The organism is Actinotalea sp. JY-7876 (assembly GCF_014042015.1).
In the GTDB taxonomy this organism is placed as follows: Bacteria; Actinomycetota; Actinomycetes; order Actinomycetales; family Cellulomonadaceae; genus Actinotalea.
The window spans coordinates 1264055-1320336 of sequence record NZ_CP059493.1 but is presented as its reverse complement, the minus strand read 5'-3'; the positions used below and the strand labels follow the sequence as shown (position 1 = coordinate 1320336).

The window sequence follows — 56282 nt, the reverse complement described above, 5'->3', positions numbered from 1 at the left end:
GCCGCGGCCATGCACTCGGACGACGGCATCGTGCTGCGCCTGCCGGACATGGTGGCCTCCGGGCTCGGCACGTGGGACGCCGAGGCGGGCGGGTGGAGCGGTCCTGGGGGCCTCGAGGCCGCCGACGGCCCCGCGATCGACCTCGGCGACCTGCTCGTGGACGCGGACGACGTGGCCGCCGCCGTGCGCACCGAGCTGGGCAGCTCGACGCTCTTCGCGGCACGCTTCCGCGAGGCCGCCGCGCGGGCGCTCCTGCTGCCCCGCCGCCGGCCCGACAAGCGCCAGCCGCTGTGGCAGCAGCGTCAGCGCTCCGCCCAGCTGCTCTCGGTCGCCTCCCGCTACCCGGAGTTCCCGATCCTGCTCGAGGCGGCGCGCGAGTGCCTCCAGGACGACTTCGACGTCGCGGCCCTCACCGAGCTCATGCGGGCGGTGTCCGCGCGGCGCGTCCGCGTCGTCGAGGTCACCACCCCGTCGCCGTCGCCCTTCGCCCAGTCCCTGCTCTTCGGCTACACGGCCCAGTTCCTCTACGACGGCGACGCGCCCCTGGCCGAGCGCCGCGCCGCGGCCCTCACGCTCGACCCGACCCTGCTCGCCGAGCTGCTCGGTCAGGGCGGGGAGTCGCAGCTCGCCGACCTCCTCGACCCCGACGCGGTCGAGCGGACCGAGGCCGAGCTGCGCGGCACCGCGCCGGAGCGACGCGCCAAGGACCTGGAGGGCGTCGCCGACGTGGTGCGCCGGCACGGCCCCCTGACGACCGCCGAGGTCGTGGAGCGCACGCGCGACGACGTCGCCGGCCAGGTCCCCGACTGGCTCGCCGAGCTCGCGTCGCGGCGCCGCGTCATCACGGTCCGCGTGGGCGCGCAGGGCGAGGAGCGGTGGGCCGCCGTCGAGGACGCAGGCCGTCTGCGCGACGCGCTCGGGGTCGCGCTGCCGGTGGGCATCCCGGAGGCGTTCACCGAGATCGTGCCCGACCCGCTCGGCGACCTCGTGCGGCGCTGGGCGCGGACGCACGGGCCGTTCACCGCCGCGCAGGTGGCCGCCTGGCTCGGGCTGGGCACCGCCGTGGTGGCCGACGTCCTGCACCGGCTCGAGGCCCAGGGCGCCCTGGTCTGCGGCCGGCTGCGACCCGACGTGCTGGGCGGCACGGGCGAGGACTACTGCGACACCGAGGTGCTGCGCACGCTCCGCCGCCGCTCGCTCGCGGCGCTGCGCGCCGAGGTCGAGCCGGTCCCCCAGCAGGCGCTCGGCGTCTTCCTGCCGCGCTGGCAGGGCGTCGTCGACGCGGCGGCGGCACCGCGGCTGCGCGGGGTCGACGGCGTCGCGCGGGTCGTCGAGCAGCTCGCGGGCGCGGCGCTGCCCGCCTCCGCGTGGGAGACGCTCGTCCTGCCCGCGCGTGTGCCCGGGTACCAGCCCGCGATGCTGGACGAGCTCACCGCGGGTGGCGAGGTCCTGTGGGCGGGGCACGGCTCCCTCGCCGCTCGGGACGGGCTCGTGAGCCTGCACCCGGCGGCCGCGGCGGACCTCACGCTGCCGGCGCCGCTGCCCCGGGAGGGTGCGCTCGCGGGCCCGGTGCACGACGCCGTGCTCGAGGCGCTCGCCGGAGGCGGCGCGTACTTCGTCGACGCCCTGGCGGCACGCGTCGGCGGCGACGACCCGTCGGTCACGGCGGCTGCCGTCGCCGACGCCCTGTGGGACCTGGTGTGGGCGGGCTGGGTCACCAACGACGGCCTGGCGCCGCTGCGCGCGCGGCTCGGCGGCGGTGGCCGGGGCGCACGCGGCACCACCCACACCGCGCGGCGCTCGCCGCCGCGCGGCCGCCTCCTGGGCAGGTCGCTCACCGGTGGCGCCCTGGCCGGCGTGCCACGGCCCCGGCCGGGAGCCCGTCCCGCGGTCGGCCACCGGCCCGAGACCTCCGGGCGCTGGTCCCTGCTGCCGGAGCGCGAGCCGGACGCCACCGTGCGCGCCCACGCCCTCGCGCTCCAGCTGCTCGACCGCCACGGCGTCCTGACCCGGGCGGTCGCGCCGTCGGAGGGCGTCGCCGGCCAGTTCGGGTCCGTGTACCGCGTGCTGGCGGCGCTCGAGCAGGCCGGACAGGTGCGTCGCGGCTACTTCGTCGAGCACCTCGGCGGCTCGCAGTTCGCGCTGCCGGGGGCCGTGGACCAGGTGCGCGACGACGCGCGCGCACCTGACGACGGTCGGGAACCGCCCGTGGTCGTCCTGGCCGCGACCGACCCGGCGAACCCCTACGGCGCGGCGCTGGCGTGGCCCGAGCCACCCGCGGCCGAGCCGGGGGAGGCCCGCCACCGGCCGGGCCGCAAGGCGGGCTCGGTCGTCGTCCTCGTCGGCGGCGCGCTCGTGCTCTACCTCGAGCGGGGTGGCCGCACCCTGCTGTCCTTCACGCCGGAGCCGTCGGCCCTCGCCGCCGCCTCCGCGGCGCTCGCGGGCGCCGTCCGCGACGGGCGCCTGGGCCGGCTCACCCTCCAGCGCGCCGACGGGGAGGACCTCCTGGACCGCGCCGCGCTCACGACGCCGCTCGCCGCGGCGCTCGCGCGGGCCGGCTTCGGCACGACGCCCCGAGGACTGCGGCTCGACCCGGGCACGGTGCGCTGATGCCCGAGGGGGACGTCGTCCGCCGGACCGCGCAGCGGCTCGACGCCGCGCTCGCCGGCCAGGTCCTGGTCCGCGCGGAGCTGCGGTGGCCGGACGCGGCGGGCCTCGACCTCGTCGGGCGCACCGTCACCGAGGTCCGCTCGTACGGCAAGCACCTGCTGGTCCGGCTCGACGACGGCCGGACGCTGCACACCCACCTGCGCATGGAGGGCACGTGGCGCGTGGCGCGGACGGACAGCGGCGCGGCCGCGGGGCGCGGCGCCGACGTCCGGGCGGTCCTGGCCACCGCCCGCTGGACCGCCCTGGGCATCCGCCTCGGGATGCTCGACGTCGTCCCGACGCGGGACGAGCGCACGCTGATCGGTCACCTGGGGCCGGACGTGCTCGCGCCGGACTTCCCGGTCGCCGGCCTGCCCGAGGCGCTCCGCCGGCTCGCCGCGCGCGCGGCCGCGCCGATCGGCGAGGTGCTGCTCGACCAGACCGTGCTCGCGGGGCTCGGGACGATCTGGATGGCCGAGTCGCTCTACGCCCGGCGCACCTGGCCCTGGACCCCGGCCGGCGACGTCGCCGACCCCGCCAGCCTGATCATGACGGCGCGGACGCTCATGGAGCGCAGCGTCGCCGCCGACCTGCCGACGAGCACCGGGGAGACCGGGCGAGGGCTGACGAGCTGGGTGCACGGGCGCGCCGGACGGCCCTGCCGCCGGTGCGGGACCACCGTCGACGTCGGGCCCGTGCGCCGTCCGCCCATGCAGCGCCCGGCCTTCTGGTGCCCGGGCTGCCAGCCGGTGCCTCCGGGCGCGCGGCACCCGGGGGTGTGGCGCGCGCGAGCCGAGAACACCCCGTCACGCTGAGGGACGGGCGTCGACCCGGTCAGCCGACGGGTGCGAGCTCTCCGCGCTGCGACCAGGAACCACCGGTATCCGGACGGCGCAGGCACGAGGCGAGGTCCGCCGGGACGGTGTCGGGGATCGCGAGACCCTCGGCCACGGCGACGCGGTCGCTCACCTCGCGCAGGACCAGCGACAGCGGCACGTCGAGGGCGTCGCAGATGGAGCCGAGGAGCTCCGAGGACGCCTCCTTCTGCCCGCGCTCGACCTCGCTGAGGTAGCCGAGCGACACCCGTGCGGCGGAGCTGACCTCGCGCAGCGTGCGGCCCTGGCGCTGGCGCGCGCCGCGGAGGACGTCGCCGATCTCGCGTCGAAGGACGACCATCGGACGACCTCCCTCCGTGTGTGCCTGCGTCGGCGCCGTGGTCTTGAGGACCTGCGTGGAGCTCTCCTGCCCCGGACGCGTGGCCCGGGCTCCAGGTGCTGTCGTGCGGACTGCCGTGCTGCGCGTGCCCGGCCGGACTCCGGCCGCGGAGGTCCTACCGTACCCCGCGGGGCGCACAGGTTCGCGGCGGATGCCCTGCTCACCCCTGATCGTCGTCACGAACTGTCCAACGTGAGGCACCGCCCCCGTGTTCCCACGCAGGCGGGCCGCGGCTCAGGTCCGTGCCGTCGTCATCGGATCGTGACCTCCGCCGTCACCCGCGCGGCGGATCAGGAGCCGCAGGGCGGCCAGTGACGCGGCCTCCCGCACGGCCGCGCGGTCACCGCCGGAGCCCTCCACCGACACCACCTCGGGGCCGCCCGGCCCGTCGACGGCGACGTGGAAGGTGCCGGGAGCGTGCCCGTCGTGCGGGTCCGGCCCGGCCACGCCCGTCGTCGCCAGGCCCCACGTGGCCCCCAGGCGCACGCGCACGCCCCGCGCCATCTGGAGGGCCACCTCGGGGTGCACGGCACCGTGCTCGGCGAGCAGCTGCCCGTCGACGCCCAGCAGCGCCGCCTTGAGGTCCGTCGCGTAGGCCACCACGCCGCCCCGGACGCACCGAGAGGCCCCGGGGACGTCGACGAGCGCGGCGCACAGCGCACCGCCGGTGAGGGACTCGGCGACCGCCACCGTCCATCCCGCCCGCGCGAGGAGCTCGACGGCCGCGGCCCCGGGCAGGCTCACGCGCGGGCGCGGCGCAGGGCCCAGCCCCGGCGCAGGTAGTCGACGCCCGTGACGAGCGTGACGACGACGGCGGCGAGCAGGACGGCCCAGGCGACGACGGTGACGACCTGGGGCAGCTGGTCGAGCGGCAGGACGAACAGGCCCAGCCCGACCGACTGCAGCACCGTCTTGAGCTTGCCCCCGGGCGAGGCGGGGATGACGACGTAGCGCAGCACCGCCATGCGCATCGCGGTGATGCCCAGCTCGCGCACGAGCACCACGACCGTGACCCACCAGGGCAGCACGTCACGCACGGAGAGCACCACGAGGACGCCGCCGATGAGCAGCTTGTCGGCGATGGGGTCCATGATCTTGCCCCAGTCGGTCACCTGGTCGAACCGCCGGGCCAGGTAGCCGTCGAGGCGATCGCTCGCCGCCGCCAGCGCGAAGAGGCCGGCCGCCACCCAGCGCCAGCCCCCGCCGCCGTCGTCCGCCAGGATCGCCAGCAGCACCAACGGCACCAGCGCGATCCTCGCGACAGTCACTCCGTTGGCGACGTTGAGACCTGTCCTCGCCGCGACCACGTCCCACACCTTAAGTGGCTGGCGCTAGCGTGTGGCGCCGTGACCCCCTCACACCCCCCGCAGAGCCGGGCCGGCCGCCGCGTCGCCGAGCGCACCGCACGGCGAAAGACCCGCCGGCACGGCCGGCGAGCCGCCGCGGTCGCCGCCGTCGCCGCCGTCGTGGGGCTCGGTCTCGCCCTCACCGGGGTGGTCCCCGTGCCCGGGCTGTCGGAGCTCCTCGCGGCCCCGGCCGGCGAGGCCGAGGGGGGCGCCGCGCCGTCGCCGAGCCCGTCCCCCACCGCGACGCCCACCCCGACCCCGACGCCACCACCGCCGCCACCGGACACGGTGCTGACCATCGTGGCCGCGGGCGACGTGCTGCTGCACGAGCCGGTGATGTCGTCCGCCCGGACAGCGACGGGGTGGGACTTCGCGCCGCTCCTGGAGCCGATCCGGCCGTTCGTCGAGGGCGCCGACCTCGCGCTGTGCCACCTCGAGGTGCCCGTCATGCCGCCCGGGTCGAGCCCGTCGGGCTACCCGTTGTTCGGCGCTCCCCCGGCGATCGCCGCGTCCCTGGCCGCCAACGGCTGGGACGGCTGCTCGACCGCGTCCAACCACAGCGTCGACCGCGGGGCCGCGGGTGTCGCGGCGACCCTCGAGGCGCTGGGCGCGGCCGGCCTGGGCCACGTCGGCACCGCGCGGACACCGGAGGAGGCCACGCCCCAGGTGTACGACGTCGTCCGGGCGGCCGGCACCACGCGCATCGCCCACCTCGCCGCGACGTACGGGACCAACGGGATGCCCGTGCCCGCCGGCGCGCCGTGGACCGTGACCCTGCTCGACACGGCCGCGATCGTGGCTCAGGCCGCGGCCGCGCGCGAGGCGGGCGCCGACCTGGTGCTCGTCAGCGTCCACTGCTGCGTCGAGTACGTCTCGGCCCCCACCGCCCAGCAGGCCGCGATCGCCGAGGAGCTCGCGGCGTCGGGCGTGGTCGACCTCGTGATCGGCCACCACGCGCACGTCCCGCAGCCCGTCGCCCGGCTCGCGGGCGGTCCGCGCGGCGAGGGCATGTGGGTCGCCTACGGGCTCGGCAACCTCATCTCGAACCAGGACGGCGCCTGCTGCTCGCCCGCCACGGACTCCGGGCTGCTCCTCACCGCCACCGTGCGCCACCCCGCGGACGGGCCGGCGACCGTGGAGGGCGTCGACTGGACGGCCGTGACGGTCGACCGGTTCGACGGCCACCTGGTGCACCCACTGTCCCCCGCGGTGGCGGCCGGCACGGGCGCCGGGCGCCTCGACGCCGCGGCCGTCGCCGCGCGCCACGCGCGGGTGGCCGGCGTCGTGGGGCCCGAGGCGCCCGAACGACTCGTGCCGCCGGCCCCGACGGGTCCCGCCCCGGTCGTCGTGCCGCGCCCCGCAGCGACCCCCTGAGCCACCCCGCGGGCGACCGCGGCCCTCAGTCCTCGGTCCGCCAGGGCTCGTCGTCGGTGTCCTCGACCTCCTGGTCGTACGCGCCGCCGTCGGGCGTCTCCCCGCGCAGCAGCGCGAGCGTCGCCGGGAGGTCGTCCGGCTGGACCAGCACGTCGCGCGCCTTGGACCCCTCGGACGGGCCGACGATCTCACGCGACTCGAGCAGGTCCATGAGCCGGCCCGCCTTCGCGAAGCCGACCCGCAGCTTGCGCTGCAGCATCGACGTCGAGCCGAACTGGGTCGTGACGACCAGCTCGGCGGCCTGGAGCAGCAGGTCCAGGTCGTCGCCGATGTCCTCGTCGACCTGCTTCTTGGTGACCGTGGCCGCGACGTCCTCGCGGTAGACGGGCTTGAGCTGCGTCTTGACGTGCTCGACGACGGCGTGGATCTCGCTCTCGGAGACCCACGCACCCTGGACGCGCATGGGCTTGGCCGCGCCCATGGGCAGGAACAGGGCGTCGCCCTGGCCGATGAGCTTCTCCGCGCCCGGCTGGTCGAGCACGACGCGCGAGTCCGTGAGCGACGACGTCGCGAACGCCAGCCGCGAGGGCACGTTCGCCTTGATGAGGCCCGTGACGACGTCGACGCTGGGCCGCTGCGTCGCGAGCACCAGGTGGATGCCCGCCGCCCGCGCCAGCTGGGTGATGCGCTGGATCGAGGCCTCCACGTCGCGCGGGGCGACCATCATGAGGTCGGCGAGCTCGTCGACGACCACGAGGAGGTAGGGGTAGGGCGCGATCTTGCGCTCGCTGCCCGGCAGGGGCTTCACCTTGCCCGAGCGCACGCCGGCGTTGAAGTCGTCGACGTGCTTGTAGCCGAACATCGCGAGGTCGTCGTAGCGCGCCTCCATCTCGCGCACGACCCACTCGAGCGCCTCGGCGGCCTTCTTGGGGTTCGTGATGATCGGCGTGATGAGGTGCGGGATGTTCTCGTACAGCGTGAGCTCGACGCGCTTGGGGTCGACGAGGATCATCCGGACCTCGTCCGGCGTCGACCGCATGAGGACCGACGTGATCATCGAGTTCACGAACGAGGACTTGCCCGCGCCGGTCGCGCCCGCGACCAGCAGGTGGGGCATCTTCGCGAGGTTCGCGACGACGTAGCCACCCTCGACGTCCTTGCCCACACCGATGACCATGGGGTGCTCGCTGCGCCGCGCGGCGGAGGAGCGCAGCACGTCGCCCAGCGACACCGTCTCGCGGTCGGCGTTGGGGATCTCGATGCCGATCGCCGACTTGCCGGGGATCGGCGAGAGGATCCGCACGTCCGCGCTCGCGACGGCGTAGGAGATGTTGCGGCTGAGCGCGGTGACCCGCTCGACCTTGACGCCGGGGCCGAGCTCGAGCTCGTAGCGGGTCACCGTCGGGCCGCGGCTGAAGCCGCTCACCTTCGCGTCCACGTCGAACTGCTCGAGGACCGTCGTCAGCGCCTCGACCACCCGGTCGTTCGCGGCCGACCGGACCTTGTGCGGCATGCCGCGCGCCAGGAGGTCCTCGGCGGGCAGGGTGTAGACGACGTCGCCCTCGAGCATGGGCTGCTCGCCGCGCGGCACGGCCGACGTCGTGGCCGGCGGGAGCACCTCGGTCGCCGCCGTCGCCGCGGCCGGCAGGACGCTCGTCGTGACCGCGTCGGCGTCGGCCGCCGCCTCGGCCTCGGCCTCGGCACGCGCGGCCTCGATCATCGCGGCGGTCTCGAAGGCCTCGTCGCCGGAGTAGGCCCCGATCTCGGGCGTCTCGCCGCCCTCCGCGCGCTCGGCCCGCTTCCTGCCCAGGCGACGGCGGCGGGGAGCGGCCTCGCCCTCGAGCTCCTGCTGCTGTGCGAGGGTCGGCATCGTCGAGAGGTCGTCCTCGTCCACGCCGCCCGGGGCGCGGTGACCGCCGGTGAGCCAGGTGTACGCGGCCCTGAGCCGCGTGCCGATGAGGTGGACCGGGGTCGCCGTGAGCACGAGGAGGCCGAAGAAGCCCAGGAGCAGCAGGAGCGGGACGGTCACCCAGGCCGTGACGAGCGCCTCGAGGGGCGTGGCGACCAGGTAGCCGAGGACGCCGCCCGCCTCGCGCACCGGACCGAACCCGTCGGTCGGGGACGGCAGGTCCTCGGCGAGGTGCACCAGCCCGCACACGGTGAGCAGGATCGCGGCCAGGCCGATGCCCATCCGGCCGTTGGCCTGGACCCGGTCCGGGTGGCGCATGAGGCGCACGGCAGAGCCGAGCAGGAGCACGGGCACCGCGATGCCGACGACGCCGAACGTGCCGGCGACGACCGCGTGCACGACCTCCCCGGCCGAGCCCGACAGGCCCCACCACTCGCGCGCCGCGACGACGACGGCCAGGCCGACGAGCGCGAAGGCGAGGCCGTCGCGGCGGTGCGCCGGGTCCAGGTCGCGGGCGCCCTGGCCGAGCCGCCGCGCCGTCCCGCCGACCAGGTGCGCGCCGCCCATCCAGGCACCCCGCACCATGCGGACCGGCAGGGACCGGGGGCGGGGCGCCGGGGCGGGCGCCCGCCCGCCGGACCGCGCGGCCTTGCCCTGGGCGGCGCCACCGCGCGACCCACCGCGCTCGGCCGCGGCGCGGCTCGAGGCGGGACGGGGTGCGGACGTACGGGTGGCCATGCTGCCAACGTACCTGCCGCACCCGACCCGCCCGGGGAGGCGCGTGCGGCGGTGTCGGGGTGACCTAGGTCGCCAGGAGCCCCACGCCGAGCGTGACGACGCCGGCGGCGAGGACCACCGCGCCCACGGGCAGGAGCACCACCCAGCGGTTCGGCCGGTCGCGGCCCGGGCCGTGCGCCGAGAGGAAGAACCCGGCCGGCATGAGCACGGCGGCGACGAGCACGCCGGTCTGACCGAGCCAGCGCCAGAACCCGTCGAGGTCGGTCGCCTCGCCCAGGAGCACGCAGACGAGCCCGAGCGTGACCAGGACCCCGGCGTGGGCGTGCCCCGCCCGGTAGAAGCTCGTCTGGAAGGAGGTCGCCGGGACCCGGCCCGTGACGACCGCGGTGAGGAACGCGCCGCCCGACTCGATCGCGACCACGGTCAGGAGGACGACTCCCGCCGTCGCGCCGGCGGCCTGGCTGAGCTCGAGCATCGGTCCCCCCGACGTCGCTGCGAATGCGAACACTGTTATAAAACATCGTTCTGCTCGGGCGGTCAAGACCGTAGGATCGCGGCGTGCCCCGGCCCCGGCTCCACGACGACGCGCTGCGGGTGCGCCTGCTCGAGACCGCCTCGGAGGTCATCGCGGCGGGCGGCCAGGACGCGGTGACCGTGCGCGACGTCGCACGGCGCGCCGGGACGTCGGCCTCCGCCGTCTACGCGCTCTTCGGGAGCCGCGACGCGCTGCTCGCCGCGGTCGCCGACGAGGCCTTCCGCCGCTTCGCGGACCACCTCGCCCGCGCGGCGCGCACCGACGACCCCGCCGCCGACCTGCTCGCGCTGGGCCTCGCCTACCGGACGAGCGCGCTCGCCGAGCCACACTTCTACCGCGTGATGTTCGAGCGCGCCCCGCTCGGCGCGGCCGTCGACCTGCCCACGTTCGACGTGCTGCGGGGCGCCGTCGCGCGCGCGCTCCCGCCCGGGCCCGCAGACGCCACCGAGCCGGCGCTCGCGCTGTGGGGGCACGTCCACGGCCTGGTCTCGCTCGAGCTCGCCGGCCTGCTCCCGGGCACGCCGGACGAGCGCGCGGCCCGGTACCGGCGGCTGCTGCGCACGGTCGGCCCGGCGATCCTCGGACCTCCGCCCGCCGCCCCCTGACAGCGTCGGCCGCCGGTGGCACGCTCGTGGCAGGGACGCGGGAGGCGAGGGGCGCAGCCATGACCGACGGGGCGACGGCGTCGCGGGGGCAGGCGCTGCGCCGCCGTGCCGCCGCCCAGGGACTCGACCTCGACGCCCGGGGGCGGCGGGACCGTCTGGACGTCCTGGACGCGGGCGTCCAGGACACCGGCGCCGACGCCGCCGCCTGGGCGCTCGCCGTGCGCGGCGCACCCGTGGACGCGGGACTCGGACGCGATCTCGCCCTGGCGTGGACGCTGCGCGGGGCGCCGCACGTCTACCGCCGGGCCGACCTCCCCGCGGCCGCCCGCGCGCTCGCGCCGTTCTCCGAGGAGGACGCACGTCGCCGCCTGCAGAGCGCCGCGGCGCCCCTCGTGGCGGACGGGCAGAGCGCGACGGACGCGCTCGTCGTCGTCGGCCGCGCGATGCGCGAGGTCACCACCGGACCGACGGCGAAGGGCGAGGTCTCCTCCCGGCTGACGCCCCTGCTCCCGCAGGCGTACGTGCGGTGGTGCGCCGCGTGCGGGACGACGCACACCCACGAGTCGCTGTTCCGGCTCGCGGCGCTGCACGCCGGCCTCGAGCTCGAGCCGCGGACGTCGCCGCCCGTCCTGACGCCGGTGGCCGGCTGGCGCGGGCACCTGGACGCCCTGCCCGCCCTCGTCGCGGCCGAGCCGCGGGACCGCGACGTCCCGGCCCGCCTGGACACCGTCCGGGCCTACCTCCACCTCCACGGCCCCGCGCGACCCGCGGACGTCGCGGCGCACCTCGAGGCCCCGGTGGCCGACGTGCGGCGGCACTGGGCGTCGCTCGCCGACGAGCTGGCCGAGGTCGATCTCGAGGGCGAGCGGCGGTGGCTGCTCGCCGGCGACCTCGACGCGCTGGAGCGCGCGCGGGAGGCGCCCGCCGGTCCGGCGCGCGTCCACCTGCTCGGACCGTCGGACCCGTTCCTCCAGGCCCGGGACCGCGAGCTGCTCGTCCCGGACGCCGCCGCACGCTCGGACCTGTGGCGGGCCCTGGGACGGCCGGGCGCCGTGCTGCGCGGCGGCGAGGTCGTCGGGACCTGGCGGCCGCGCGCCACCGGGTCGAGCCTGCGGCTCCAGGTGCGCCCGTCGGTCCCGTGGGACCGACGGGCGCCGGACCTGGACGCCGCCGTCGACGACGAGGCGGAGCGCCTCGCGACGTTCCGCGGCCTGCGCTACGCCGGCCGCGCGGAGTGAGCCGGGTCAGGCCTCGACGACCACCGGGATGATCATCGGGCGCCGCCGCAGGCGACCCGAGACCCACCGCCCGACGACGCGGCGCACGACCTGCTGGAGCTGGTGGGTGTCCACCGTCCCCGTCGAGGCCGCCTCCTCGATCGCGCGCGCGACCTCGGGCTGGATGGTCTGGAAGACCGCCTCGTCCTCGGCGAACCCGCGGGCGTGGATCTGCGGGCCGGCGATGACCTTGCCCGTCGCGGAGTCGACCACCGCGAAGATCGAGATGAAGCCCTCCTCGCCCAGGATCCGGCGGTCCTTGAGCTCGGCGTCCGTGATGGTGCCGACGCTCGAGCCGTCGACGTACACGTACCCGCACGGGACCGCGCCCACGACGCGCGCGCGACCGTCGACGAGGTCGACGACGACGCCGTCCTCGGCCAGCACGACGCGGTCGGCGGGGACACCCGTGCGCACGGCGATCGCCGCGTTGGCCACCAGGTGGCGCACCTCGCCGTGGACCGGCATGACGTTGCGCGGCCGCAGGATGTTGTAGCAGTAGGTCAGCTCGCCGGCGCTCGCGTGGCCCGAGACGTGCACGCGGGCGTTGCCCTGGTGCACGACCTTCGCCCCGAGGCGCATCAGGCCGTTGATGACGCGGAACACCGCGTTCTCGTTGCCCGGGATGAGCGAGGACGCGAGGATCACGGTGTCGCCGTGGCCGACCTCGACGCGGTGGTCGCGGTTGGCCATCCGGGACAGCGCCGCCATGGGCTCGCCCTGCGAGCCGGTGCACATGAGCACGACCTCGTGCGGCGGCAGGGCGTCGACGGCCTTGACGTCGACGAGCACGCCCTCGGGCACGGTGAGGTAGCCCAGCTCCGACGCGATGGTCATGTTGCGCACCATCGAGCGCCCCACGAGGGCGACCTTGCGGCCGTGCGCGTGGGCGGCCTCGAGCACCTGCTGGACGCGGTGCACGTGCGAGGAGAACGACGCCACGATGACGCGCTGGTCCGCCGCCGCGAAGACCGAGTCCAGGACGGGGCCGATGTCCCGCTCGCTGGTGGTGAACCCGGGTACCTCGGCGTTGGTGGAGTCGACCATGAACAGGTCCACGCCCGCCTCGCCGAGCCGCGCGAAGGCGCGCAGGTCGGTGATCCGCCCGTCGAGGGGCAGCTGGTCCATCTTGAAGTCACCGGTGTGGAGCACCGTGCCGGCACCGGTGCGCACGGCGACCGCCAGCGCGTCCGGGATGGAGTGGTTGACCGCGACGAACTCGCACTCGAAGACGCCGTAGGTCTCGACCTGCCCCTCCTTGACCACGCGGGTCACGGGGTTGATGCGGTGCTCCTTGAGCTTCGCCTCGACGAACGCGAGCGTGAGCTGCGAGCCGACCAGGGGGATGTCGGGGCGCATGCGCAGCAGGTACGGCACGGCGCCGATGTGGTCCTCGTGCCCGTGCGTGAGCACGACGGCCTCGATGTCGCCGAGGCGGTCGGCGATGTACTCGAAGTCGGGCAGGATCAGGTCGACGCCCGGCTGGTGGTCCTCGGGGAACAGGACCCCGCAGTCGATCACGAGCAGGCGACCGTCGTACTCCAGGACGGCCATGTTGCGGCCGACCTCGCCGAGGCCGCCGAGCGCCACGATGCGCAGCGCGCCCGCGGGCAGTGCGGGCGGGGCCCCGAGCTCGGGGTGGGGGTGGGACATCAGACCTCCGGGTCAGTCGAGACGGCCGGCCGCGACGAGGGCCGCCCGGACCTGGGCGACCTCCTCGTCGTCGGGCGCGGCCTGGGGAAGGCGCATCGTCGCGCTCGGGATCAACCCGAGCAGCGCGAGCGAGAGCTTGGACCGCAGCGCGCCGTTGCCGCTGCCGCAGACCAGGTCGATCATCGGCAGCGTCGAGACGAAGGTCTCGCGTGCCGTGGTCAGGTCGCCGGCGTCCACGGCGCGGATCACCGCGGCGAGCTCGTCACCGACGAGGTGCGACGCCATGCCCACGAGGCCGACCCCGCCGACGGCGAGGAAGGGGAGCAGGAAGGCGTCGTCGCCCGAGTAGTACGCCAGGCCCGTCGCCTCGATGGCGCGGAGCGCGCCGACGACGTCGCCCGTCGCGTCCTTGACGGCGACGACCCGGTCGTGGGCCGCCAGCCGCTCGAGCGTCGCGAGGCTGTAGCGCACCCCGGTCCGTGCCGGCACGTCGTAGAGCATCACCGGCAGGTCGGTCGCGTCGGCGACGGCGACCGTGTGCTGGTAGATCCCCTCCTGTGACGGGCGCGAGTAGTACGGGGTCACGACGAGGAGCCCGTGGGCTCCCGCCTCGGCGGCCTGCTCGGCCATGCGGACGGCGTGCGCGGTGTCGTTGGACCCGGCACCGGCCACGACCACGGCGCGGTCGCCGACCGCGTCGACGACCGCGCGGATGAGGTCGGCCTTCTCGGGCGCGTGGGTGGTCGGCGCCTCGCCGGTGGTGCCGTTGAGCACGAGGCCGTCGTGCCCGTGGTCGACGAGGTGCGTCGCGAGCCGCGCGGCGGCGTCGAGGTCGACGCTGCCGTCCGGCGACATCGGGGTCACCATCGCGGTGAGGAGGGCTCCGAACGGTCGCGTGGGCGTCGCCGCTGCGTCGGGAGTCGTGGGGGCCATGGCAGCAAACTACCGCGATGGGGTCCGACGCTGCTCCGGGAGTCCGTCCCCGCCCGACTCCCGGACGAAGCTGAGGAACCGGTAGCGCAGGCCCGTGCGTGACGTGTGCCACCCCTCGTGCGGCGACCGGGTGGCGAGCCGCCATCCCCGGTCCAGGGTCGGCGCACGCGTGTCGCCCTGCACCATGACGTCGATCTGCGTCATCTCGATGCGATCGGCGAGCGGCAGGAACTGCGTGTAGACCTGCTCGCCGCCGATGACCCACGCCGTGACCCCCGCGGCGAGCGCGGCCGCCGCGGCGACGTCGGGCACGACGTCGGCGCCGTCCAGCTCGAGGCCGGGCTGCCGGCTCAGGACGACGTTGCGGCGCCCCGGCAGGGGACGGAACCGCTCCGGGAGCGACTCCCACGTCCGACGCCCCATGATCACCGGGCTGCCGGTGGTGATCTCGCGGAAGTGGGCCTGGTCCTCGGGCAGGTGCCACGGCAGGTCGCCGTCGCGCCCGATGCAGCGGTCGGCCGACTGGGCCCAGATGAGGCCGATCGACGCGGGTCGTCCCGCCATCAGACGGCGACCGGGGCCTTGATGGCGGGGTGGTGCCGGTAGTCGACGACCTGCACGTCGTCGTAGGCGTAGTCGAGGATCGACGGCGCACGGCGCAGCTCGAGCCGCGGCGGCGCGAACGGCTCGCGCGAGAGCTGCTCGCGGACCTGCTCGACGTGGTTGTCGTAGATGTGGCAGTCACCGCCGGTCCACACGAGGTCGCCGACCTCGAGATCCGTCTGCTGGGCCACCATGTGCGTCAGCAGCGCGTAGGACGCGATGTTGAACGGGACGCCGAGGAAGAGGTCCGCGCTGCGCTGGTAGAGCTGGCACGAGAGCCGGCCGTCGGCGACGTGGAACTGGAAGAAGGCGTGGCACGGCGCGAGCGCCATCCGCGGGATGTCGGCGACGTTCCAGGCGGAGACGATGAGCCGGCGCGAGTCGGGGTCGCGGCGGATCTGGTCGATCACCTGGGTGATCTGGTCCACGTGGCCGCCGTCGGGCGTGGGCCACGAGCGCCACTGGACCCCGTAGACCGGGCCGAGCTCGCCGTCCGGCGCCGCCCACTCGTCCCAGATCGTCACGCCCTGCTCCTGGAGCCAGCGCACGTTCGACTCGCCGCGCAGGAACCACAGCAGCTCGAGGACGATCGAGCGCACGTGCACGCGCTTCGTCGTGACGAGGGGGAAGCCCTCGCGCAGGTCGAAGCGCATCTGGTGGCCGAAGACGCTGCGCGTCCCCGTCCCCGTGCGGTCCGCCTTGGGGGTGCCGTGCTCGAGCACGTGCCGCAGCAGGTCCTCGTAGGGGGTGGGGACGGGCGCCATGGCGCTCATCGTAGGGGCCGCCGCGACCCGCTCCCAGGGCCATACTGGCGCCATGGCGAACGTGCAGCTGGTCGCGCGGTCCGGCAGCCTCCCGCTCGACGTGCCCACGGGCGTGCTCGTGGGCGGCGCGTGGCGCGAGGCCTCGACCGGGCGGACCTTCGACGTCCACGACCCGGCGACCGGCGACCTGCTCGCCGAGGTCGCCGACGGCTCGCCGCAGGACGGGCTCGCGGCGCTGACGGCCGCGGACGCGGCGCTGCCGGCGTGGGCGGCGACCTCGCCGCGCGAGCGGTCGGACGTGCTCCGGACCGTCTTCGACCGCCTCGTGGCGCGCACCGACGAGGTCGCGGACCTCATCACCGCCGAGGGCGGCAAGCCGCTCGCCGAGTCGCGCGCCGAGGTGGCCTACGGCGCCGAGTTCGTGCGGTGGTACTCCGAGCAGGCCGTCCGCGTGGGCGGCCTGGCGCGCACGGCGCCCGGCGGGGCGAACCACCAGCTGGTCCTCCGCCGCCCGGTCGGGCCCGCGCTGCTCATCACGCCGTGGAACTTCCCGCTCGCGATGGCCACGCGCAAGATCGCGCCGGCCCTGGCCGCGGGCTGCCCGGTCGTCGTCAAGCCCGCCGCCCTGACGCCGCTGACGACGGCGTTCTTCGCCGAGGTCGTCCGCGAGGTGCTCGCCGAGCGCGGCCTGCCGACCGGCATCGTGAACGTCGTGCCGACGTCGTCGTCGTCCGCGCTGGTCGAGCCGCTCCTGGCGGATGCCCGGCTGCGCAAGCTGTCGTTCACCGGCTCGACCGAGGTGGGGCGGATCCTGCTGCGCGGCGCGGCCGACGGAGTGCTCCGCACGTCGATGGAGCTGGGCGGCAACGCGCCCTTCCTCGTGTTCGAGGACGCGGACGTGCCGGCCGCGGTCGAGGGCGCGGTCGCCGCCAAGATGCGCAACGCCGGCCAGACGTGCGTGGCCGCCAACCGCTTCCTCGTGCACGAGTCCGTCGCGGCCGAGTTCACCGCCGGGCTGACGGCCGCGTTCGAGCGGCTGGTCGTCGGCCCGGGCCACCGCGAGGGGGTCACCGTCGGCCCGCTCATCGAGGCGCGCGCGGTGGACCGCGTCGGTGAGGTCGTCGCCGAGGCGCTCGACGCCGGCGCCCGCGTCACCACGGGCGGCGGGCGGCCCGACGACGCCGCGCTGCGAGGCCACTTCTTCGCGCCCACCGTGCTGGCGGGCGTGGACCCCGGGACGCGCGCCGTCCGGGAGGAGATCTTCGGCCCGGTGGCGCCGGTCGTCACCTTCACCTCCGAGGACGAGGCGCTCGCGCTCGCTAACGCCACGCAGTTCGGCCTCGTCGCGTACGCCTACACGCGCGACGTCTCCCGCGCCCTGCGCGTCGCCGAGGGCGTCGAGGCCGGGATGATCGGGATCAACCGCGGCATGGTGTCCGACGCGAGCGCGCCCTTCGGCGGCGTGAAGCAGTCCGGGCTCGGGCGCGAGGGTGGCGAGGCCGGCATCGAGGAGTACCTCGAGACCGTCTACGTCGCGCTGTGACCCGCACTCCCCCACGCCCTGCGCACGACGGACCCGGGCCCGACGACGTCGCGCGCCGTGCCGCCGTCCGCCAGGCGCTGTCCGTCGCCGCGGCGACGGGCGTCTACGGGATCTCGTTCGGCGCCCTGTCCGTCGCCGCGGGTCTCGACCTCTGGCAGACCATGGCCCTGAGCCTGCTGATGTTCACGGGCGGCTCCCAGTTCGCCTTCGTCGGCGTCCTCGGTGCGGGCGGCGCCGGCGGGGCCGCGGTGGCGACCGCCGTCCTCCTCGGTGCCCGCAACGCGCTGTACGGCGCCGTCCTTGCGCCCCTGCTGCGCTACGCAGGGCTGCGGCGGCTGGCCGCCGCCCACGTGACGATCGACGAGTCGACGGCGGTGGCCACCGCGCAGCCGACGCCGACGCTCGCGCGCGTCGGGTTCTGGTGGGCCGGGCTGGGCGTGCTCGTGCTCTGGAACCTGTTCACGGTCGTGGGCGCCGTCGTGGGCGACGCCCTCGGCGACCCGCGGCGCTGGGGGCTGGACGCGGCGGCGGCCGCCGCGTTCCTCGGGCTGCTCTGGCCCCGCCTCGCGAGCCGGGCCGCCCAGGTCGTCGCGGCCGGAGCGGCCGTCGTCGCGCTCGCGCTGACCCCTGTCGCACCCGCGGGCGTCCCGGTGCTCGCCGCGGCCGTCGTCGCCGTGGTCCTCGGCTGGCGCGACCCCGGCCCGCGCCTGCGCGCACCGGCACGACCCGCGACCGACCCGGGAGGGCACGCGTGAGCCCCTACGCCGCGACCTGGGTGGCGGTGCTGGCGGCCGCCGCCCTCTGCTTCGCCACCAAGCTGCTCGGCCACCGCGTGCCGACCCACTGGCTGGAGCAGCCGCGCGTCGCGCGGGTGGCCGGACTCGTGACGGTCGCGCTGCTCGCCGCGCTCGTCGCGGTGCAGACCTTCACCACCACCGACTCGGCGGTCATCGTCGACGCGCGGCTCGTCGCGGTCGCGGTCGCGGCCGTCGCGCTCGCGCTGCGGGCGCCCTTCATCGTCGTCGTGGTGCTCGCGGCGGTCGTCGCGGCGGTGCTCCGCGCCCTGTGAGGGCGGCCCGCGCGGGCTCGCGGCGACGCCGCGCGACGCCCGGGGCCGGTTCGACACGGGTCCGGAGCAGCGGTCATGCTGCCGTGGTGCAGCAGAACCCGACGCCGAGCGCCCGCTGATGGCGCTCTTCCGTGAGACCGCGGACGTGTCCGTCCGCCCCGCCACGACCGACGACGAGGCCGCGATCGCCCGCGTCCAGCTCCGCGCCTGGCGCGCCACGCACGCGGCGACGCTCGGCGAGGCCGTGCTCGAGCAGCTCGACGTCATGGCCGTGCGCCGGCAGTGGGCCGCGGCCATCACGCAACCGCCCACGCGCGACCACCACGTGCTCGTCGCATGCGACGGGCCGCGCGTCGTGGGCTTCGCGGCCAGCGTCCCGGTGGCCGTGCCGCCGGAGCGCGCCGACGCACCGGCGGCCGGGGCCGTCGAGGTCGTCGCCCTCGAGGTCGACCCCGACGTCCGCCGTGCCGGGCACGGCTCGCGCCTGCTCGCGGCGTGCGTGGACCTCGCGCGCGACGGCGGGGCGACCCACCTGCAGACCTGGGTGCTCGACGGCGACGAGGGGCGCGCGCAGTTCCTCGGCTCGGCCGGGCTCGGGCCCGACGGCGCCGCGCGCGAGCTCGGGGTGAGCGCCGACGAGGCCGCGACCCGCGCGGTCGCCGAGCACCGCTGGGTCGCGGAGATCTGAGGCGCTACGGGCGCCCGGCGGCGCGGTACAGCGACGCGGCGCGGCGCAGCGCCTCGCGGGCCCGTCGGCGGTCCCGCGCGGCGTCGTAGGCGAACCCGAGGCGGAACCACGCCGCCCAGTCGTCGGGGCGCGCCTCCACCTCCGCCCGCGCCACGCCGAACGCGGCGTCGGCGGCCTCGGCCGTCACGCGCCCGCCCGGTGTGCGGGGCAGGTCGTCGACCGGCAGCGCGCCGTCGGCCGCCAGCCGGTCCGCCATGTGCTGCACCGTCGCGGCGAGCCGCCACTCGCGCCAGACCAGCCACAGGCCGAGCACGGGCAGGACCAGGACCGCCACGCCGAGGGCGATCGCGACGGGCTCGCCCGTCGCGACCAGCGTCACCGCCCGGCCGGCGGCCGCAACGAGGTAGACCAGCAGGAGCGCGGTCAGCAGGGCCGCACCGATCATCGAGCGGCGCATCAGCCGAGGTCCAGGTAGTGGTCGAGGCCCACCGTGAGCCCCGGGCGGCCGGGCACGGTACGCACCGCGTGGAGCACCCCGGGCATGAACGAGACCCGGTCGAAGGAGTCGGTGCGGATCGTCAGCTGCTCCCCCGGGTTGCCGAAGAGGATCTCCTCGTGCGCGACCAGGCCGCGCAGGCGCACGGCGTGGACGCGCACGCCCTCGACGTCGGCGCCACGCGCACCGTCGAGCGCCGACGCGGTCGCGTCGGGCATCGGCGGCAGCCCGGCAGCCCGCCGCGCCGCCGCGATCCCCCGCGCGGTGTGGGTCGCGGTGCCGCTGGGTGCGTCGACCTTGTCCGGGTGGTGCAGCTCGACGACCTCGGCCGACTCGAACCACCGCGCGGCGCGCGCGGCGAACGCCATGGCGAGCACCGCCCCGAGCGCGAAGTTCGGCGCCACGAGGACGCCGACCCCCGGCGCGGCACCCAGCGCCTCGCGCACTCGGCCGAGCGAGGCGTCGTCCCAGCCGGTCGTCCCGACGACGGCGTGGATCCCGGCACCGACGAGGGCGAGCACGTTGGCCTCGGTCGCCGACGGCACGGTGAAGTCCACCGCGACGTCGACACCGTCCAGCGCGGCGACGTCGTCCCCCGCGTCCAGACGCGCGACCAGGTCGAGGTCGGGCGCCGCCTCGACCGCCTCGCAGGTCGTGCGGCCCATGCGGCCCGCGGCGCCGAGGACGGCCACGCGCAGGCGCCGGGAGGCGTCATCAGATCTGGTCTCACCCACGGACCACGACCCTAGTCGCCCGCCCGAGGCCCGCGAGCACGTCCGTCCCACGCGAGCACGTCCTGCACGACGGACGTCCTGGCGTCGAACGGACGTGCTCGGCGGCCGGCCGGGGCCGGGGGGCCGGGGCCGGGGCCGGAGGGCCGGGGGTGGGTTGGGCCGGGGTGGGGTCAGGCGCCGAAGGGGCCGACGCGGACGACGGACCGGGGGCGCGAGGCCAGCTCGGCCGCCAGGTCGCGGACGTCGTCGGCGGTCACCGCGCGGATGCGCTGCAGCGACTCCTCCTGGCTGAGGAGCTCGCCGTGGACCAGCTCGGCCTTGCCGAGCCGGCTCATGCGCGAGCCGGTGTCCTCCAGGCCCAGCACGAGCCCGCCGGAGAGCTGGCCGATGCTGCGCTCCAGCTCGGTGGCCGTGATGCCGTCCTGCGCGAGCCGCTCCCAGCCCTCGGCGAGCAGGTCGAGCACCTCGTCGACCTTGGACGGGGCGCACCCGGCGTAGAGGCCGAAGATGCCCGTGTCGGCGTGGCCGGACGAGAAGCAGTAGACGGAGTACGCGAGGCCGCGGCGCTCCCGGATCTCCTGGAACAGGCGCGAGGACATGCCGCCGCCCAGGACCGCGTTGAGCACCGACAGCGTGAAGCGGCGCTCGTCGGTGGCGGTGAGGCCGAGCGTGCCGAGGATGACGTTCGCCTGCTCGGTCGTCCGGTGGACGACGACCTCGGTCCCGGCGGCAGGCAGCCCGTCGGTGCCGGCGCCGACGGCGCGGGCGGCCTCCCGGCGCCCGCTCGGGGCGGCGCCGGGGTCGAGGTCCCAGCCTCCGGCGCGCAGCGCGTCGGTGACCTGGCCGCACAGGGCGTCGTGGTCGACCCCGCCCGCGGCCGTGACGACCAGCGTGGCGGGCCGGTAGTGCTCGCGGTAGTGCTCCCACACCGCGTCGCGCGGCACCGCGCGGATCGTGGCGGGAGTGCCCCCGATGGGGCGGCCCAGGGCGTGGGCGCCGAGCACCGTGGCGGCGAACTGCTCGTGCACGACGTCGGAGGGGTCGTCGTCGTTCATCGCGAGCTCTTCGAGGATGACCCCGCGCTCGGTCTCGAGCTCGTCGGGGTCCAGCCGCGCGGAGGTCACCATGTCGGCGATGACGTCCAGCGCCATCGGGACGTCCGCGTCGAGCACCCGCGCGTAGTAGCAGGTGTGCTCCTTGCCGGTCGCGGCGTTGGCCTCACCGCCGACGGCGTCGAACGCCTCGGCGATGTCCATCGCGGAGCGCCGCTGCGTCCCCTTGAACAGCAGGTGCTCGAGGAAGTGCGTCGACCCGTGGTGGCCGTCGGTCTCGTCACGCGAGCCGACGCCGACCCACGCACCCACCGTGGCGGAGCGCAGGCCGGGCATCGCCTCGGTGAGGACCCGGACCCCGCCGGGCAGGACGGTACGGCGCACGAGGGCGCCGCCGTCCTGCCCGGCGGTCACGTCACTGCCCGGCAGGCCCGGGCGGATCAGCGGAAGGTCCAGTGACACCTCAGGCCTGGTCGCCGTCGGCCGTGGCGGGCGCCTCGGCACCGGCCTCGCCGCCCTCGATGACCGCGTGCAGCGAGAGCTTGCCGCGCGGGTCGATCTCGCCGATCTCGACCTGGACCTTCTGGCCGACGCCGAGCACGTCCTCGACGTTCTCGACGCGCTTGCCACCGACCAGCTTGCGGATCTGCGAGATGTGCAGCAGACCGTCCTTGCCCGGGGAGAGCGAGACGAACGCACCGAACGTCGTGGTCTTGACGACCGTGCCGACGAAGCGCTCCCCGATCTCGGGCATGTGCGGGTTGGCGATCGCGTTGATCGCCGCCCGCGCGGCCTCCGCCGACGGACCGTCGGTGGCGCCGATGTAGACCGTGCCGTCGTCCTCGATGGAGATGTCGGCGCCGGTCTCCTCCTGGATCTGGTTGATCATCTTGCCCTTCGGGCCGATGACCTCGCCGATCTTGTCGACCGGGACCTTCACCGTGATGACGCGCGGGGCGTTCGGCGACATCTCGTCCGGGGCGTCGATCGCCTCGTTCATGACGTCGAGGATGTACAGGCGGGCGTCGCGGGCCTGGGTCAGCGCGCCCCCGAGCACGTCGGCGGGGATGCCGTCGAGCTTGGTGTCGAGCTGGATGGCCGTGACGAACTCGCGCGTGCCGGCGACCTTGAAGTCCATGTCACCGAAGGCGTCCTCGGCACCGAGGATGTCGGTCAGCGCCGCGTAGCGGGTCTCGCCGTCGACCGTGTCGGAGACGAGGCCCATCGCGATGCCGGCGACCGCCGCGCGCAGCGGGACACCCGCGTTGAGCAGCGAGAGCGTCGACGCGCAGACCGAGCCCATCGACGTGGAGCCGTTGGAGCTCAGCGCCTCGGAGACCTGACGGATCGCGTAGGGGAACTCCTCGCGGCTCGGCAGCACCGGCATCAGCGCGCGCTCGGCGAGCGCGCCGTGGCCGATCTCGCGCCGCTTGGGCGAGCCCACGCGGCCCGTCTCACCGGTCGAGTACGGCGGGAAGTTGTAGTTGTGCATGTACCGCTTGCGCGTCTCGGGCGAGAGCGTGTCGAGCTGCTGCTCCATGCGGAGCATGTTGAGCGTCGTGACGCCGAGGATCTGCGTCTCGCCGCGCTCGAAGATGGCCGAGCCGTGCACGCGCGGGAGCACCTCGACCTCGGCCGAGAGCGTGCGGATGTCCCGCAGCCCGCGGCCGTCGATGCGGAAGCCGTCCGTGAGGATCCGGCGGCGGATGACCTTCTTGGTCACGGCGCGGATCGCGGCGGAGAGCTCCTTCTCGCGACCCTCGAACTGCGCGCCGAGCTCGGCGAGCACCTCGGCCTTGACCTCGTCCAGGCGACCCTCGCGCGTCTGCTTGTCCGCGATCGTGAGCGCCTGCGACAGGCGCTCCTCGGCGGCCTGCTCGACGGCGGCGTACGCGTCGGGCTGGTACTCGGGGAAGACCGGGAAGTCCTGCACGGGCTTGGCGGCCTTGGCCGCGAGCTCCTGCTGGGCCACGACGAGCGCCTTGAGGAACGGCTTGGCCGCCTCGAGGCCCTGCGCGACGATCTCCTCGGAGGGGGCCACGCCACCCTCGTCCTTGATGAGGTTCCAGCTCTTCTCGGGAGCCTCGGCCTCGATCATCGCGATGGCGACGTCGTCACCCACGACGCGGCCGGCGACGACCATGTCGAACGTGGCGCGCTCGCGCTCGGAGTAGCGCGGGAAGGCGACCCACTGGCCGTCGATGAGCGCGATGCGCACGGCGCCGACGGGGCCGGAGAACGGCAGGCCGGAGAGCTGCGTCGAGATGGACGCGGCGTTGATCGCCAGGACGTCGTACGAGTCGTCCGGGTGGATCGCCATGACCGTGACGACGACCTGGACCTCGTTGCGCAGGCCCTTGACGAACAGGGGGCGCAGCGGCCGGTCGATGAGACGGCAGGCGAGGATCGCGTCCGTGGACGGGCGGCCCTCGCGGCGGAAGAACGAGCCGGGGATCTTGCCCGCGGCGTACTGGCGCTCCTCGACGTCGACCGTCAGGGGGAAGAAGTCGAACTGCTCCTTGGGGTGCTTGCCGGCCGTCGTGGCCGACAGGAGCATCGTGTCGCCGTCGAGGTAGGCGACGGCCGCGCCGGCGGCCTGCTTGGCCAGACGGCCGGTCTCGAAGCGGACGGTGCGGGTGCCGAAGCGGCCGTTGTCGATGACGGCCTCGGCGAACTGGATCTCGGGTCCCTCCATGGGATGCCCTCCTTCGTCGAAGATCCCGGCTTCGTGCGACGGTCTTCGACCGTGGTCCGCGGACGCGCCGGGGGCGGTTCCGCGATCCACTACCGAGGACCGGACGCCGGTTCCGGGCGGTACGGGTTCACGTGCGGGTGGTGCTGGGTGGTGCGTGCGGCGCCTGGCGGCGCCTGACACCGGACCAGCCCGGACCCGCGAGGGGTCCGGGCTGGTGCGGGACGATCAGCGACGCAGGCCGAGCCGCTCGATGAGGCTGCGGTAGCGGTTGATGTCGACCTTCTGCAGGTAGCCGAGGAGACGGCGGCGCTGGCCGACGAGGAGGAGCAGGCCACGACGCGAGTGGTGGTCGTGCTTGTGCTCCTTGAGGTGCTCGGTGAGGTCCTTGATGCGCTGCGTCAGCATCGCGATCTGGACCTCGGGGGAGCCCGTGTCGTTCTCGGTCGTCGCGTACTCGGTCATGATGCGCTGCTTCGTGGCGGCGTCGAGGGGCACGTGCTCTCCTTGGTGTTCTCGCTGCGCGGTGCTCCGGGGCATGTCCACCCGGGCGCTCTGGGTCCGCGGCCGATCTGACGGCGTCTACCAGGGTATCAGTCGGCGGAGCCGAGCACCGACTCGAGCGGCCCGCCGGCCAGCCGGACGCGCGTGCGGGCCACGTCGTCAGCCATCTGCGCGATGAGCGCGTCCACCGAGTCGAAGCGGACCGTCGGGCGCAGCCGCTCGACGAACTCCAGGACGACCTCCTCGTCGTAGAGGTCCAGGTCCGTCCGGTCCGGCACGTGCGCCTCGACCCGGCGCTGCACGCCGTCGAACGTGGGGTTGGTGCCGATGGAGATCGCCACGGGCAGGTACCCGTCCGGGCGGTCCGCGGGGAAGCCCACGCGCCGCAGCCAGCCCGCGTAGACGCCGTCCGCGGGCACCATGCCCGTCGCGTCCTGCGAGAGGTTCGCCGTCGGGTAGCCGAGGTCCCTGCCGCGCGCGTCTCCGTGGACCACCGTGCCGCGCACGCGGTGCGGGCGGCCGAGGATCTGCGCGGCGCCCGCGACGTCGCCGGCTGCGAGCAGCTCGCGGACCCAGGTCGAGGACCAACGACGCGCGCCGTCACCCGGACCGTCCGCGGGGGTCCCGTGGACGTCCTCGATCACCTCGACCTCGAACCCGTAGCGCCGCCCGAGCTCGCGCATGGTCTCCAGGTCGCCCGCGTTGTGCAGCCCGAACCGCACGTCGCGCCCGACGACGACGGTCGCCGCCCGCAGCCCGTCGACGAGCCACGTCCGCACGAACTCCTCGGGCGTCGCGCGCGCGAAGTCGAGCGTGTACTCGACGAGCAGCACGGCGTGCAGCCCGGTCTCGGCGAGCAGCTCGAGGCGGTCGGCGATGCCCGTGATGAGCTCGGGCGCCCGCTCGGGGCGGTGCACCTGGGCGGGGTGCGGGTGGAACGTCACCGCGACGGCCCGGCGCCCGGACGCCGTGGCGTCCGCGACCATGCGGGTGAGCACCCCGCGGTGCCCGCGGTGCACCCCGTCGAAGTTGCCGATCGTCACGACGGTCGGGCCGAAGTCGTCGGGTACCTGGCTCAGGTCGGTCCAGCGGTGCACGTCCTACAGCCTGCCACGGGACGGACCGACGACCGACCTCGGGGCCGGCCCGGGACCCCGCCGGGCGCCCGTGGGCCTCACGCGGGCCGGAGCACGAGGACCGGTCGCGACCGGCCCGCACCGTCGTCGGCGAGCAGCGCGACCAGGTCGCCGTCGGGCGCGAACGCCGCCACGGGGGCGTCCCGCGTGGCCGGCAGCGACGGCTCCGCGGGCACCCGACGGCCGAACGAGAGCTCGGAGGCCTCGTGCTCCGTGAGCTCGCGCACGGGGAAGGTCGCGCGCGCCGCGTCGGCCATCGGCAGGACCCCGACCCCAGCCTCGAGCTCCTCGAGCGTGCGGGCGACATCGAGCCCGTACCCGCCGACGCGCGTGCGGCGCAGCGCCGTGAGGTGCCCGCCCACGCCGAGCGCGGCCCCGAGGTCGCGCGCGAGCGCGCGGATGTACGTGCCGGACGAGCACTCCACGACGACGTCGACGTCGAGCCCGGGCGGGCCGTCGTCGGCCGCCGCGGGACGCACCTCGAGGACGTCGAAGCGGTGGACCGTGACGGGGCGCGCCGGCAGCTCGACGTCCTCCCCCGCCCGCACGCGTGCGTAGGCCCGCTGGCCGTCGACCTTGATGGCGCTCACCGCGCTGGGCCGCTGCTGGATGGCGCCGGTCAGGCGCGCCACCTCGGCGGCGAGCCGCGCGGGGTCGACCGCCGAGGCGTCGGCGCGCTCCAGGACCTCGCCCTCGGCGTCGTCGGTGGTCGTCCGGGCACCCAGACGCACCGTGGCCAGGTACTCCTTGTCGGCGCCGACGACGAAGGTCAGCAGGCGCGTCGCGCGCTCCACGCCCAGGACCAGGACGCCGGTCGCCATGGGGTCGAGCGTGCCCGCGTGGCCCACCTTGCGCGTGCCCGCGAGCCGCCGCACGCGCGCGACGACGTCGTGGCTCGTCCAGCCGGCGGGCTTGTCGACGACGACGAGGCCGTCGGTGGCCACGTCAGGCCTGCGCCGGCCGGTCGTCCTCGCCGGCGGGCTCGTCCGGCTCGTCGTCCGGCTCGACAGGGCGGCGGTACGGGTCGGCATCGCCCGCGTAGCGCGCGGACGCGGCGAGCGCCGCCACCTCGGCGTCGCGCGCCGCGGCCTCGCGCAGCGCCCGCTCGAGGTGCTCGGCCGTCTCGGGGACGGCGTCGGCGATGAACTCGAGCGTGGGCGTCAGCCGGATCCCCGTCTGCTTGCCCACCTCGGAGCGGATGAGGCCCTTGGCGCTCTCGAGCGCCGCGGCCGTACCGGTGCGGGCCTCGTCGTCGCCGAGCACCGTGTAGAACACCGACGCGTGCTGCAGGTCACCGGTCACCCGCACGTCGGTGACGGTCACGAAGCCCACGCGCGGGTCCTTGACGCGGGTGTCGAGCATCTGGGCGACGATCTTCTGGATCCGCTCGGACAGCTTGCGAGCGCGAGGGTGGTCGACCATGGCATTCCTCCGGGGTGCAGGTGGGGACGGCCGTGGGGGCGGCCGGAGAGCGCCGGGAGGGTCGCGCGCCGTCATCACGGCGCACGACCCTCCCGGCGAGAGACCTCAGGAGCGCGGCTTCTCGCGCATCTCGAACGTCTCGATGACGTCGTCGACCTGCAGGTCGTTGTACGACCCGAGACCGATACCGCACTCGTAGCCCTCGCGGACCTCGGTCGCGTCGTCCTTGAACCGCTTGAGCGACTCGATCGTGAGGTTGTCCGCCACGACGTTGCCACCGCGCAGGACGCGCGCCTTGGTGTTGCGGCGGATGGTCCCGGACCGGACGAGCGACCCGGCGATGTTGCCGAACTTGCTCGAGCGGAACACCTCGCGCACCTCCGCGGTGCCGAGCTGGACCTCCTCGTACTCGGGCTTGAGCATGCCCTTGAGCGCAGCCTCGACGTCCTCGATCGCCTGGTAGATGACCGAGTAGAAGCGCACGTCGACGCCCTCGCGGTCGGCCAGGTCCTCGACCCGCTCGGCGTACTTGACGTTGAAGCCGAGGATGATCGCGTTGTCGACCGTCGCCAGGTTCACGTCGTTCTGCGTCACGGCACCGACGCCGCGGTGGATGACGCGCAGCTCGACCTCGTCGCCGACGTCGATCTTGAGCAGCGCGTCCTCGAGGGCCTCGACGGCACCCGAGACGTCGCCCTTGAGGACCAGGTTGAGGGTCTCGACCTTGCCCTGCTGCAGCGCCTGCGTGAAGTCCTCGAGGCTGATGCGCTTGCGGCGCTTGGCCAGGAGGGCGGCGCGCTCGGCGGCCTCACGCTTCTCGGCGATCTGACGCGCGGTGCGGTCGTCCGGCGCCACCAGGAAGGTGTCGCCGGCGCGGGGCACCGACGTCAGGCCGAGCACCATGACCGGACGCGCCGGCGTGGCCTCGGTGAGCGCCCCGCCGTGCTCGTCGAACATCGCACGGACGCGGCCGTACGCCGTGCCGGCGACGATCGCGTCGCCGACGTGCAGCGTGCCGGACTGGACCAGGACGGTCGCGACGGCGCCGCGGCCCTTGTCGAGGTTGGCCTCGACGGCCACGCCGCGCGCGTCCTTGTCCGCGTTCGCCCGCAGGTCGAGCGCGGCGTCGGCGGTGAGCAGGACGGCCTCGAGGAGCTCGTCGATGCCCTGGCGGCGCAGCGCCGAGATGTCGACGAACATCGTGTCGCCGCCGTACTCCTCGGCCACGAGGTTGTACTCGGTGAGCTGCTGGCGGATCTTGGCGGGGTTGGCCCCCTCCTTGTCCACCTTGTTGACCGCGACGACGATCGGCACGCCGGCCGCCTGCGCGTGGTTGAGCGCCTCGATGGTCTGCGGCATCACGCCGTCGTCCGCCGCGACCACGAGGATCGCGATGTCCGTGACCTGGGCCCCACGCGCACGCATGGCGGTGAACGCCTCGTGACCCGGGGTGTCGATGAAGGTGATCGACCGCTCCAGACCCTCGTGCTCGGTGTGGATCTGGTACGCGCCGATGTGCTGGGTGATGCCACCCGCCTCGCCGGCGACGACGTCGGCGGACCGGATCGCGTCGAGCAGCTTCGTCTTTCCGTGGTCGACGTGGCCCATGACCGTGACGACCGGCGGACGCGCCGTGAGCTGCGAGTCGTCCTCGTCGGCCAGCTCGGCCTCGAGGTCGATGTCGAAGGACCCGAGCAGCTCGCGGTCCTCCTCCTCGGCCGACACCATCTCGATGCGGTAGCCGAGCTCGGACGCGAGGGTGCCGAACGTGTCCTCGTCGAGCGACTGCGTCGCGGTCGCCATCTCACCGAGGTGGAAGAGGACCGTGACGAGGCTCGCCGGGTTGGCGTCGATCTTGTCGGCGAAGTCGTTGAGCGACGACCCGTGGCGCAGGCGCACGACCGTGCTGCCGTCACCGCGGGGAACCTGCACGCCACCCAGCGAGGGGGCCTGCATCTGCTCGAACTCCTGCCGCTTCGCGCGCTTCGACTTCCGTCCGCGCACGGGCCGCCCGCCGGCGCGCCCGAAGGCACCCTGCGTGCTGCCACGACCGGCACCGCGACCACCGCCGCCGGGACGGCCGGCGAAGCCGCCGCCGCCCGCAGGCGCACCGCCGCCGCCACCGGGACGACCGGCGAAGCCGCCGCCACCGCCGGGACGACCGCCGCCACCGGGGCGCCCCGGGGCACCGCCGGCGCCGGGGCGACCGACGCTCGTGCGGCCCGGCATCATGCCGGGGTTCGGGCGGGGGCCGCCGGCACCGGCCGGAGCCGGACGGGGACCACCGGGACGCTCGCCGGCGCCCTCACCGCGGGTGCCACCGGGACGGGGCATGCCCTGGCTCGGCGCGAACGGGTTGTTGCCCGGACGCGGCGCGCCGCCGCCGGGACGGCCGCCCTGGCGGGGCATGCCCTGGCTCGGGGCGAAGGGGTTGTTGCCCGGGCGGGGGCCGCCGGGGCGTGCGCCGGGACGCGGACCCGCAGCGGGAGCGGCCGGAGCCGCGGGTGCTGCGGGGGCCGCCGGACCGGGACGCGGGCCGGGGGCCGAGGCCGCCGGGCGCTCGGTCTGCGGAGCAGCGGGGGCGGCCGGAGCCGCCGGCGCGGGACGCTCGGGCGCAGCCGCGGCGGGCGCGGCCTGCTCCGGTGCGGGGGTCGAGGGGGCGGCAGGCGCGGCGGGGGCCGCGGGTGCCTGGGCCGCGGGCGCCGACGGCGCTGCGAGGGCTGCGGGCCCGGGGCGCGGGGCGGCCTTGCGGGGGGCCTGCTCCTGGGAGCCGGCGGGGTAGGCGTCGCGCAGCTTGCGCACGACGGGCGGTTCGATGGTCGACGAAGCCGACCGGACGAACTCACCGAGCTCGTTCAGCTTGGCCATGATGGCCTTGCTCTCGACGCCGAGCTCCTTAGCGAGCTCGTAGACGCGGACCTTTGCCACAACTCTCCTGTCTCGGCCCGCCCGGGACAGGGTGGACCGTCGTTAGTGCTGGGTACTCATCGCCGGGTACTCATCGGGTGCCCATCGGCTTCCAACCCGCTTTCCTTCTCGATGAACGACGGAGGTACTGCTGGTGTCGGTACTGCTGGTCTTTCCGTACTGCTGCTGGTGAGGGTCTCGAGGTGCTCGCGGACCGGGGTGATGTCGAGCGGTCCCGTGCGCAGGGCACGCGGTAGAGCACGACGCCGTTCGGCGAGGTCGAGGCACTCCGGGTCGGGGTGCAACCAGGCGCCCCGGCCCGACCTGCATCGTCCCGGGTCGACCACGGCGAGATCGCCGTCGTCATCCCGGACCACCCGCAGGAGGACGGACCGTTGACCCCGCTGCCGGCACCCCACACACGTACGGACCGGCCCCACGAGGGGGCCGGGCACGGGCTCGGGACGCCGGACGCGCGGTCCAGCCTCGGCAAGTCTAGCGCGCTCGGTCACGAACCGGGACCCGAGGACTCCTGCCCCGCGTCGCCGGGGGCGGTCCCGGCGGCGTCCGCCGGGCCCTCCTGGGGCGCCGCGTCGCCGCCCTCGTCGGAGCGGATGTCGATACGCCAGCCGGTGAGCTTGGCCGCCAGGCGGGCGTTCTGGCCCTCCTTGCCGATGGCCAGCGAGAGCTGGTAGTCGGGCACGACGACGCGCGCCGAGCGCGCCGCCAGGTCGACGACCGTGACGGAGGACACGCGCGCCGGCGACAGCGCGTTGCCCACGAACTGGGCCGGGTCGTCGCTGTGGTCGATGATGTCGATCTTCTCGCCGTGCAGCTCGGACATCACCGCGCGCACCCGGGCCCCCATCGGGCCGATGCAGGCGCCCTTGGCGTTGAGGCCGGCGACGGAGGTCCGCACCGCCATCTTGGTGCGGTGGCCCGCCTCGCGGGCGATGGCCGTGATCTCGACCGAGCCGTCCGCGACCTCCGGCACCTCGAGCTCGAAGAGCTTGCGCACGAGGTTCGGGTGGGTCCGCGAGAGGGTGATCGACGGGCCCTTGGGACCGCGGGAGACGTCGAGCACGTACGCCCGCAGCCGCTCGCCGTGGACGTACCGCTCGGTCGGAACCTGCTCGTGCGCCGGGAGCACGGCCTCGGTGCCGCGCACGGCGACGAGCACGGTGCGCGGGTCGCGGCCCTGCTGGATGACGCCCGCGAGGACCTCCCCCTCGGTCCCGCGGAACGCGCCGAGCACCTGCTCGTCCTCGGCGTCGCGCAGCCGCTGGACGATGACCTGGCGCGCGGTGGCCGTGGCGACGCGGCCGAAGCCGTCCGGCGTGTGGTCGAACTCCGGTCCGAGCTCCGGCGCCGGTGCGGTCGCGAAGCCCACGCCGTCCTCGGGCGCGGTCGGCTCGCTCGGCGCCTCGAGCCGCTCCCGGGCCCAGACCGTGACGTGCCCGGTGCGCCGGTCGACCTCGACCCGGGCGTCCTCGAGGGCGCCGGGCGTGCGGTGGTAGGCCGAGAGCAGCGCCTGCTCGATCGCGGAGACCAGGGTCTCCAGGCTGATGTCGCGCTCGTGCTCGACCAGGCGCAGCGCCGTCATGTCGATGTCCATCAGGCGTCGCCCTCCTCGTCGTCGTTCATGGGGTCGTGCGGTGCGTCGTGCCCGGTGTCGGCGAGCCGGGTGAGCTCGACCTCGACCTGGCCGCGCACGACGTCGGCGGGCGCGAGGGTCGTGCGCGTCGCGACGCCGTCGGGCGCCGGGTCGAGGACGTAGCCGTCGGCGTCAGCCTCCGCGAGGCGTCCGGTGACGACCGAGCCGTCGCGCAGCGTCAGCCGCACGAGACGCGTGCGGGCGCGGCGGAAGTGCCGCAGCTCGGTCAGGGGCCGGTCCGTGCCGGGCGTCGAGACCTCCAGCACGTACTCGCCCTTGACGGGGTCCGCGGCGTCCAGCGCGGCGGAGACGTCGCGCGAGACCTCGCCGACGGTGTCCAGGTCGAGGCTGCCGAGGGCGTCGTCGTCCAGGTCGACGACGACGCGGACCACCGTGCGGCGCCCCGCGGGCTTGACGGCGACGTCCTCGAGGACGAGGCCGGCGGCCGTCACGGCCGGTTCGACGGCCTGCCTGACGCGTTGAGCCGGTGTGGGCCCGGAGCTCGCGGGCGTGACCATGTTCGCCTCCCGTGGGTCGTGGCGGGCCACCCGACGTGGATACGACCCTCTGGACTTGTCGGTCCCAGCCTAACGACTCCCCGGCGGTGCGGCGTGGCAGGATCGGCCGCGATGACCCGCGCCCCCGCCCTGCCGGCACCCGTGACCCGACCCCACCGGAGGACCCGGCCCCTGGTGGCGGTCCTCGCCGTGGTGCTCGTCACCATCCTCGCCGGCTGCGGCCTGCGCCTGGAGACCCCCGCGCCCGTGGCGCCCTCGCCCGACGCGGCCGAGTCCCTGCGCCAGCGCGCCACCGCCGACGCGCTCGCCGTGCAGGTCCTGGCGTCGGCGGTCGCCACGGCGGCGACGGACCCCACCGTCCAGGCCCTCGCCACGACCACCGGCACCGCGAGCGACGCGCACGTCGAGGCGCTCGGCGGCGTGTACGAGCCGTTCCCGGACGCGACCGCCGCGCCGGAGTCCCCTGAGACCGCCGAGCCCTCCGACGACGCAGCGCCCTCCGACGACGCCGAGCCCTCCGACGACGCAGCGCCCTCCGACGACGAGCCGGTCACCCCCGACGACGCCTCGTCGGCCGCCCCGACCGCGGGCGCCACCCCGCCCACGCCCACCGCTGCCGAGCTGGTGGCGCTGCTCGACGAGACAGCGGCGAGCGCGCGCGCCGACGCCGCCACGACGGACGACGGCGGGCTGGCCCGCCTGCTCGCCTCGATCGCCGTCGGCCGGACGCTGCTCGCCGACGCCCTCGCCGGGCCGGCGGCGGTCACCGAGCGGCCCGCGCTCGAGCTGGCACCCGTCGAGGGCCTGCCGGCCGGTGTCAGCGCCGCGGACGTGAACGACGTCGTCCAGTCCGAGGACGCCCTGGGCTACGCCTGGGAGGTCGCCGCCGCCCGCCGCTCGGGCGACGCGCGCGCCGCCGCGGCGGCCGCGGCCCGGGACCACCGCGAGCGCGCGGAGACGTGGGCGACCGCGGCGGGCGTCGCCGCGACGGACAGCGACCCCCGGCGCGTCGCCTACGGCCTGCCGCCCGCGCTGCTCGACGCCGCGAGCGACCCCGCCGCCGTCGACGCCGAGCTGGCGGGCCTCCAGGAGCGCCTCACGGCGTCGTACGCGTCGCTGGTCGCCCAGGCCGCCCCCCAGGCGCGGACCGTGCTCGTGGACGCCCTGCTCGCCGCGGCGCGCGCGACCACGGCGCTCACCGGCGTGGTGCCCGCCTTCCCCGGCCTGCCGGAGCAGCTCGCCTGAGGCGGGCGACGCCGGCCGGTCAGCGCTCGAGCAGCCCGGCGACCAGGTCCGCGACGTAGGCGGCGACGTCCCCGACGGGCACCTGCTGCGCCTGCGGCCGCTCCCCCGCCGCGAGCCCGGCATCGGCCCCGCGGCGCAGGCGAACCTCGACGTTGCCCTCCGCGAGCCCGCGACCGACCACGACGAGCACCGGCAGGCCGAGCAGCTCGGCGTCGGCGAACTTCACGCCGGGCGAGACCTTGGGCCGGTCGTCGTAGAGCACCTCGACGCCCCGGCCGTGCAGGTCCGCGGCGAGCTCCTCGCACGCGGCGAAGACCGCCGCGTCCTTGCCGGTCGCGACGAGGTGCACGTGGGCCGGTGCGACGGTCGCCGGCCACGCGAGGCCGGCGTCGTCGTGGTTCGTCTCGGCGAGCGCCGCCACGGCCCGCGAGACGCCGACCCCGTAGGAGCCCATCGTCACGGTGACGGCCTTGCCGTTCTCGTTGAGCACCTTGAGGCCGAGCGCGTCCGCGTACTTGCGGCCGAGCGCGAAGATGTGGCCCATCTCGATCCCGCGCGCGAGCTCGAGCGGGCCCGAGCCGTCGGGGGCTGGGTCGCCGGCGCGCACCTCGGCGGCCTCGACGACGCCGTCGGCCGTGAAGTCGCGGCCCGCGACCAGGTCGAAGACGTGCCGCCCGGGCGCGTCGGCGCCCGTGATCCACCGGGTCCCCTCGACCACACGCGGGTCGAGCAGGTAGCGGATCGCGTCCTCGCGGCCCGTGTTGGCCCGGCCGAGCACGCCGGGGCCGATGTAGCCCTTGACCAGCTCGGGGTGCCGGGCGAAGTCCGCCTCGGTCGCCGTCGCCACCTCGGCCGGCGAGACGGCGGCCTCAAGGCGCTTGAGGTCGACCTCGCGGTCTCCCGGCAGCCCGATGACGACCACCTCGCGCTCGCCGTCGGGCTGCTCGAGCACGACGACGACGTTCTTGAGCGTGTCGGCGGCCGTCCACGGGCGGTCGGGCCGCGGGAAGCGCTCGTTCGCGACGTCGACGAGCGTCGCGATGGTGGGCGTGTCGGGCGTGTCCTCCACGTGCGCCGCGGGGGCGTCGTCGTACGGCACAGCGTCGGGGACGGGCGTCGTGACCGCCTCGACGTTCGCCGCGTAGCCCCCGGGCGAGCGCACGAAGGTGTCCTCCCCGATCGGCGTCGGCATGAGGAACTCCTCCGACCGCGACCCGCCCATCGCACCGGACATCGCGGCCACGACGGCCACGTCCATCCCGAGCCGCGCGAAGATCCGCAGGTAGGCCTCGCGGTGGCGGTGGTAGGAGGCCTCCAGCCCGGCGTCGTCGACGTCGAACGAGTACGCGTCCTTCATGACGAACTCGCGGCCCCGGAGCAGGCCGGCGCGCGGCCGGGCCTCGTCGCGGTACTTGGTCTGGATCTGGTAGAGCGCGAGCGGCAGGTCCTTGTAGGAGGAGTACAGGTCCTTGACGAGGAGGGTGAAGACCTCCTCGTGGGTGGGCGCGAGCATGTAGTCCGCGTCCTTGCGGTCCTTGAGGCGGAAGACGTTCGGCCCGTACTCGGTCCAGCGACCCGTCGCCTCGTACGGCTCCCGCGGCAGGAGCGCCGGGAAGTGCACCTCCTGGGCGCCGATCGCGTCCATCTCCTCGCGCACGACCTGCTCGACCTTGCGCAGGACCCGCAGACCCAGCGGGAGCCAGGTGTAGATCCCGGGGGCGGCGCGGCGGATGTAGCCCGCCCGGACCAGCAGCCGGTGGCTGGGGACCTCGGCGTCGGCCGGGTCCTCCCGGAGGGTGCGCACGAACAGGGTCGACATCCGCAGGAGCATGCGGTCAGCCTAGTGGCGGGCGCTGCGGTTCCCGTCGGGCTCCCGAGCGGGCACCATGGGCTGGTGCCCGAGCTGCCCGAGATCGAGGCCCTGGCCCGGTTCCTCACGTCGCGCGCCGGTGGTCGCACCGTCGCGGGCGTCGAGGTGGGCGCCATCAGCGCGCTGAAGACCTTCTCCTCGGCGCCGTCGGAGCTGGTGGGCCGGGAGGTCGCCGGGGTGGGCCGGCACGGCAAGTGGCTGGACCTGGCGACCGTCGACGGCCCGCACCTGCTGTGGCACCTCTCGCGCGCGGGCTGGGTCCGCTGGTACGACGAGGTGCCGCGCACGGTGCTCCGGCCCGGGAAGTCGCCGATCGCGCTCCGGGTGCGTCTCGACGACGGCGCGGGCTTCGACCTCACCGAGGCCGGGACCCGCAAGCGCCTCGCCGTCCACGTCGTCGCCGACCCCGAGCAGGTGGAGATGGTCGCGACCCTCGGCGTGGAGCCGACGTCGGACGAGTTCACGCCCGAGCGGCTGGGCGAGCTGCTCAGCGCGCGCAACCAGCAGCTCAAGGGCCTGCTGCGCGACCAGCGCCAGATCGCCGGCATCGGCAACGCGTACTCCGACGAGATCCTGCACGCCGCGCAGATGAGCCCCTTCGCGCTGAGCCGCTCGCTGGACGCCGAGGACGTCGCGCTGCTGCACCGCACGATCCGGGAGGTGCTCGCGGGCGCGCTGGACGCCGCGAGCGGGCGCCCCGCCGCGGAGCTCAAGGACGCCAAGCGGCGCGGCATGCAGGTGCACGGCCGGACCGGCGAGACCTGCCCCGTGTGCGGCGACACCGTCCGCGAGGTCTCGTTCGCGGACTCCTCCCTCCAGTACTGCCCCACGTGCCAGACGGGCGGCAAGCCCTTGGCCGACCGCCGCATGAGCCGCCTCCTCCGCTGACCCCCGCCCCGGCGCAGCCCGGCCGGACCACCGGCCGACCCCGCCCGCCGGCCCTCACCGCCTCCCCGCCCCGCCCGTCCCGCCGCCCCGCCCGTCCCGATGTTCGGACGCGCACAAGTGACCAGCTGGCCGCGTACGGAACGCCTCCAGGTGTCCGGATGTACGCAACGGGCTGGGCTCACGCGCCCAACGACCGCCGGAGCCGGGTGATCCAGTGCTCGGGCGCGCGCAGGTCCGCCGTCGTCCAGCGCACGACGGCGTATCCCCGCGACCGGAGGCGGTCCTCCCGGACCTTCTCGTCCCACAGGACCTCCTCGGGCGGACGGCCGGACGGGTTGGTGCGGCCGTACTTCACCCGGCCGTCGAACTCCCCGACCACTGCCGCTCCGGACCACAGGAAGTCCACGACGCCGATGAGGCCGCGCTCGTCGTGGAGCGCGACCTGGCGCTCCGCGCGGGGCATGCCGTAGGTGTCCAGGACGACCGCACTCCACGACTCCCCCGGGCTGGCCGACCCGGCCGATGCGAGGTCCGCGCAGCGCCGGGCGTGGTGGACGCCGAGGAGCCCGCTCATGCTCGCCAGCACGCGACCGAGCTCGCCGTGGGTCGTCATGCCGGCGCGCAACGCCGCGTCCGCCGCGACGACGCCGGCCACGACGCCGTCCAGGCGCGCCGCGTCCAGGGCCGCGCGGGCAGGTCCGGCCACGAGCCCGGTCGGCAGCCGGACCAGCTGGTCCGCCGGCGGGGGTGCCACCGTGCGCGTCACCGAACGGGCCGACGCACCGCCGCGCGGGTCGTGGACGACGGGGACGTGCCGCGGTCGTCCGAAGACGGGCAGCCCCAGCGCCGCGACGGCCGCGACACCGGTGAGCACGCGGTCCGGGTGCCGCTGACGCACGGCGACGGTCGTCGCGAGGAAGTCGGCCCCAGGACCGTCGTCGGCGGCCGGCAGGCGGTAGGTGTCGCGGTACAGCCTCACGACACGTCCCGCCCGGACGGCCGACGTGATGTCGCGCGCCGTGAGGCCGGCGGCGAGCAGGTGCGAGCGCCGCAGGACGCCGTCATGGGTCGCGGCGATGCTGTGCAGCTCCGCCGGCAGGAGGGTGTCGGTCATGAGCCCAGGCTCGGCGAGGGACGCGGCCGCCCGCCGCACGGACCCGCGGGCCGGTGGACGCGCCCCGCGCATGCCGCCTGTGGACGGCGCCCGCGCGCATCCGCGCACCTGGAGGCGATCCGTACGTGGCCACACGCACCGATGTGCGCATCCGAACATCCGCGCGTGCGGGGCAGGTGGGCGCGGTGGCGCGGAGGGGGCGGGAGGGTGCGGGCTAGAAGAGGACCGTGGCGTAGGTGCCGACCTGGCGGAAGCCCACGCGCTCGTAGGTGGCCAGTGCGGGGGCGTTGTAGTCGTTCACGTACAGGGAGACGAGCGGCGCGACGGTGCTCAGCGTCTGCTGCACGACGGCGGCCATGCCGTGCGCCGCGAGGCCCTGGCGGCGGCGGTCGGGGGGTACCCAGACGCCCTGCACCTGCGCGACGCCCGAGCTCACGGCCCCGAGCTCGGCCTTGAAGGCCACCTCCGGGCCGCGGGGGCCCTCGTCGAGGCGGACGAAGGACCGGCCCTCCTCGAGCAGCCCGCGCACGCGCGCCTCGTAGGCGCCGGGGCTGCCCAGCAGGGGCGAGTAGCCGACCTCCTCGACGAACATCTGCACGCACGCGGGCAGGAGCAGCGGCAGCTCGTGCGGGCTGCCGCGGCGCACGCGGGGGTCCGGCGCCACGAGCGGCGGGTGGTCGATCACCATGGACGGCTGCGCGGCGCGGACGTCGCGCGCCGGTCCCCAGGAGCGCTCGAGCCGTTCCCAGAGCCCGAGCACGGCGCCCGCCGGCCCGACGATCGACGAGCACCGGCGCCCCTGGCGCAGCGCCGTCGCGGCGAAGGCGTCGAGGGCCTGGTCGTCGGCGGGGTCGCAGACCGGGACGACGTTGGCGCCGGCCCAGCACAGCGCGACGAGCCGCCCGCCGCGCTCGACGCCCCACAGGGCCGAGCCGCCGCGCACGCTCCCGGCGGCGAGCGCGAGCTCGATCCGCGAGGCCGCGAGCACCGTCGCCACCGGGTCGAGCGCGCACAGCGCTGCGGCCGCGCGCAGGTCGACGTCGGTGACCACGGCGGGCCTCACGTCGGCGCGGCCTCGGACCATGCGGCGATTGTGCACCATGGCGCCCCGGCCGGCGCCGGAGCGCAGCCGCTCAGGACACCGAGACGACGGGGGCGCCACCCTCGGACGGCTCCATCGACTCGGCGATGCGCATCGCCTCCTCGATCAGCGTCTCGACGATCATCGCCTCGGGGACGGTCTTGACGACCTCGCCCTTGACGAAGATCTGCCCCTTGCCGTTGCCGGACGCCACCCCCAGGTCGGCCTCGCGGGCCTCGCCCGGACCGTTGACGACGCAGCCCATGACGGCGACGCGCAGCGGCACCTCGAGGCCCTCGAGCCCGGCCGTGACGCGCTCGGCGAGGGTGTAGACGTCGACCTGGGCCCGCCCGCAGGACGGGCAGGAGACGATCTCGAGCTTGCGCGGCCGCAGGTTCAGGGCCTGGAGGATCTGGATCCCGACCTTGACCTCCTCGACCGGCGGCGCGGACAGGGAGACCCGGATCGTGTCCCCGATGCCCTTGCTCAGCAGCGCGCCGAACGCGGTCGCCGACTTGATGGTGCCCTGGAACGCCGGACCCGCCTCGGTCACCCCGAGGTGCAGCGGCCAGTCGCCGCGCTCGGACAGCAGCTCGTAGGCACGCACCATGACGACGGGGTCGTTGTGCTTGACCGAGATCTTGAACTCGTGGAAGTCGTGCTCCTCGAAGAGGGACGCCTCCCACACGGCGGACTCGACCAGCGCCTCGGGCGTCGCCTTGCCGTACTTCTCGAGCAGGCGCTTGTCGAGCGAGCCGGCGTTCACGCCGATCCGGATCGATGTCCCCGCGTCCTTGGCGGCCTGGGCGATGGCGCCGACCTGGTCGTCGAACTTGCGGATGTTGCCCGGGTTGACCCGGACGGCCGCGCAGCCGGCGTCGATCGCCGCGAACACGTACTTCGGCTGGAAGTGGATGTCGGCGATGACGGGGATCTGCGACTTCCTCGCGATGATCGGCAGCGCCGCCGCGTCGTCCTCGGTGGGGCACGCGACCCGCACGATGTCGCAGCCGGACGCCGTGAGCTCCGCGATCTGCTGGAGGGTGGCGTTGATGTCGGACGTGCGCGTCGTCGTCATCGACTGCACGGACACGGGCGCGTCGCCGCCGACCGCGAGCGTGCCGACCTTGATCTTGCGGGTCGGGCGACGCGGGGCCAGGACGGGCGGCGGCGCCTCAGGCATGCCGAGGCTGATAGGGATGCTCACCGTCCCAGTATCCCCCCGCGCGGGGGTCGTCGGCCTCCGCGGCGCACGCGTCAGCCGAGCGTGACCGGCACCACGAGGTCGGCGTAGACCAGGAGCACGCCCATGACGGCGAGCAGCGCGAAGACGCCGTACGCGACGGGCATCATCCGGGCGACGTCGGCCGGCGCCGGGCGGGGCAGCCCGCGCAGGCGGGCGACCTGCCGCTTGCCGCCCTCCCACAGGGCGCCCGCGACGTGCCCGCCGTCGAGCGGCAGCAGCGGGATGAGGTTGAACACGAACAGCGCCATGTTGAGCGAGCCGACGATCGACAGCAGCGTCGAGACCTGCCACAGCGGGTCGGCGTCCGCGGCCGTCACCTCGCCCGCGAGGCGACCGACGCCCACCGGGCCGACGATCGACGTCTGGTCCCGCTCCTGCACGCCGGTCACGGCGAGCACCACGTCCCACACCCGCGCGGGCAGGGTCAGCACCACCTCGGCCGTGCCGGTGAACACCTCGCCGATCCGTGCCGGCACCGCGCTGAGCGGCTCGCGCACGAGGTCGACGGTCGGGCTCAGCCCCACGTAGCGGACCTCGTGCGTCACGACGTCGCCGGCCTCGTCGGTCACCACCTCGCCCGTGACCTCGTCGACGACCGGCCGCTCGGCCAGCACGGGGGTCAGCTCGAGCGTCGTCTCGCGCCCGTCGCGCTCGACGACGAGCGGCACGGGCGAGCCGTCGGTCCCGCGCACCGCGTCCTGGAAGTCCTGCCACGACGCGAGGGGCTGCCCGTCGAGGGAGACGAGGACGTCGCCCTCCTCGAGGCCGGCCTGGGCCGCGGGGACGGCCGGGTCCCCCGGCGCGCACTCCTCCTGATCGATCGGTCGCACGCAGTCGCCGACGACGCCCACGGTCGTGGTCAGGCCGGGGAGGCCGATGCCGGCGTACGCGACGGTCAGGACGACGGCCGCGATGAGGAAGTTCATCACCGGTCCGCCGAGCATGACCACGAGCTTCTTGGGCGTGCTCAGCCGGTAGAAGGCCCGGTGCTCCTCGCCCGGCAGCACCTCCTCGGCGCTCTGCTCGCGCACCGCGGTGACGAGCTCGCCGATGCGGCCGGGGCGGGGCTTGGCACCCACGACGTCGGCCGGGGGGAACATGCCGACGAGCCGGACGTACCCACCGAGCGGGATCGCCTTGAGCCCGTACTCGGTCTCGCCGCGGCGCCGGGACCACAGGGTCGGGCCGAAGCCGACCATGTAGGTGGGCACGCGGACGCCGAAGCGCTTGGCGGGCACCAGGTGCCCGACCTCGTGCAGCGCGATCGAGACCAGGAGCCCGACGAGCAGCACGACCAGACCGATCACGTACTCCATGAGCCGCCTTCCGTGGGTTCGGACACCATCATGCCCCGCGCGGGGACCGTCGCCGCACGCCCCACGGCCCTAGCATCGCCGCATGGGACCCGCCGCCGCGCCCGACACCGCCTGGCCCGATCTGTCCGCCCTGCACCCGCCGGACCTGCCGCAGGTGCGCCGCCTGGTGACTGAGGTGCCCGGGCCGCGGTCGCGCGAGCTCACGCGCCGGCGCGCCGCGGCCGTCGCGGCCGGCGTGAGCAGCGCCCTGCCGGTCTACGTCGACCGCGCCGGCGGCGGTGTCGTGGTGGACGTCGACGGCAACACGTTCGTGGACCTCGCCTCGGGCATCGCCGTGACGTCCGTCGGCAACGCGTCGCCCGGCGTGGTGAGCGCCGTCGCGCGGCAGGCCGCGGACTTCACCCACACGTGCTTCATGGTCGCGCCCTACGAGGAGTACGTCGCCGTGTGCGAGGCGCTCGCCCGCCTCACGCCGGGTGACCACGCCAAGCGGACCGTCCTGGTGAGCTCGGGCGCCGAGGCGGTCGAGAACGCGGTCAAGGTCGCCCGCCGGGCCACCGGGCGCGACGCCGTCGTCGTGCTCGACCACGCCTACCACGGGCGCACGAACCTCACGATGGCCATGACGTCCAAGGCGATGCCCTACAAGACGGGCTTCGGCCCGTTCGCCGGCGAGGTGTACCGGGTACCCGCCTCCTACCCCCTCCGCGAGCCGGTGCCGGTCACGGGCGAGGAGGCGGCCGCCCGCGCCGTGGCGGTCCTGGAGAAGCAGGTCGGCGCCGACCAGGTGGCCTGCGTCGTCGTCGAGCCCGTCCTGGGCGAGGGCGGGTTCGTCGTGCCGGCGCCGGGCTTCCTGCCCGCCCTCGCGCGCTGGTGCCGCGAGCACGGGGTGCTGCTCGTCGCCGACGAGGTCCAGACCGGGTTCGCGCGGACCGGCGCGATGTTCGCGTGCGAGCACGAGGGCGTCGTGCCGGACCTCGTCGCGATGGCCAAGGGCATCGCGGGCGGCCTGCCGCTCGGGGCCGTGACCGGCCGCGCCGAGCTCATGGACGCCGTCCACGCCGGCGGTCTCGGCGGCACGTACGGCGGCAACCCGATCGCGTGCGCCGCGGCGCTCGCGACGATCGAGGCCTACGAGGCGGCGGACCTGCCCGCCGCGGCCCGGCGGATCGGCGAGCTCGTGACCGAGCGCCTGCGCGCGGTCGCGTCCCGGGCGCCGCAGGTCGCCGAGGTGCGGGGCCGCGGCGCGATGCTGGCCGTCGAGCTCGTCCGGCCCGGGACGCTGGAGCCCGACCCGGCCGAGGCGGCGCGCGTCGCGGCGGCCTGCGCCGCCGACGGCGTCCTGGTCCTGACCTGCGGCACGTACGGCAACGTGGTCCGGCTCCTGCCCCCGCTCGTCATCGACCGCGCGCTGCTCGCGGACGCGCTCGACGTCCTCGAGCGGGTGCTGGTCGGCGAGCACTGACGCTCAGGCCATCGCCCCGCCGACGACGCGGTCCCGGCCGCCGGCCTTCGCGTCGTACATGAGCTCGTCGGCCCGGGCGAGCGCGACGGAGGCGCTCTCCCCCGGCCGCAGCATCGAGACGCCGAAGCTGGCGGTCACGGGCACGCCGAGGTCCGCGCCGACCTCGCGCGGCAACGACTGGCGCAGCCTCTCGGCGAGGTCGAGGGCGTCGGCGTGGGTGGCCCCCGGCGCGACGACGACGAACTCCTCGCCGCCCAGGCGCCCGACGACGGCGTCGCGCCCGGCCACGCCGCTCGCCAGGCTCGCGACCCGGCGCAGGACGTCGTCGCCCACCGCGTGGCCGTGGTCGTCGTTGATGGACTTGAACCTGTCGAGGTCGAAGTAGACGAGCGCGACGGGGTACCCGGGGCCGACGCGCGAGGACCGGAAGGACAGCTCCTCCACGAGCCGACGACGGTTCGCGACGCCGGTGAGCGCGTCGAGGTAGGCCATGTCCCGCATCTCGCTGACCTCGGCGCGCGCCTGCTGCGCCGCGACGAGGGCGAGCGCGAGCCGGGTCTTGGCCTGGGACAGCACCAGGAGCAGCACGGCGATCACGGCCAGGTAGATGCAGTAGCGCAGCACGTGCGGGACCAGGCGGGCACCGTCGTCGGCCGCGAGCGCACCGGCGGACCCCGCGGCGAACACGGCCAGCACGACCGCCCCGGCATGCACCGCGCCCTGGCGGGCCGAGAAGAACAGGTAGCCCACGATCAGGAAGATGACCATGCTGAGGAAGAACAGCGGGAAGAGCGCCGCCCAGGCGGCGTCGAGGTCCGACGCGCGGGCGAGGCCCGCGGCCATGGTCGTGATCCAGGCCAGCTCGAAGAGCACGAGCGTGATGCGCGAGAACGGGACCGCCATCGCGGGGCGGCGCACCAGGACCCAGGCGTACACGAGCAGGTAGGCGATGACCGGCGGGTAGCCGTAGCGGACCACGGGGTCCGGCTCCGGCGCGGTGAGCGCGACGACCACCATCGTCGGGATCCCGATCGCGATCGCGATCGCGATGACGTAGCGGCTCTGCTGCTGCAGGTTCCCGCGCACCACCGCACCGAGGTCGGGGGCGTGCTCCGCCCCGGCACTCGCCCGGGGGGAGGTCATCGGGTGCCGCGGCATCGCGCCAGAACGTCCTCGGCCACGTCGCGACCGTAACCCCGGCCCGCGGCCGGGTCGACCGCCCCGGTGGGTGAATTCCCCAGGTCAGGCCTCGAACGCGCTCATCACGTGCTTGATCCGCGTGTAGTCCTCGAAGCCGTACACCGACAGGTCCTTGCCGTAGCCCGAGTGCTTGAACCCGCCGTGCGGCATCTCGGCCACGAACGGGATGTGGGTGTTGATCCACACGCAGCCGAAGTCGAGCGCACGCGACATGCGCAGGGCGGTCGCGTGGTCCTTGGTCCAGACCGAGCTCGCCAGGCCGTACCGCACGCCGTTCGCCAGGGCGAGCGCCTCGGACTCGTCGCGGAACGTCTGCACCGTGATGACCGGACCGAAGATCTCGTCCTGGACCGCCTCGTCGTCCTGGCGCAGGCCGTCGACGACCGTCGCCTCGTGGAACCAGCCGACGTCGCCCTGGCGCCGCCCGCCGGCGACCACCTCGGCGTGGTCGGGCAGCCGCTCGAGGAAGCCCCTGACGCGGGCGAGCTGCACCGAGTTGTTCACGGGTCCGAAGGCGACGTCCTCGTCCGGGCGCCCCGTGCGCGTCCCGCGCGCCTGCTCGGCGAGCGCGGCGACGAAGTCGGCGTGCACCGACTCGTGCACGAGCACCCGGGTCGCGGCCGTGCAGTCCTGCCCGGCGTTGTAGAAGCCGGCGCTCGCGATGCCGGCCGCCGCCGCGGCGACGTCGGCGTCGCCGAAGACGACCACGGGCGCCTTGCCCCCGAGCTCGAGGTGGACCCGCTTGAGGTCGCGCGCCGCGGCGCCCGCCACCTCGGTGCCGGCACGCACCGAGCCGGTGATCGAGACCATCGCGGGGATGTCGTGCTCCACGAGCGCGCGGCCCGTGTCACGGTCGCCGCACACGACGTTCAGGACGCCCGGCGGCAGGAACTCCGCCGCGACCTCGGCCAGGAGCAGGGTGCTCACCGGCGTGGTGTCGGACGGCTTGAGCACGACGGTGTTCCCCGCGGCGAGCGCCGGGGCGACCTTCCACACGGCCATCATCAGGGGGTAGTTCCACGGCGTGACCTGCCCGACGACGCCGATCGGCTCGCGCCGGACCCAGGACGTGTGGCCCGCGAGGTACTCCCCAGCGCTGACGCCGTCGAGCATCCGCGCGGCCCCCGCGAAGAACCGGAGCTGGTCCACGCAGGGCGGCACCTCGTCGGTGACCGTCAGGGCGAGGGGTTTGCCGGTGTTGCGCGACTCCGCGCGCACGAAGTCGTCCGCGCGCCGCTCCACCGCGTCCGCGACCCGCAGCAGGGCGAGCTGCCGCTCGGCCGGCGTGGCGTCCCGCCAGCCCTCGAACGCCACCGCCGCGGCGCGGAGGGCGGCGTCGACGTCGGCCGCGTCCGAGACGGGCGCCGTGGCATAGACCTCCTCGGTCACCGGGTCCACGACGTCGCTCGTGCGCCCGCCCAGCGCTGGGACGTGCTGTCCGCCGACGAAGTTCTGGAGCCGGGTCACGGTCACGGTCGGTGTGCTCACGTCAGCCTCCGCAGGGGTGTGGGTCGAGCTCCTCGGCACCGTAGCGCCCTGCCCCGGCCGGTGGGGCTCCGGCACTCACACGCGGCGCTGCGCGTCCTCGAGGTAGCGCAGGACCGCGGTGACCCGGCGGTCCGCCTCGTCGTCGGGCGGCAGGTCGAGCTTCGCGAAGATGCTGCGGATGTGCTTGTGCACGGCTCCCTCCGTGACGAAGAGCCGCGCCGCGATGGCGCTGTTGCCCAGCCCCTCGGCCATCACCGCGAGCACCTCGCGCTCCCGGGTGCTGAGGCGGTCCAGCCGCGGGTCCGACCGCGTCCGCGTCAGGAGCTGGGCGACGACCTCGGGGTCGATCGCCGTGCCCCCGCCGGCCACGCGGTGCAGCGCGGCGAGGAACTCCTCGACGCGGCCGACGCGCTCCTTGAGCAGGTAGCCGAGGCCCGCGCCGCCGTGGACCAGCAGGTCCGTGGCGAAGGCCTGCTCGACGTACGCCGACAGGACGAGCACCGCGAGGCCCGGGCGGCGGCGGCGCGCCTCGACCGCGGCGCGGATCCCCTCGTCCGTGTGCGTCGGGGGCATGCGGACGTCGACGATGGCGACGTCGGGCTCGTGCTCCGCCACGGCCGCGAGGAGCTCCTGCGCGTCGGCCGCCGTCGCGACGACGTCGACCCCCTCCGCGCGCAGCAGGAGCGCCAGTCCCTCGCGCAGCAGCGCGTCGTCCTCACCGATCACGATCCGCACGGCAGGGTCACCTCCAGGGTGGTCGGCCCGCCGGGCGGGCTGGTCAGCGTGAGCACGCCGTCGTGCGCCTCAGCGCGGCGCCGGATGCCGGCGACGCCGGAGCCCGCGCCCTCGTCGGCGCCGCCGACGCCGTCGTCGCGCACCCGCACCCGGAGCCGGTCGCCGGCGAGGCCGACGTCGACGGTCACGGCGCGCGCCGCGCTGTGCTTGGCGACGTTCGTCAGCGCCTCCGCGACCGCGAAGTACGCCGTCGCCTCGACCGAGGCCGCGCACCGCACCGGCAGGTCGACCTCCAGGGCGCACGGGACGGCGCTGGACGAGGCGAGCCCGGTGAGGGCGTCCGCGAGGCTCCTGTCGGTCAGCACGGGCGGCAGGATGCTCCGGGCGACGCCCCGCAGGTCCGCGAGCGCGTCCTCCGCGGCGCCCTGGGCGCGCTCGAGGATCGCGACGGCGTCGGCGGGGTCGCGCTCGAGGGCTCGGCGGGCCGCCCCGAGGAGCACCGTGACGGCGACCAGCCGGTTCTGGGTCCCGTCGTGCAGGGAACGCTCGATCCGGCGCAGCTCGGCGACGTGCGCGTCCAGCGCGGCCGCACGGGTGGCCGTGAGCTGCACGACGCGCAGCGCGAGGTCGGCGCCCGGTCCCGCGGGCAGCAGGCGCCGGCCGGGCCACGCCTGGATCCGCGCGAGCACGGGCAGCAGCACGAACGCGGCGACCACCCACGCCAGGCCCATGAGTGCCACGAGGAGAGCGTCACCGTCGTCGTGCACCCGGAGGTAGGTCATGGTCCCGTTCGCCGCCTCGGCCTCGACGGCGCGCCACCACAGCGGGAACGTGACGTCCCGCACCGCGCTGAACGGGATGGTGATGCCCACGAGCCCCAGTCCCAGGCCGACCGTCGCGTGCAGCGCCACCCACGCGATCTCGCGCCGCACGTCCCGGTCGGCGAGCGCGGCGCGCAGCCCTGCGGGCACCGCTCCCGGACCGACGAGGGCGTCACCCGTGAGCGACAGCCGCGCACGCTCGCGGTCGGCCACGGCGCGCACGCCGCGCAGCGCGCTCGGGGCGAGCACCACACCGACACCCACCAGGCACAGCACGGCGGTGGCCGCGAGCCAGAGGAGCGCCAGGAACGCGAGCACGCCGGTCGCGAGCCCGCCGACGAGGTCTTCCAGCGCGTCCAGGGTCCGGGCGACCCGGCCGCGCGAGCGGGCGTGCTGGTCCATGGCCACCTCCTCCGAGCGCCGACCCTAGGCCACACGCGGCGCCGCGGAGCGGCGGCGGGCAGAAGGTGCAGCCTGCTGCACCACGGTCCGGGCGCGGGCTGGATCGTAGCGCCGCCCCGCCCCACCTAGCGTGGTCGGTACCAGCCAGACGACCTCAGGAGAACCCCGTGAACGACCTCGACACCCTCACCACAGCCCAGCACGGCACCGCTCCCCTGGCCGCCGCGCCGCGACGCGACGGCGTGCTGCGTCCCGTGCTGTGGCTGACGCTCCTGGCGCTCGCCGTGGCGAACGTGACCACCTCGGTCGCCGGCCTCGTCGCGGTGAGCGTCCCGCTCGGCCTCGGCGTGCTGGCCTGCGTCGCGGCGCTCGTCGTGCACCACCGCCGGACGCGCTCGTGAGCGCCGGGCGGGCGCGGGCCTGAGACCCGCCCGCCTCAGCGCCGGGCGAGCAGCTCGTGGGTGCGGGCGCGCGCCCAGCGCTCGGCGTCGAGGACGTCCGCGAGGGTCGGCTCCGCCCGCCCGTCGTGCTCGCCGACGACGCGCGCGACGGTGTCGACGATGTCGAGGAACCCGATGCGCCCGGCCAGGAACGCCTCGACGCACTCCTCGTTGGCGGCGTTGAGCACCGCGGGGTGCGTCGGGGACGCGGCGACCGCGTCGCGCGCGAGGCGCAGCGCCGGGAACACCTCGTCGTCGAGCGGCTCGAAGGTCCACGCCGTGGGCGCCGACCAGTCGCACGGCGGCGTCACGGGGTCCAGCCGGTCCGGCCAGGACAGCCCCAGCGCGATCGGCAGCCGCATGTCCGGCGGGGAGGCCTGGGCGATCGTCGAGCCGTCGACGAACTCGACCATCGAGTGGACCACCGACTGCGGGTGCACCACGACCGTGATGTCGTCCACCGGCACGTCGAAGAGCAGGTGGGCCTCGATGAGCTCGAGGCCCTTGTTCATCAGCGTCGCCGAGTTGATCGTCACGACGGGGCCCATGCTCCAGGTCGGGTGGGCGAGCGCCTCCTGCGGCGAGACGGGCTTGAGCTCGTCGCGGCTGCGACCGCGGAACGGCCCGCCCGACGCCGTCAGGACGAGCCGGCGCACCTCCGCCCGGCTGCCCGAGCGCAGGCACTGGGCGATCGCGGAGTGCTCGGAGTCCACCGGGACCACCTGGTCGGGCCGCCGCTGCGCGGCCCGGACGAGCGCGCCGCCGACGACGAGCGACTCCTTGTTGGCGAGCGCGAGCGTGCTGCCCGCCTCGAGCGCCGCGAGCGTCGGCCCGAGGCCGACGGAGCCCGTGATCCCGTTGAGCACGACGTCGGCACCGCGGCCCGCGAGGGTCGTCGCCGCGTCGGGTCCGGTGAGCAGCTCGAGGCCGACGGCGGGGACGCCGCGCTCGGCGGCCAGCCGGGTGACCTCCTCGAGCACGCGGAACCCCGCCCCCGGGTCGGCGACGGCCACGGCGGTCACGCCGAGGGTCAGCACCTGGTCGGCGAGCGCCCGGGGGTCGCTGCCGCCCGCACTGAGCCCGACCACCTGGAACCGGTCCGGGTGGCGTCGCACGACGTCGACCGCCTGCGTCCCGATGGATCCGGTCGAGCCGAGCAGTGTCACGGTGCGCATCACGCGCCCAGTCTCCCAGGCCGGGGCCGGCGGGCGGCGCGCCTGCGCGGCGCGCGCGTCACTCGACGCCGAGGAGCACCTCGACCGCGCGCTCGACGAAGGCGTCGACCGGCCCCTCCGCGTAGGCCTTGGCACCCCGCGCCGGGCGGAACGTGGCCGTGCGGAGCTCCTCGGACGTCAGGCTCTGGCCGTGGTCGAAGTAGTCCACCAGGCGGCGGCACAGCTCGTCGACGTCCTCGGGCCGGTAGCCCTGCACGCCGCGCGCCGCCGGCGCGAACCGCTCCCCGTCGGGCCGCGAGAGTCGCCCGTAGAGGGTGCGGGCCTGGGCGGCGAGGTGCTCCATCCACGCCTGCTGGCCGTGGGCGGCGACGAACTCCTGGCGCTGGCGCACCGCGAAGGCCCGCTCCAGGCGGTCCAGGGCCGCGTCCACCGAGGAGGTCACGTACCCGCCGCGGACGAGGTCGAAGGCCGCGCGCCGCACGTCGGCTCCCGACATCGGCTCCTTGGGGTCGCCGTCGTACGCGCTGCGGGCGCGCGTGAAGAACTCGTCGACCTGGTGCGGCTCGTACCCCGAGCGCAGCCTCCCGGCGGTCCGGAACATGGCCCTCGTCATGAGACCTCCTCGGCGGCGAGCTGACCGCACGCCCCGTCGATGTCGCTACCGCGTGTGTCCCGCACCGTCGTGGGGATGCCGTGCCGGCGCAGACGCGCCACGAACTCCGCCTCGACGTCGCGCTCGCTGGCCGTCCAGATCGAGCCCGGCGTCGGGTTGAGCGGGATGGGGTTGACGTGCACCCAGCCCTTGCCGCGGGCCGTGAGCTTCTCCCCCAGCAGGTCGGCGCGCCAGGCGTGGTCGTTCATGTCCTTGATCAGGGCGTACTCGATGCTCACCCGCCGGCCGGTCGCGTCGAAGTACCGGCGCGCGGCGTCGAGCGCCTCGTCGACCGTCCAGCGCGTGTTGATGGGCACCAGCTCGCTGCGCAGCGCGTCGTCCGGGGCGTGGAGCGACAGGGCGAGCGTGACCGGGATGCCCTCCTTGGCGAGCTTGTCGATCGCCGGCACGAGCCCGACGGTCGAGACGGTCACGTTGCGCGCCGAGAGCCCGAAGCCGTCCGGGGCGGGCGCGACGAACCGCCGCACCGCGTCCACCACGACGCGGTAGTTCGCCAGGGGCTCCCCCATGCCCATGAACACCAGGTTCGTCAGGCGCCCGGGGCCGCCGGCGATCTCGCCGCGGCTCAGCGCCCGGGCGGCGAGCCGGACCTGCTCGACGATCTCCGCCGTCGAGAGGTTGCGGGTCAGGCCCTGCTGCCCGGTCGCGCAGAACGGGCACGCCATGCCGCACCCCGCCTGGCTCGAGACGCACAGCGTGGAGCGCCCGGGGTAGCGCATGAGGACGGACTCGACCTTGACGTCGTCGTACAGGCGCCACAGCGTCTTGACCGTCGTGCCGCCGTCCGCCTCGAGGGTGCGGATGGGCCGCAGCAGGGTCGGGAACAGGCGCTCGACGAGCTCCTGGCGGCCCGCCTGCGGCAGGTCCGTCATGTCCGCGGGGTCGCTCGTCAGGTGCGTGTAGTAGTGCGTCGCGAGCTGCTTGGCCCGGAACGGCTTCTCGCCGAGCGCGGCGACGGCAGGCCCACGCTGCTCGGGTGCGAGGTCGGCGAAGTGCTGCGGCGGCTTGCCGCGGCGCGGCGCGGCCATCGTCAGGGTCAGGGGCGGGCGTCCGTCGGAGCCCGGTCGTACCTCGGTCATGTCACCAGCAGTCTGTCAGGCCGCGACGCCGCCGGCAGGCAACGCCACGAGGAGGAGGAGGTACACGAGCGGCGCCGTGAGCAGCATGGAGTCCAGGCGGTCCAGGACGCCGCCGTGGCCGGGCAGCAGCCGACCCATGTCCTTGAGCGCCAGGTCGCGCTTGATGAGCGACTCGGCCAGGTCGCCGAGCGTCGCGGTCAGCACCGCCGCCACGCCCAGGACGATGCCGAAGGCCGGCGACGCGTCGAGGAACAGGTGCATCCCCGCGGCGCCGACGCCGCTCGCGAGCAGGAGCGACCCGGCCAGCCCTTCCCACGACTTCTTCGGGCTGACCGAGGGCGCCAGGGGGTGCCGGCCCGCCAGGACGCCCGCGATGTAGCCGCCGGTGTCGTTGGCCACGGCGAGGAGCACGAAGAGCGCGACCCGGCCGGCGCCGTCCGGCTCCGCGAGCATCAGCATGACGAAGCCGGCCATGAAGGGGATGTACGCGGCGGCGAACGCCCCCGCCGACGCATCCCGCAGCGCCGCGGGCCCCGACCCGTCGAGCACGCGCCAGACGACGACGCCGCCGACCGTGAGCATGAACGAGACCAGCAGCGCCTCGGCGCCCGCCGTGTAGGACGAGACGAGGATGCCCGCGAGGCCGACGAGCAGCGGCAGGAGCGGCAGGTGGATGCCGCGCCGCAGGAAGGCGTGCGCGAGCTCCCACAGCGCCAGGCCGCAGGCGACGGCCGCGAGGAGGATGAAGCCCTCCTTGCGGAAGAGCAGAGACCCCGCGACCGCCGCCAGCAGCGCCAGCCCCACGCCGACGGCGAGGGGCAGGTCGCGTCCGGCGCGCGGTGTGCTCGTCACAGCGCGCGGGTGCGCCTCGAGACCGGCTGACTCACCCATCAGACCTCGAGCAGCTCGCTCTCCTTGGCCGCGAGGATCTGGTCGATGAGGTCCGTGTGGCGCTTCGTGAGCGCCTCGAGCTCCTTCTCCGCCCGCTGCACCTCGTCCTCGCCCGCCTCGCCGTCCTTGACGATGCGGTCCAGCTCCTCCTTGGCGCGACGACGGATGTTGCGCACCGAGACGCGCGCGTCCTCCGCCTTGGTCTTGGCGAGCTTGACGTAGTCGCGGCGCCGCTCCTGCGTCAGCTGCGGCAGGACGATCCGGATCATCTTGCCGTCGTTGCTCGGGTTCACGCCCAGGTCCGAGTCGCGCAGCGCACGCTCGATGTTGCCCAGCGAGGACTGGTCGAACGGGGAGACGATGATCGTGCGTGCCTCGGGCGTCGTGAACGACGCGAGCTGCTGCAGCGGCGTCGGCGCACCGTAGTAGTCGACGACGATCTTCGTGAACATCGCGGCGTTCGCACGGCCGGTGCGGATGGTCGCGAAATCCTCCTTCGCGACCTCGATCGCCTTGTCCATCTTCTCCTCGGCCTCGAGGAGGGTGTCGTCGATCACTGGTGCTCCTTCGTCCTGTCGGTCTTCGGGTCGTGCGGTGGGCCGGTGCCGCGCGGGCTCGGGCGCGTCGGAAGGACGCTCAGCCCGCGGTGAGCAGCGTCCCGATCCTCTCACCCCTCAGCGCACGGGTGACGTTGCCCGCCTCACCCATGCCGAACACGCGCATGTGCACGTCGTTGTCACGGCACAGGCTCAGCGCGGTGGCGTCCATGACCTCGAGGCCCTCGACCAGCGCCTGGGTGTAGGTCAGCTCCTCGAGCCGCACCGCCGCCGGGTCGGTGCGCGGGTCCGCCGAGTAGACGCCGTCGACGCCGTTCTTGCCCATGAGCACCTCCTGGCAGTGCGTCTCGAGCGCGCGCTGCACGGCGACCGTGTCGGTCGAGAAGTACGGCATGCCGGCGCCCGCGCCGAAGATCACGACGCGGCCCTTCTCGAGGTGCCGGATCGCACGCAGCGGGATGTACGGCTCGGCGACCTGCCCCATGGCGATGGCGGTCTGCACGCGCGTGCTGACCCCGGCCTGCTCCAGGAAGTCCTGCAGGGCCAGGCAGTTGAGGACCGTGCCGAGCATGCCCATGTAGTCGGCGCGGGCCCGGTCGAGGCCGCTCTGCGACAGCTCGGCGCCGCGGAAGAAGTTGCCTCCCCCGACGACGATCGCGACCTGGACGCCGGAGCGGACCGCCTCGGCGATCTCCACGGCCACCCGGCGCACGACGTCCGGCGCGAGGCCGATCGTGCCGCCGCCGAAGGTCTCGCCCGAGAGCTTGAGGAGCACGCGCCGCGCGGGCTGGTCTGCCACGTGGTCGTCGGGGACGACCACGGTCACGGGAGCGGGGGTCACGTTCACAGGTCCTCCAACGTCGCGTCCCGGCCCGGCACAGGGGTGTCGGGGTCGTGCCACCGCGAAGCCCCGGCGCAGCGGGACCCGGCGGGTCGTACGGGTGTGCCCACGCGGCCCGCGCCACCGAGCAGGGCTCGGACGGCGGGCCGCGTGGGCACCGTGGGTCAGGCTCCGACGCGGAAGCGGGCGAAGCCCGTGGCCGTGCCACCGGCCTCGGTCAGCACCTGGCCCACCGACTTCTTGTTCTCCTTGGCGTACGCCTGGTCGAGCAGCACGTTCTCCTTGAAGAAGCCGTTGAGGCGACCCTCGACGATCTTGCCGAGCGCGGCCTCCGGCTTGCCCTCGTTGCGCGCCGTCTCCTCGGAGATGCGGCGCTCGGCCTCGACCGTCTCGGCCGGGACCTCGTCGCGCGTGAGGTACGTCGGCGAGAACGCCGCGATGTGCATCGCGATGTCGCGCGCGACGGGCGCGCCCGCCTCGTCCGTGCCGAGCAGGACGCCGACCTGGGCCGGGAGGTCCTTGTTGACCTTGTGCAGGTACACGCTGACCACCGGCGCGGTGACCCGCGCGATGCGGCGCAGGACGACCTTCTCGCCCAGCGTCGCGGCCGTCTCGTCGATGGTCTCGGAGACCGTGCGGCCGTCGATCGTCGACGCGAGGACCGCGGCGACGTCGTCGGTGCCCGCGGCCACCGCGGCGGCGAGGACCTTCTGGGCGAGCGCGAGGAAGGTGTCGTTCTTCGCGACGAAGTCCGTCTCGGAGTTGAGCTCGATGAGCACACCCGTCTGGCCCTGCGGACCGTCGACGACCTCGGCGGCGACGAGGCCGTCGGACGCGGCCCGGCCCTCGCGCTTGCTCACGCCCTTGAGGCCCTTGACGCGGATGATCTCGAGCGCCTTCTCGGCGTCACCGTCGGCCTCGTCGAGCGCCTTCTTGACGTCGAGCATGCCGGCGCCGGTGCGCTCGCGCAGGGCCTTGATGTCAGCGGCGGTGTAGTTCGCCATGGAGTAGTCCTCTTGTCTGTCGGCGGTGTCCCGGGCGCCTCGCGGCGCCCGGGACGGTGGTCACTTGGCGCTGTCGTCCGCGGCGAGGTCGGCGGCGAGCTCGGAGACACCCTCGACCTCGGCCGCGGGGGCCGCGTCCTGGCCGGTGGGCGCACCCTGCTCCGTGGTGCCGATCGCCTCGACCGGGCTCTCCACCTCGGCCGCGGCGGCCTCGGCCGTCGCCGGCAGGTCGTCGGACACGACGGCGCTGCTCGGCTCGTGGTGGTCCCCGCGCTCGGCGACCTTGGGTTCCGTCTGCACCTCGGCACCGGCGTCGCCGGCACCGGCGAGGAGCTCGCGCTCCCACTCGGCGAGCGGCTCGGCCTCGACGGCCGGCGCACCCTCGGTGGCGCCCGTCCGGCTCGAGTGGCGGGCGATGAGGCCCTCCGCCGCGGCGTCCGCGATGACCCGCGTCAGCAGCGTGACGGCGCGGATCGCGTCGTCGTTGCCCGGGATCTGGTAGTCGACGACGTCCGGGTCGCAGTTCGTGTCGAGGATCGCGACGACCGGGATGCCGAGCTTGCGCGCCTCGTCGACGGCGAGGTGCTCCTTGTTCGTGTCGACGATCCACACGGCGGAGGGGACCTTCGCCATGTCGCGGATGCCGCCGAGCGTCTTCGAGAGCTTGTCGCGCTCGCGACGCATGATCAGGAGCTCCTTCTTGGTGAAGGCGCTGCCCGCGACGTCGTCGAAGTCGATCTCCTCGAGCTCCTTGAGGCGCTGGAGCCGCTTGTTGACCGTCTGGAAGTTGGTGAGCATGCCACCGAGCCAGCGCTGGTTCACGTACGGCATGCCGACGCGCGCGGCCTGCTCGGCGACGGGCTCCTGCGCCTGCTTCTTGGTGCCGACGAAGAGGATCGTCCCGCCGTGGGCGACCGTCTCCTTGACGAACTCGTAGGCGCGGTCGATGTAACCCAGCGACTGCTGGAGGTCGACGATGTAGATGCCGTTGCGCTCGGTGAGGATGAACCGCTTCATCTTCGGGTTCCAGCGGCGGGTCTGGTGCCCGAAGTGGACACCGCTCTCGAGCATCTGGCGCATGGTCACGACGGCCATGGCACGTCCTTCCGGCGCGACCCGTCGGGGTCGCGCGAATGCAGGCGGGCCGCGCGCACACGGCGCGGTCCGCAATCCGGTTGTCGGCGCCGGCCGGGTGACCGGACGCCCCTGGCGCCACGCGGTACCGACACCGGGCTGCCCACCGGCGTGCCGGCGTGAGCTGGCACTGGTGCTGGACGAGCAGATCCGGACCGTCGTCGGCACACGCACCCCCGGCCGGACAGGTCCGATGGGGGCTGGTGGCGCGCGATGTCACCCGGCGGACCGGGTGCGACGACCATCGTACCCGACCACGGACGGGCCGCCGCGACCGGTGCCTGGTCTCGCCGTCCGCCGGATCCCCAGGCCGGCCACCCGCGCCCGGTCCACAGGCCCGAGGGTCCCGCCCCCACGGCGGCGCGCGTCCACGGCACCGTCGCGGGCATGACGACGCCGCCGCGACGCCCCGGACCGATGCCCGACCCGCTCCCGCTCCCGCACCCCACCGGTACGCGGGTCCGCGCCCGGCCGGCGCGCCGCTCCGCCGCTGCTCGGCGTCCGCTCGTGCTCGCGCTCGCCCTCGCGCTCGCGTGCGCGGGCGCTGCGGCTGCACCGGTCGCCGGTACGCCGGCTCCGCCGAGCACCGGGCCCCCGCGTGCCGCCGGTGGCGCACGCCCCGCCCCCACCGGCCTCCCGGGCGTGGCCGCCGTCGTGGCGCGCCTGGCCCACCTCACGGACGCGGCACCACCGTCCGTCGCGCCGGGATGGACCCCGCCCGTCGCGCCGGCCGCGCTGCGCGCGCGGTTCGACCCGCCCGCCGAGCGCTGGTCCGCCGGGCACCGGGGCGTCGACCTGGACGCCCCGGCCGGCACGGCGGTGCTCGCGCCCGCCGCGGGGACGGTCGTGGTCGCCGGCGTCGTGGTGGACCGCGGGGTCGTGACGCTCCAGCACGACGACGGGCTCCGCTCGAGCCTGGAGCCCGTCACGGGTGCGCCCGCCGTGGGCACCCGGGTCGCACCGGGCGACGTCGTGGGGCGCGTGCAGGACGGGCCGGCGCGCTCCCACTGCACGCCGCGGTGCCTGCACTGGGGCGTGCGGGACGGCGAGGTCTACGTCGACCCGCTGGGGCTCCTCCCGGGAGGGGGACCCGTGGTCCTGCTGCCCGGCCCGGTCCGGGGCACGGCGTGACCGGGCGCCGCCGTCGCGCCGGACCGTCAGACCCGGTCCTGCTCCTGGAGGGTGGTGCGCAGCCGCAGCATCGCCGCGGTGTGCATCTGGGAGATCCGGGACTCCGTGACGCCGAGGATGCGGCCGATCTCCGCGAGGGTCATGCCCTCGTAGTAGTACAGGACCAGCACGAGCTTCTCGCGCTCGCCGAGCCGCTCGATCGCCCGCGCCAGGACGATCTTCATCTCCTGCGCCTCGACGTTGCCGACCGGGTCGGGCGCGCCCGGGTCCTCCAGGGTGTCGAGCAGCGAGAGGGAGTCACCGCGATCCGAGCCGCCGCCGAGCATCTCGTCGAGGGCAGCGACGTTGACCGTCGACAGCTGGGTGAAGACGGCGCGCAGCTCCACCACGCCGATCTCCAGGCGCGCCGCGACCTCCTGCTCCGTGGGCGGCCGGCGCAGCTCGCCCTCGAGCTCGGCGAACGCGCGGTC

At 75.2% G+C, this 56282-nt stretch carries 53 protein-coding genes (2 of these 53 running past the window's edge); 14 read left to right on the top strand and 39 right to left on the bottom strand.

Annotated elements, in window-relative coordinates:
* Both H2O74_RS06255 and H2O74_RS06250 read left to right on the top strand, forming a co-directional pair.
* Nucleotides 1–2610, top strand: the 3' portion of a protein-coding gene (locus H2O74_RS06255) for an ATP-dependent helicase (RefSeq protein ID WP_182113608.1). It extends 2373 nt beyond the left edge of the window; 2610 of the gene's 4983 nt are visible here — the last part of the coding sequence; its start codon lies off the left edge, out of view; the stop codon is at nt 2608–2610.
* A complete protein-coding gene (locus H2O74_RS06250) occupies nt 2610–3464 on the top strand; it encodes an Fpg/Nei family DNA glycosylase (RefSeq protein WP_182113607.1) in 855 nt (284 codons plus the stop codon). The genes H2O74_RS06255 and H2O74_RS06250 overlap by 1 nt, the downstream gene beginning before the upstream one ends.
* A 19-nt stretch (nt 3465–3483) precedes the next feature.
* On the opposite strand, the gene H2O74_RS06245 is transcribed toward H2O74_RS06250, so the two are convergent.
* From H2O74_RS06245 to pgsA, 3 genes are all read right to left on the bottom strand, one after another.
* Entirely contained in the window at nt 3484–3825 is a 342-nt protein-coding gene (locus tag H2O74_RS06245; RefSeq protein ID WP_182113606.1) for a helix-turn-helix domain-containing protein, read from the bottom strand.
* Between the two features lie 273 nt (nt 3826–4098).
* Nucleotides 4099–4608 carry a CinA family protein gene (locus H2O74_RS06240; protein WP_220458026.1) on the bottom strand — a complete coding sequence of 170 codons (510 nt, stop codon included), beginning with the start codon at nt 4606–4608 and terminating at the stop codon, nt 4099–4101.
* Nucleotides 4605–5171, bottom strand: coding sequence for a CDP-diacylglycerol--glycerol-3-phosphate 3-phosphatidyltransferase (gene pgsA, locus H2O74_RS06235; RefSeq protein WP_182113605.1), 567 nt, complete (start codon nt 5169–5171; stop codon nt 4605–4607). The genes H2O74_RS06240 and pgsA overlap by 4 nt, the downstream gene beginning before the upstream one ends.
* A 39-nt stretch (nt 5172–5210) precedes the next feature.
* Between pgsA and H2O74_RS06230 the strand changes: the two genes are divergently transcribed.
* A complete protein-coding gene (locus H2O74_RS06230; RefSeq protein WP_255491818.1) occupies nt 5211–6584 on the top strand; it encodes a CapA family protein in 1374 nt (457 codons plus the stop codon).
* 25 nt (nt 6585–6609) lie between these two features.
* On the opposite strand, the gene H2O74_RS06225 is transcribed toward H2O74_RS06230, so the two are convergent.
* The gene (locus H2O74_RS06225; RefSeq protein WP_182113604.1) at nt 6610–9231 is read right to left on the bottom strand and encodes a DNA translocase FtsK; all 2622 of its coding nucleotides are present in this window, start codon (nt 9229–9231) and stop codon (nt 6610–6612) included.
* 64 nt (nt 9232–9295) lie between these two features.
* On the bottom strand, nt 9296–9706 hold the full coding sequence (locus H2O74_RS06220) for a hypothetical protein (protein WP_182113603.1): 411 nt from the start codon (nt 9704–9706) through the stop codon (nt 9296–9298).
* An 83-nt stretch (nt 9707–9789) separates the two neighbouring features.
* Here H2O74_RS06220 and H2O74_RS06215 point away from each other — a divergent pair, with 83 nt between their 5' ends.
* The gene (locus H2O74_RS06215) at nt 9790–10371 is read left to right on the top strand and encodes a TetR/AcrR family transcriptional regulator (protein ID WP_182113602.1); all 582 of its coding nucleotides are present in this window, start codon (nt 9790–9792) and stop codon (nt 10369–10371) included.
* A gap of 59 nt (nt 10372–10430) precedes the next feature.
* Nucleotides 10431–11609 (top strand): DNA glycosylase AlkZ-like family protein, encoded by a 1179-nt coding sequence (locus tag H2O74_RS06210; protein WP_182113601.1) that lies wholly within the window; start codon nt 10431–10433, stop codon nt 11607–11609.
* Nucleotides 11610–11615: 6 nt separating this feature from the next.
* On the opposite strand, the gene H2O74_RS06205 is transcribed toward H2O74_RS06210, so the two are convergent.
* From H2O74_RS06205 to H2O74_RS06190, 4 genes are read right to left on the bottom strand one after another with little or no spacing between them, the layout of a single operon-like run.
* On the bottom strand, nt 11616–13301 hold the full coding sequence (locus tag H2O74_RS06205; protein WP_182113600.1) for a ribonuclease J: 1686 nt from the start codon (nt 13299–13301) through the stop codon (nt 11616–11618).
* Nucleotides 13302–13313: 12 nt separating this feature from the next.
* Entirely contained in the window at nt 13314–14234 is a 921-nt protein-coding gene (gene dapA, locus H2O74_RS06200) for a 4-hydroxy-tetrahydrodipicolinate synthase (RefSeq protein ID WP_182113599.1), read from the bottom strand.
* 9 nt (nt 14235–14243) lie between these two features.
* Nucleotides 14244–14798: a dihydrofolate reductase gene (locus H2O74_RS06195; RefSeq protein ID WP_182113598.1), complete on the bottom strand. Its 555-nt coding sequence runs from the start codon at nt 14796–14798 to the stop codon at nt 14244–14246.
* A complete protein-coding gene (locus H2O74_RS06190; RefSeq protein ID WP_182113597.1) occupies nt 14798–15601 on the bottom strand; it encodes a thymidylate synthase in 804 nt (267 codons plus the stop codon). Before H2O74_RS06190 ends, H2O74_RS06195 begins: the two co-directional genes overlap by 1 nt.
* A gap of 52 nt (nt 15602–15653) precedes the next feature.
* On the opposite strand from H2O74_RS06190, the gene H2O74_RS06185 reads away from it, so the two are divergent.
* The 4 genes from H2O74_RS06185 (at nt 15654) to H2O74_RS06170 (ending at nt 18901) form a co-directional block, all read left to right on the top strand.
* The gene (locus H2O74_RS06185) at nt 15654–17144 is read left to right on the top strand and encodes an NAD-dependent succinate-semialdehyde dehydrogenase (protein WP_182113596.1); all 1491 of its coding nucleotides are present in this window, start codon (nt 15654–15656) and stop codon (nt 17142–17144) included.
* Nucleotides 17141–17899 carry an AzlC family ABC transporter permease gene (locus H2O74_RS06180; protein ID WP_182113595.1) on the top strand — a complete coding sequence of 253 codons (759 nt, stop codon included), beginning with the start codon at nt 17141–17143 and terminating at the stop codon, nt 17897–17899. The genes H2O74_RS06185 and H2O74_RS06180 overlap by 4 nt, the downstream gene beginning before the upstream one ends.
* Nucleotides 17896–18213, top strand: coding sequence for an AzlD domain-containing protein (locus H2O74_RS06175; protein ID WP_182113594.1), 318 nt, complete (start codon nt 17896–17898; stop codon nt 18211–18213). The genes H2O74_RS06180 and H2O74_RS06175 overlap by 4 nt, the downstream gene beginning before the upstream one ends.
* Nucleotides 18214–18331: 118 nt before the next feature.
* A complete protein-coding gene (locus H2O74_RS06170; RefSeq protein WP_182113593.1) occupies nt 18332–18901 on the top strand; it encodes a GNAT family N-acetyltransferase in 570 nt (189 codons plus the stop codon).
* Between the two features lie 4 nt (nt 18902–18905).
* Here H2O74_RS06170 and H2O74_RS06165 read toward each other — a convergent pair whose 3' ends face one another.
* The 12 genes from H2O74_RS06165 to rimP form a co-directional block, all read right to left on the bottom strand.
* Nucleotides 18906–19358 (bottom strand): hypothetical protein, encoded by a 453-nt coding sequence (locus H2O74_RS06165; RefSeq protein WP_182113592.1) that lies wholly within the window; start codon nt 19356–19358, stop codon nt 18906–18908.
* A complete protein-coding gene (gene dapB / locus H2O74_RS06160; RefSeq protein WP_255491882.1) occupies nt 19358–20095 on the bottom strand; it encodes a 4-hydroxy-tetrahydrodipicolinate reductase in 738 nt (245 codons plus the stop codon). The genes H2O74_RS06165 and dapB overlap by 1 nt, the downstream gene beginning before the upstream one ends.
* Nucleotides 20096–20301: 206 nt before the next feature.
* Complete coding sequence (locus H2O74_RS06155) at nt 20302–21645, bottom strand: pitrilysin family protein (RefSeq protein ID WP_182113591.1); 1344 nt, start codon at nt 21643–21645, stop codon at nt 20302–20304.
* A gap of 1 nt (nt 21646) precedes the next feature.
* Nucleotides 21647–23878, bottom strand: a complete 2232-nt coding sequence (locus H2O74_RS06150) for a polyribonucleotide nucleotidyltransferase (RefSeq protein WP_182113590.1) — start codon at nt 23876–23878, stop codon at nt 21647–21649.
* 225 nt (nt 23879–24103) lie between these two features.
* Nucleotides 24104–24373, bottom strand: coding sequence for a 30S ribosomal protein S15 (rpsO, locus tag H2O74_RS06145; RefSeq protein ID WP_035059732.1), 270 nt, complete (start codon nt 24371–24373; stop codon nt 24104–24106).
* Between the two features lie 95 nt (nt 24374–24468).
* Nucleotides 24469–25476 (bottom strand): bifunctional riboflavin kinase/FAD synthetase, encoded by a 1008-nt coding sequence (locus tag H2O74_RS06140; RefSeq protein ID WP_182113589.1) that lies wholly within the window; start codon nt 25474–25476, stop codon nt 24469–24471.
* A 77-nt stretch (nt 25477–25553) separates the two neighbouring features.
* Nucleotides 25554–26546 carry a tRNA pseudouridine(55) synthase TruB gene (gene truB / locus H2O74_RS06135; protein WP_182113588.1) on the bottom strand — a complete coding sequence of 331 codons (993 nt, stop codon included), beginning with the start codon at nt 26544–26546 and terminating at the stop codon, nt 25554–25556.
* Nucleotides 26461–26937 carry a 30S ribosome-binding factor RbfA gene (rbfA, locus tag H2O74_RS06130; RefSeq protein WP_182113587.1) on the bottom strand — a complete coding sequence of 159 codons (477 nt, stop codon included), beginning with the start codon at nt 26935–26937 and terminating at the stop codon, nt 26461–26463. The genes truB and rbfA overlap by 86 nt, the downstream gene beginning before the upstream one ends.
* Before the next feature lie 105 nt (nt 26938–27042).
* Entirely contained in the window at nt 27043–29865 is a 2823-nt protein-coding gene (gene infB / locus H2O74_RS06125) for a translation initiation factor IF-2 (RefSeq protein WP_182113586.1), read from the bottom strand.
* A 56-nt stretch (nt 29866–29921) separates the two neighbouring features.
* Nucleotides 29922–30263 (bottom strand): YlxR family protein, encoded by a 342-nt coding sequence (locus H2O74_RS06120; RefSeq protein WP_370525841.1) that lies wholly within the window; start codon nt 30261–30263, stop codon nt 29922–29924.
* A gap of 89 nt (nt 30264–30352) precedes the next feature.
* Nucleotides 30353–31459 carry a transcription termination factor NusA gene (gene nusA / locus H2O74_RS06115; RefSeq protein WP_182113584.1) on the bottom strand — a complete coding sequence of 369 codons (1107 nt, stop codon included), beginning with the start codon at nt 31457–31459 and terminating at the stop codon, nt 30353–30355.
* Nucleotides 31459–32046 (bottom strand): ribosome maturation factor RimP, encoded by a 588-nt coding sequence (rimP, locus tag H2O74_RS06110; protein WP_255491815.1) that lies wholly within the window; start codon nt 32044–32046, stop codon nt 31459–31461. The genes nusA and rimP overlap by 1 nt, the downstream gene beginning before the upstream one ends.
* Nucleotides 32047–32127: 81 nt before the next feature.
* Between rimP and H2O74_RS06105 the strand changes: the two genes are divergently transcribed.
* The gene (locus H2O74_RS06105) at nt 32128–33261 is read left to right on the top strand and encodes a DUF4439 domain-containing protein (protein ID WP_182113583.1); all 1134 of its coding nucleotides are present in this window, start codon (nt 32128–32130) and stop codon (nt 33259–33261) included.
* 19 nt (nt 33262–33280) lie between these two features.
* Here the strand turns inward: H2O74_RS06105 and H2O74_RS06100 are convergent, their stop codons facing one another.
* Entirely contained in the window at nt 33281–35092 is a 1812-nt protein-coding gene (locus H2O74_RS06100) for a proline--tRNA ligase (protein ID WP_182113582.1), read from the bottom strand.
* 63 nt (nt 35093–35155) lie between these two features.
* On the opposite strand from H2O74_RS06100, the gene H2O74_RS06095 reads away from it, so the two are divergent.
* Nucleotides 35156–36019: an Fpg/Nei family DNA glycosylase gene (locus tag H2O74_RS06095; protein ID WP_182113581.1), complete on the top strand. Its 864-nt coding sequence runs from the start codon at nt 35156–35158 to the stop codon at nt 36017–36019.
* 178 nt (nt 36020–36197) lie between these two features.
* Here H2O74_RS06095 and H2O74_RS06090 read toward each other — a convergent pair whose 3' ends face one another.
* The 4 genes from H2O74_RS06090 to H2O74_RS06075 all read right to left on the bottom strand — a co-directional run bounded on the left by H2O74_RS06090 (nt 36198) and on the right by H2O74_RS06075 (nt 40776).
* Entirely contained in the window at nt 36198–37133 is a 936-nt protein-coding gene (locus tag H2O74_RS06090; protein WP_182113580.1) for a type IV toxin-antitoxin system AbiEi family antitoxin domain-containing protein, read from the bottom strand.
* Nucleotides 37134–37347: 214 nt separating this feature from the next.
* Nucleotides 37348–38217 carry a GNAT family N-acetyltransferase gene (locus H2O74_RS06085; RefSeq protein WP_182113579.1) on the bottom strand — a complete coding sequence of 290 codons (870 nt, stop codon included), beginning with the start codon at nt 38215–38217 and terminating at the stop codon, nt 37348–37350.
* A 49-nt stretch (nt 38218–38266) separates the two neighbouring features.
* On the bottom strand, nt 38267–39397 hold the full coding sequence (gene ispG / locus H2O74_RS06080; protein ID WP_182114094.1) for a flavodoxin-dependent (E)-4-hydroxy-3-methylbut-2-enyl-diphosphate synthase: 1131 nt from the start codon (nt 39395–39397) through the stop codon (nt 38267–38269).
* A 74-nt stretch (nt 39398–39471) separates the two neighbouring features.
* On the bottom strand, nt 39472–40776 hold the full coding sequence (locus H2O74_RS06075; protein ID WP_182113578.1) for an RIP metalloprotease: 1305 nt from the start codon (nt 40774–40776) through the stop codon (nt 39472–39474).
* Nucleotides 40777–40858: 82 nt separating this feature from the next.
* Between H2O74_RS06075 and gabT the strand changes: the two genes are divergently transcribed.
* A complete protein-coding gene (gabT, locus tag H2O74_RS06070) occupies nt 40859–42241 on the top strand; it encodes a 4-aminobutyrate--2-oxoglutarate transaminase (protein ID WP_182113577.1) in 1383 nt (460 codons plus the stop codon).
* Nucleotides 42242–42244: 3 nt separating this feature from the next.
* On the opposite strand, the gene H2O74_RS06065 is transcribed toward gabT, so the two are convergent.
* From H2O74_RS06065 to H2O74_RS06050, 4 genes are all read right to left on the bottom strand, one after another.
* On the bottom strand, nt 42245–43384 hold the full coding sequence (locus H2O74_RS06065) for a diguanylate cyclase (RefSeq protein ID WP_182113576.1): 1140 nt from the start codon (nt 43382–43384) through the stop codon (nt 42245–42247).
* Between the two features lie 99 nt (nt 43385–43483).
* The gene (locus tag H2O74_RS06060; protein ID WP_370525840.1) at nt 43484–44929 is read right to left on the bottom strand and encodes a gamma-aminobutyraldehyde dehydrogenase; all 1446 of its coding nucleotides are present in this window, start codon (nt 44927–44929) and stop codon (nt 43484–43486) included.
* A 75-nt stretch (nt 44930–45004) separates the two neighbouring features.
* Nucleotides 45005–45664 (bottom strand): response regulator transcription factor, encoded by a 660-nt coding sequence (locus tag H2O74_RS06055; RefSeq protein WP_182113575.1) that lies wholly within the window; start codon nt 45662–45664, stop codon nt 45005–45007.
* On the bottom strand, nt 45652–46887 hold the full coding sequence (locus tag H2O74_RS06050; protein ID WP_182113574.1) for a sensor histidine kinase: 1236 nt from the start codon (nt 46885–46887) through the stop codon (nt 45652–45654). Before H2O74_RS06050 ends, H2O74_RS06055 begins: the two co-directional genes overlap by 13 nt.
* A 167-nt stretch (nt 46888–47054) precedes the next feature.
* Here H2O74_RS06050 and H2O74_RS06045 point away from each other — a divergent pair, with 167 nt between their 5' ends.
* A complete protein-coding gene (locus H2O74_RS06045) occupies nt 47055–47288 on the top strand; it encodes a hypothetical protein (protein ID WP_182114357.1) in 234 nt (77 codons plus the stop codon).
* Between the two features lie 35 nt (nt 47289–47323).
* On the opposite strand, the gene dxr is transcribed toward H2O74_RS06045, so the two are convergent.
* From dxr to rpsB, 8 genes are all read right to left on the bottom strand, one after another.
* Nucleotides 47324–48502: a 1-deoxy-D-xylulose-5-phosphate reductoisomerase gene (dxr, locus tag H2O74_RS06040; RefSeq protein ID WP_182114092.1), complete on the bottom strand. Its 1179-nt coding sequence runs from the start codon at nt 48500–48502 to the stop codon at nt 47324–47326.
* A 58-nt stretch (nt 48503–48560) separates the two neighbouring features.
* Complete coding sequence (locus H2O74_RS06035; RefSeq protein WP_182113573.1) at nt 48561–49115, bottom strand: DivIVA domain-containing protein; 555 nt, start codon at nt 49113–49115, stop codon at nt 48561–48563.
* Complete coding sequence (gene rlmN / locus H2O74_RS06030; protein ID WP_182114091.1) at nt 49112–50203, bottom strand: 23S rRNA (adenine(2503)-C(2))-methyltransferase RlmN; 1092 nt, start codon at nt 50201–50203, stop codon at nt 49112–49114. The genes H2O74_RS06035 and rlmN overlap by 4 nt, the downstream gene beginning before the upstream one ends.
* Before the next feature lie 66 nt (nt 50204–50269).
* A complete protein-coding gene (locus H2O74_RS06025; protein ID WP_182113572.1) occupies nt 50270–51145 on the bottom strand; it encodes a phosphatidate cytidylyltransferase in 876 nt (291 codons plus the stop codon).
* A complete protein-coding gene (gene frr / locus H2O74_RS06020) occupies nt 51145–51702 on the bottom strand; it encodes a ribosome recycling factor (RefSeq protein ID WP_182113571.1) in 558 nt (185 codons plus the stop codon). Before frr ends, H2O74_RS06025 begins: the two co-directional genes overlap by 1 nt.
* 79 nt (nt 51703–51781) lie before the next feature.
* Nucleotides 51782–52543 carry a UMP kinase gene (pyrH, locus tag H2O74_RS06015; RefSeq protein ID WP_255491813.1) on the bottom strand — a complete coding sequence of 254 codons (762 nt, stop codon included), beginning with the start codon at nt 52541–52543 and terminating at the stop codon, nt 51782–51784.
* Between the two features lie 164 nt (nt 52544–52707).
* Complete coding sequence (tsf, locus tag H2O74_RS06010) at nt 52708–53547, bottom strand: translation elongation factor Ts (protein ID WP_182113570.1); 840 nt, start codon at nt 53545–53547, stop codon at nt 52708–52710.
* Nucleotides 53548–53607: 60 nt separating this feature from the next.
* Nucleotides 53608–54642 (bottom strand): 30S ribosomal protein S2, encoded by a 1035-nt coding sequence (gene rpsB / locus H2O74_RS06005; protein ID WP_182113569.1) that lies wholly within the window; start codon nt 54640–54642, stop codon nt 53608–53610.
* A 426-nt stretch (nt 54643–55068) separates the two neighbouring features.
* Between rpsB and H2O74_RS06000 the strand changes: the two genes are divergently transcribed.
* A complete protein-coding gene (locus H2O74_RS06000) occupies nt 55069–55812 on the top strand; it encodes a M23 family metallopeptidase (RefSeq protein ID WP_255491812.1) in 744 nt (247 codons plus the stop codon).
* A 26-nt stretch (nt 55813–55838) separates the two neighbouring features.
* Here H2O74_RS06000 and whiG read toward each other — a convergent pair whose 3' ends face one another.
* Nucleotides 55839–56282, bottom strand: partial view of an RNA polymerase sigma factor WhiG gene (gene whiG / locus H2O74_RS05995; RefSeq protein ID WP_182113568.1) — the 3' portion only. The gene runs 414 nt beyond the window's last position; 444 of the gene's 858 nt are visible here — the last part of the coding sequence; its start codon lies off the right edge, out of view — the gene reads right to left on this strand; its stop codon occupies nt 55839–55841.

Coding starts and splice junctions, on each gene's coding strand:
- nusA (WP_182113584.1), bottom strand. CDS start 31,459: ATGGACATCGACATGACGGCGCTGCGCCTGGTCGAGCACGAGCGCGAC.
- H2O74_RS06245 (WP_182113606.1), bottom strand. CDS start 3,825: ATGGTCGTCCTTCGACGCGAGATCGGCGACGTCCTCCGCGGCGCGCGC.
- H2O74_RS06170 (WP_182113593.1), top strand. CDS start 18,332: ATGGCGCTCTTCCGTGAGACCGCGGACGTGTCCGTCCGCCCCGCCACG.
- H2O74_RS06250 (WP_182113607.1), top strand. CDS start 2,610: ATGCCCGAGGGGGACGTCGTCCGCCGGACCGCGCAGCGGCTCGACGCC.
- H2O74_RS06000 (WP_255491812.1), top strand. CDS start 55,069: ATGACGACGCCGCCGCGACGCCCCGGACCGATGCCCGACCCGCTCCCG.
- H2O74_RS06050 (WP_182113574.1), bottom strand. CDS start 46,887: ATGGACCAGCACGCCCGCTCGCGCGGCCGGGTCGCCCGGACCCTGGAC.
- H2O74_RS06225 (WP_182113604.1), bottom strand. CDS start 9,231: ATGGCCACCCGTACGTCCGCACCCCGTCCCGCCTCGAGCCGCGCCGCG.
- H2O74_RS06075 (WP_182113578.1), bottom strand. CDS start 40,776: ATGGAGTACGTGATCGGTCTGGTCGTGCTGCTCGTCGGGCTCCTGGTC.
- dxr (WP_182114092.1), bottom strand. CDS start 48,502: ATGCGCACCGTGACACTGCTCGGCTCGACCGGATCCATCGGGACGCAG.
- H2O74_RS06090 (WP_182113580.1), bottom strand. CDS start 37,133: ATGACCGACACCCTCCTGCCGGCGGAGCTGCACAGCATCGCCGCGACC.
- H2O74_RS06210 (WP_182113601.1), top strand. CDS start 10,431: ATGACCGACGGGGCGACGGCGTCGCGGGGGCAGGCGCTGCGCCGCCGT.
- dapA (WP_182113599.1), bottom strand. CDS start 14,234: ATGGCCCCCACGACTCCCGACGCAGCGGCGACGCCCACGCGACCGTTC.
- truB (WP_182113588.1), bottom strand. CDS start 26,546: ATGCCGACCCGTACCGCCGCCCTGTCGAGCCGGACGACGAGCCGGACG.
- H2O74_RS06025 (WP_182113572.1), bottom strand. CDS start 51,145: ATGGGTGAGTCAGCCGGTCTCGAGGCGCACCCGCGCGCTGTGACGAGC.
- H2O74_RS06190 (WP_182113597.1), bottom strand. CDS start 15,601: ATGGCGCCCGTCCCCACCCCCTACGAGGACCTGCTGCGGCACGTGCTC.
- rbfA (WP_182113587.1), bottom strand. CDS start 26,937: ATGGTCGACCACCCTCGCGCTCGCAAGCTGTCCGAGCGGATCCAGAAG.
- rlmN (WP_182114091.1), bottom strand. CDS start 50,203: ATGGCCGCGCCGCGCCGCGGCAAGCCGCCGCAGCACTTCGCCGACCTC.
- H2O74_RS06150 (WP_182113590.1), bottom strand. CDS start 23,878: ATGGAGGGACCCGAGATCCAGTTCGCCGAGGCCGTCATCGACAACGGC.
- rpsB (WP_182113569.1), bottom strand. CDS start 54,642: ATGGCCGTCGTGACCATGCGCCAGATGCTCGAGAGCGGTGTCCACTTC.
- H2O74_RS06100 (WP_182113582.1), bottom strand. CDS start 35,092: ATGCTCCTGCGGATGTCGACCCTGTTCGTGCGCACCCTCCGGGAGGAC.
- tsf (WP_182113570.1), bottom strand. CDS start 53,547: ATGGCGAACTACACCGCCGCTGACATCAAGGCCCTGCGCGAGCGCACC.
- H2O74_RS06105 (WP_182113583.1), top strand. CDS start 32,128: ATGACCCGCGCCCCCGCCCTGCCGGCACCCGTGACCCGACCCCACCGG.
- H2O74_RS06165 (WP_182113592.1), bottom strand. CDS start 19,358: ATGCGCCGCTCGATGATCGGTGCGGCCCTGCTGACCGCGCTCCTGCTG.
- gabT (WP_182113577.1), top strand. CDS start 40,859: ATGGGACCCGCCGCCGCGCCCGACACCGCCTGGCCCGATCTGTCCGCC.
- H2O74_RS06085 (WP_182113579.1), bottom strand. CDS start 38,217: ATGGTCCGAGGCCGCGCCGACGTGAGGCCCGCCGTGGTCACCGACGTC.
- ispG (WP_182114094.1), bottom strand. CDS start 39,397: ATGCCTGAGGCGCCGCCGCCCGTCCTGGCCCCGCGTCGCCCGACCCGC.
- H2O74_RS06185 (WP_182113596.1), top strand. CDS start 15,654: ATGGCGAACGTGCAGCTGGTCGCGCGGTCCGGCAGCCTCCCGCTCGAC.
- H2O74_RS06035 (WP_182113573.1), bottom strand. CDS start 49,115: ATGACGAGGGCCATGTTCCGGACCGCCGGGAGGCTGCGCTCGGGGTAC.
- H2O74_RS06195 (WP_182113598.1), bottom strand. CDS start 14,798: ATGGCGGGACGACCCGCGTCGATCGGCCTCATCTGGGCCCAGTCGGCC.
- H2O74_RS06065 (WP_182113576.1), bottom strand. CDS start 43,384: ATGACCTCCCCCCGGGCGAGTGCCGGGGCGGAGCACGCCCCCGACCTC.
- H2O74_RS06205 (WP_182113600.1), bottom strand. CDS start 13,301: ATGTCCCACCCCCACCCCGAGCTCGGGGCCCCGCCCGCACTGCCCGCG.
- H2O74_RS06220 (WP_182113603.1), bottom strand. CDS start 9,706: ATGCTCGAGCTCAGCCAGGCCGCCGGCGCGACGGCGGGAGTCGTCCTC.